At 28.6% G+C, this 57671-nt stretch carries 30 protein-coding genes, 1 tRNA gene and 4 CRISPR repeat arrays (1 of these 35 cut by a window edge); of the genes, 29 read left to right on the top strand and 2 right to left on the bottom strand.

The genetic code is table 11. The features are described 5' to 3' along the window. The first annotated feature begins 254 nt into the window (after positions 1 to 254). The 8 genes from CLFE_RS05550 to CLFE_RS05585 all read left to right on the top strand — a co-directional run bounded on the left by CLFE_RS05550 (position 255) and on the right by CLFE_RS05585 (position 8892). Complete coding sequence (locus CLFE_RS05550) at positions 255 to 776, top strand: DUF2247 family protein (protein ID WP_077893544.1); 522 nt, start codon at positions 255 to 257, stop codon at positions 774 to 776. A 485-nt stretch (positions 777 to 1261) separates the two neighbouring features. Further along, the gene (locus CLFE_RS05555) at positions 1262 to 1804 is read left to right on the top strand and encodes a GH-E family nuclease (protein WP_242951626.1); all 543 of its coding nucleotides are present in this window, start codon (positions 1262 to 1264) and stop codon (positions 1802 to 1804) included. Continuing rightward, positions 1797 to 2366: a suppressor of fused domain protein gene (locus CLFE_RS05560; RefSeq protein WP_077893543.1), complete on the top strand. Its 570-nt coding sequence runs from the start codon at positions 1797 to 1799 to the stop codon at positions 2364 to 2366. The genes CLFE_RS05555 and CLFE_RS05560 overlap by 8 nt, the downstream gene beginning before the upstream one ends. A gap of 245 nt (positions 2367 to 2611) precedes the next feature. Continuing rightward, positions 2612 to 3013, top strand: a complete 402-nt coding sequence (locus CLFE_RS05565; RefSeq protein WP_242951625.1) for an Imm6 family immunity protein — start codon at positions 2612 to 2614, stop codon at positions 3011 to 3013. A gap of 499 nt (positions 3014 to 3512) precedes the next feature. Continuing rightward, on the top strand, positions 3513 to 3785 hold the full coding sequence (locus CLFE_RS05570; protein WP_077893542.1) for a hypothetical protein: 273 nt from the start codon (positions 3513 to 3515) through the stop codon (positions 3783 to 3785). 736 nt (positions 3786 to 4521) lie between these two features. After that, on the top strand, positions 4522 to 5460 hold the full coding sequence (locus CLFE_RS05575; RefSeq protein WP_077893541.1) for a polysaccharide deacetylase family protein: 939 nt from the start codon (positions 4522 to 4524) through the stop codon (positions 5458 to 5460). A gap of 152 nt (positions 5461 to 5612) precedes the next feature. Next, entirely contained in the window at positions 5613 to 6614 is a 1002-nt protein-coding gene (locus tag CLFE_RS05580; protein WP_077893540.1) for a tetratricopeptide repeat protein, read from the top strand. 244 nt (positions 6615 to 6858) lie between these two features. After that, complete coding sequence (locus tag CLFE_RS05585) at positions 6859 to 8892, top strand: methyl-accepting chemotaxis protein (protein WP_077893539.1); 2034 nt, start codon at positions 6859 to 6861, stop codon at positions 8890 to 8892. A gap of 39 nt (positions 8893 to 8931) precedes the next feature. Here CLFE_RS05585 and CLFE_RS05590 read toward each other — a convergent pair whose 3' ends face one another. Further along, the gene (locus CLFE_RS05590; RefSeq protein WP_077893538.1) at positions 8932 to 10383 is read right to left on the bottom strand and encodes a UDP-N-acetylmuramoyl-L-alanyl-D-glutamate--2,6-diaminopimelate ligase; all 1452 of its coding nucleotides are present in this window, start codon (positions 10381 to 10383) and stop codon (positions 8932 to 8934) included. Positions 10384 to 10503: 120 nt separating this feature from the next. Between CLFE_RS05590 and CLFE_RS05595 the strand changes: the two genes are divergently transcribed. From CLFE_RS05595 to CLFE_RS05655, 13 genes are all read left to right on the top strand, one after another. Then, positions 10504 to 11343: an AraC family transcriptional regulator gene (locus tag CLFE_RS05595; RefSeq protein ID WP_077893537.1), complete on the top strand. Its 840-nt coding sequence runs from the start codon at positions 10504 to 10506 to the stop codon at positions 11341 to 11343. Positions 11344 to 11354: 11 nt separating this feature from the next. Further along, positions 11355 to 12773 (top strand): zinc-binding metallopeptidase family protein, encoded by a 1419-nt coding sequence (locus CLFE_RS05600; protein WP_077893536.1) that lies wholly within the window; start codon positions 11355 to 11357, stop codon positions 12771 to 12773. 288 nt (positions 12774 to 13061) lie between these two features. Further along, positions 13062 to 13613 carry a hypothetical protein gene (locus CLFE_RS05605; protein WP_077893535.1) on the top strand — a complete coding sequence of 184 codons (552 nt, stop codon included), beginning with the start codon at positions 13062 to 13064 and terminating at the stop codon, positions 13611 to 13613. 173 nt (positions 13614 to 13786) lie between these two features. Beyond that, positions 13787 to 13861: transfer RNA gene (locus CLFE_RS05610), tRNA-Trp, on the top strand. Between the two features lie 378 nt (positions 13862 to 14239). Further along, complete coding sequence (locus CLFE_RS05615; RefSeq protein ID WP_077893534.1) at positions 14240 to 15967, top strand: ABC transporter ATP-binding protein; 1728 nt, start codon at positions 14240 to 14242, stop codon at positions 15965 to 15967. A 205-nt stretch (positions 15968 to 16172) separates the two neighbouring features. After that, the gene (locus CLFE_RS05620; RefSeq protein ID WP_077893533.1) at positions 16173 to 17012 is read left to right on the top strand and encodes a 3-hydroxyacyl-CoA dehydrogenase family protein; all 840 of its coding nucleotides are present in this window, start codon (positions 16173 to 16175) and stop codon (positions 17010 to 17012) included. Between the two features lie 65 nt (positions 17013 to 17077). Further along, positions 17078 to 17329: an acyl carrier protein gene (locus CLFE_RS05625; RefSeq protein WP_077833165.1), complete on the top strand. Its 252-nt coding sequence runs from the start codon at positions 17078 to 17080 to the stop codon at positions 17327 to 17329. After that, a complete protein-coding gene (locus tag CLFE_RS05630) occupies positions 17330 to 18370 on the top strand; it encodes an HAD-IIIC family phosphatase (RefSeq protein WP_207651381.1) in 1041 nt (346 codons plus the stop codon). Further along, a complete protein-coding gene (locus CLFE_RS05635; RefSeq protein WP_077893532.1) occupies positions 18370 to 19506 on the top strand; it encodes an acyl-CoA dehydrogenase family protein in 1137 nt (378 codons plus the stop codon). Before CLFE_RS05630 ends, CLFE_RS05635 begins: the two co-directional genes overlap by 1 nt. A gap of 41 nt (positions 19507 to 19547) precedes the next feature. After that, positions 19548 to 20309 (top strand): electron transfer flavoprotein subunit beta/FixA family protein, encoded by a 762-nt coding sequence (locus CLFE_RS05640; RefSeq protein ID WP_077833168.1) that lies wholly within the window; start codon positions 19548 to 19550, stop codon positions 20307 to 20309. Between the two features lie 38 nt (positions 20310 to 20347). Then, positions 20348 to 21331 (top strand): electron transfer flavoprotein subunit alpha/FixB family protein, encoded by a 984-nt coding sequence (locus CLFE_RS05645; RefSeq protein ID WP_077833169.1) that lies wholly within the window; start codon positions 20348 to 20350, stop codon positions 21329 to 21331. 45 nt (positions 21332 to 21376) lie between these two features. Beyond that, positions 21377 to 28873, top strand: a complete 7497-nt coding sequence (locus CLFE_RS05650) for a type I polyketide synthase (RefSeq protein WP_077893531.1) — start codon at positions 21377 to 21379, stop codon at positions 28871 to 28873. Between the two features lie 120 nt (positions 28874 to 28993). After that, the gene (locus CLFE_RS05655) at positions 28994 to 42682 is read left to right on the top strand and encodes a non-ribosomal peptide synthetase/type I polyketide synthase (protein ID WP_250944730.1); all 13689 of its coding nucleotides are present in this window, start codon (positions 28994 to 28996) and stop codon (positions 42680 to 42682) included. A gap of 690 nt (positions 42683 to 43372) precedes the next feature. On the opposite strand, the gene CLFE_RS05660 is transcribed toward CLFE_RS05655, so the two are convergent. Beyond that, positions 43373 to 43927, bottom strand: coding sequence for a hypothetical protein (locus CLFE_RS05660; RefSeq protein ID WP_077893527.1), 555 nt, complete (start codon positions 43925 to 43927; stop codon positions 43373 to 43375). Between the two features lie 272 nt (positions 43928 to 44199). On the opposite strand from CLFE_RS05660, the gene CLFE_RS05665 reads away from it, so the two are divergent. The 8 genes from CLFE_RS05665 (at position 44200) to cas6 (ending at position 54411) form a co-directional block, all read left to right on the top strand. Beyond that, a complete protein-coding gene (locus tag CLFE_RS05665) occupies positions 44200 to 44526 on the top strand; it encodes a thioredoxin family protein (RefSeq protein WP_242951624.1) in 327 nt (108 codons plus the stop codon). A gap of 362 nt (positions 44527 to 44888) precedes the next feature. Continuing rightward, entirely contained in the window at positions 44889 to 46586 is a 1698-nt protein-coding gene (locus tag CLFE_RS05670) for a Cas10/Cmr2 second palm domain-containing protein (protein ID WP_242951623.1), read from the top strand. Position 46587: 1 nt separating this feature from the next. Continuing rightward, entirely contained in the window at positions 46588 to 48744 is a 2157-nt protein-coding gene (locus CLFE_RS05675) for an RAMP superfamily CRISPR-associated protein (RefSeq protein WP_077893526.1), read from the top strand. Continuing rightward, positions 48744 to 50054 carry an RAMP superfamily CRISPR-associated protein gene (locus tag CLFE_RS05680; protein ID WP_077893525.1) on the top strand — a complete coding sequence of 437 codons (1311 nt, stop codon included), beginning with the start codon at positions 48744 to 48746 and terminating at the stop codon, positions 50052 to 50054. The genes CLFE_RS05675 and CLFE_RS05680 overlap by 1 nt, the downstream gene beginning before the upstream one ends. Before the next feature lie 5 nt (positions 50055 to 50059). Then, entirely contained in the window at positions 50060 to 50476 is a 417-nt protein-coding gene (locus tag CLFE_RS05685; protein ID WP_242951622.1) for a hypothetical protein, read from the top strand. Beyond that, positions 50476 to 52656, top strand: coding sequence for a TIGR03986 family type III CRISPR-associated RAMP protein (locus CLFE_RS05690; RefSeq protein ID WP_077893524.1), 2181 nt, complete (start codon positions 50476 to 50478; stop codon positions 52654 to 52656). Before CLFE_RS05685 ends, CLFE_RS05690 begins: the two co-directional genes overlap by 1 nt. After that, positions 52622 to 53623: a DUF6602 domain-containing protein gene (locus CLFE_RS05695; protein ID WP_250944732.1), complete on the top strand. Its 1002-nt coding sequence runs from the start codon at positions 52622 to 52624 to the stop codon at positions 53621 to 53623. The genes CLFE_RS05690 and CLFE_RS05695 overlap by 35 nt, the downstream gene beginning before the upstream one ends. A gap of 41 nt (positions 53624 to 53664) precedes the next feature. After that, positions 53665 to 54411, top strand: a complete 747-nt coding sequence (gene cas6 / locus CLFE_RS05700) for a CRISPR-associated endoribonuclease Cas6 (protein ID WP_077893523.1) — start codon at positions 53665 to 53667, stop codon at positions 54409 to 54411. 190 nt (positions 54412 to 54601) lie between these two features. Beyond that, positions 54602 to 55299: a CRISPR direct-repeat array (repeat unit 30 nt; unit sequence GTTTTTAGAGTACCTATAAGGAATTGAAAC). 353 nt (positions 55300 to 55652) lie between these two features. Beyond that, positions 55653 to 56210: direct repeats of the CRISPR family, unit length 30 nt. Positions 56211 to 56636: 426 nt separating this feature from the next. Further along, positions 56637 to 56934: direct repeats of the CRISPR family, unit length 30 nt; unit sequence GTTTTTAGAGTACCTATAAGGAATTGAAAC. Positions 56935 to 57247: 313 nt separating this feature from the next. Continuing rightward, positions 57248 to 57671: direct repeats of the CRISPR family, unit length 30 nt (it continues 407 nt past the right edge of the window).

Below are 57671 nucleotides of genomic sequence, written 5' to 3' on the forward strand. Positions count from 1 at the left end.
TTTGATATTGTTGGTGGGGATGGTATATCAAGAAAACTTTATCAGATAGAAGGCGGACAAAAAAGTTATGAGTATAAGCAAATCAATGATAAGACTCAAGGATTTAAAAGAATTGAGAGAGTTACAGTAGACCAAAGTGGAGTTTTTGAATGGATTGTTGACTCAGCTAATGGAGTAACTCATAGAAGATTTATACCAAATGGAAAGGTTAATGGTATTCCAAACCAAAGACTATAAAATAAAGGCGGTAAATTATGATTATAGGTGTAGATATGCTAGATAAGAGCGGAGTAGATTATGATTGGAGAACATTATACGTTGGTATAAGCATTAATCTAGTAGAGTGCAATGAGTTAACAACTTATGCACTTAAAATGATGGATGATGATAAATATGAGGAGGATGAATTAATAAATGAATTAGCATGGGGGATTGAAGATAATTTAAAAGATGAAATACTTACAAAAATGCTTTTAAAATTTAATTTCGATATGCTGATTTCAGAAAGTACAAGTTGGAAGCTAGAGATAAGAAAATTAAGGTATGTAATATTAAATTATCTAAGAAGTACAATAGAAGATGATAATGAACTTTTAAGAAAGATTGAGGAAGTATATGCAGATTTTAATTATCCACAAGATATGGAAGGTTTTATATCATATATGCCAGTTAAGGATAATTCATATACGTATTATCATGAAGAGAATAAGAAACGAATGATAAATAATTTAGAGAACTTTTTAATATCAGAAAAGCAAGAAGTAGATGCAAAATAAATTAATATTTTACTGCATAAAAATTCTTTTTCATAGAAGAGATTAAAGTCAACTAAAGCAGTAATAATTAAAGTTGCATAATTGTAATAATGCAGTAAAAAGATGAAATGAACCAGCTGAATTTAAGTAAGATGGTTCATTATTTTTTTAACAGTTGTACAAGTATAAGCATATGATAAAGGACTTCTTGGTTAATTATAACAGACATCTTTAGGAGCCAGTAAAATGAAATAGAAGATATATGTAGCCTGATAATCTAGGAAGACCTGGATTCGATAATTCTACTTAAAAGTTAATGGAATTGGGAACATATAACTGATGCAAGCAAGGTAGATAGTTTACTTGGAAAAATAGGTACATTCTCAAAATCTGTAGCTATTTCAAGTGCAAGAAATGCGAAGAGTTTATTAACTAAAGTAAAAGGAACAGTAAGTGATCTTGGGACTGCTTCAGCTGCGTTCGCAAAAGCTTTTGGAAAAACTTATGTGGAGGAAAGTGGCAAGTATGTAAACACTTGCTTCTCTGCATCTGGTGCAGCGGGAGCTGGGGCAGAAGCTATTTATAAAGCAACTAAAAATGGATTCAAAGAAGCTAAAAATGCTCTTCGAACGGTTAAAGATGGAGAAAATGGTTTAAAGAAAGCGTCAGGAGTTATTAAAGGAGAGACAGATAGTTTATATAAAAGAGGGGGCTTTAGAAAAGGTTCCCGTACTAAAGCAGAGGGGGAGGCTCCAAAAAATACCACAGGAAAAATGATTTGTCCTACGTGTGGAAAAGAAATCCCTGAAAGTATTACTATTAATACAAAAAGAGGACCTATAAAGAGAATTGGATACGACTTAGACCATTATCCGGATACTTGGGCTGAAAGAGTTAATAAGATGAAAGCTGGAGAAGTAAAGCCAACGCGAAAAGAAGTGTTAGATGAATATAATAAAAGATTAAGAGTCCAATGTCATGAATGTAATATTTGTCATAAGTTTGAGGGAATAGAAGGAAATTATAAAGGAGTAAAAAGTGATGATTAATTATGGAGAACTTTACTATGACCACTACTGTAAATTTCTGGGAGAACCAATTGATAGAGAGTTGTATAAAAATAATAAGGAAATGCCGAGTATACAAGTTTTAAAGTATGATAATGTATTTGAAAAATGTTTAGTTTATAATACACTTGGATTAAGTAAATATGATGAAATTGTAGGAAATAATGTAGAAATTTCAATGGTGGTCGATGGAGGATTTAATAGTGCAGGGTATATTCTTGCAAATACAATATATTATTGCATAGGGAATGAAATAGAATTAGGAAGAGGAGTAGCAATAAGTGGTATTGAGAGCATTGATAAAAGATTTGCTCAAAAATATGATAAAAGAGCAGTTTACCTTACTGACCCATTTGCTTTCCCGGAAGATTATAGCTATGTTTGTACTGAAACTGGCAATAAAGATGGTAGAATATTGTTAGCATTTTTTATTTCTCAGGCAGAATATGAATATTTTGTGAAGTATGGAACAGAGAGATTTGAAGAATTGCTAGAAGAGAAGAACGTTGATCCATTTAATGTCAGTAGATCATCTATGGTCTGAAGTTTATCTAGTAGGGAATAAGACTATTTAGAGCATAAAAGTAAATTTGTACTACTATAAGATTATAGGGTTATTAACTCAACTATTAAGCCACACCTGTACCAAAATGTCTTGAAGATTGGCGTTTTGGTACAGTTTCGTATTGGCAACTTTTGGTAATATCGAAGAAGAAAATTAAATCAAGGTTAATACATTGAATCTACGGTATTATAAACAAGGCAAATATTTGTAGAGATGCTATTGATATGTGTTGGGAATGGTTAGAAGGCGGTAATGTTGATAAATATGAAATATGTAGTTTGATTGCTAATGATAATAAATGCTTAGCTGATATAACCAATAGTACTGAGGATGATAAATTAGGGAATAAATATGGTACAATTATGATTTCAGTTTCATATGTAGCATGGCAAGCATATAATAAAGAAAATAATTACAATTATCCACAATATTTAGAGATAGTCGATGATGAGTATTTAGTTGAATTAATTAGTGATTTGATTGAAATAGATAAACTTATTACAGAAGAAAATATAAAATTTATCTTAAATAATTTTAAAGAAAGGTATCCTGATAATGTGAATGACAAGTTCTGTAGAATAAGTAAGGCTAAAATCTTAGATAATATAGTTAAGGGAATGAAATAGTAGTATATAAGATAAAAAGGCGTTAGCCTATTTTCTACACTAAAGTTCTATTTTGCAAATAGCTTTCTGCTGCAAAATCAATAAATATCCAGGTGTATAAACTAATAGAATTAATAAAAGCTATAAAAACTTAGAGAATACTATAATTCATAATTGTAATAATACAGTGAGCTGTAACTAGAAGAAAAATTAAATATTATATTATGACAATGATAAGAGACAATGTTTTTACTGAATAAGCATTGTCTCTTTTTCTATGTAAAGAGATTTAGGGGAGTAAAGATCATGTGACAATTAATTGAAGATTTCAATATGAACCTAATTGAAGATGGTAAAAGAAGCTATATTGGGAACATTAAGATTTTTAAAGATTTTTTACTTTGATTTTTCTATTTCTTAGCATAATCTAATGAATCAATTACAATATTTATAAATATTTTATGAAAGTTTACGTCTCGCTGTTTGATAAACGCAGCTAATGGAATGAGAGCCTTTAAGGATGATTGGAATAGTATTTAGTAAGAACTACACTACTGATCAGAAACGAATGATTGAAGGAGCAAAGAAGAAAGCTAAAAGAGAGGTATTAACCGGACTAAATGGGGATAAACTGCAAATTGCTGCAGGAACAGGTCTTGTTGTGATAGTAGTCAGAGAGGAAGTTGGGGTTGTTCTCATTGTAGGTGTTGTTAATGAGGCTATAAATCATTTCTCAATAGTTACAACGGGCAACAGTTTTAATATAGTCGGAAACTTGACAAAAGAGCTTTGAGAATGGTACAACGAGAACATTGGGAAGTATCTAGGAAAAACTGACGCTTATGGCTTTGTTAATGGGTTTGTATTAGGTACGTTCTCAAAATCTGTAGATATTTCAAGTGGAAGAAATGCCAAGAATCTATTAACTAAAATCATTATACTAAATTTCAAAACAACCCTAATTTGATTGAGTTATGTAAAGAAAAAGGGATAGATTATATCTATTGTGTTATGGGAAAATAGAAGATTAGTAAAATGAAACAAGATAAATATATGAAAAAGATTAAGCAATTAGCAATAAAATTATAAGGATGTTTAATGAATTAAAGCCTGCTCCAGATTTAGAACAATCACCACAATTTTATTTTAATGGAGCAGCTCAACATTTAGCTGGGTGCTTCATCAAAGAAGAAGGGGAATTTCCTAATAGAACAACTTTTGAATCTTAGTAAAAAACAAGTCTACTTATATAAATTAATTCTAAAATATTATGATAAAAAACAAAATATTGTAAAATACCCTTAAATAATAATTTATTTTCATAAATATATTGCTTATGTTAAAGCAAATAAGTTATAATCATCAATGATTAGAAATTATATGTCATATATAGTTATAAAAAAACTAATCATGTAAAACTAACTCCATAAAAGCATAATTATACCAAAAATTAAAATAATATGCGTTATATATAGCAAAAAATAAAATATTATATAAAATTAATTTAAAAAAGTGGGAGTAGATAACAAATGAACTTAAGAAGAAGAAAAAATAAAAAGAATAAATTTTTAAAAAGAGGGCTGATTTTAGTAATTTTAGTTATAGGTGCTGCTGCACTTTATAAAGGATATAAACAATATAACACTAAAAAGGTACAAGCCAATGAAACAGTGGCCGCTCATAAGGTTAAAGTGAAAAATAATAAAAAAATAACTAATAAAGAAGAAAAGAAAAAAAATGTAATAGAAAATAAATGGAATAATGTGAATGAAGAAGGACAAAAGTATACTTATGATGCAGCAAAAGTAAAAGATATAATAGATAAAAAGGTAAGCAATGATGGAAAAAAAGTAGTGTTTCTAACTTTTGACGATGGTCCATCCTTAACAGTAACACCAAAGATATTAGATACATTAAAACAATATAATGTAAAAGCTACATTTTCTTTAGTTGGAAAAGAGATAAATGTTAGTGAAGGAAGTAGAAATTTAGTTAAAAGAATTTATAATGAAGGAAATGCAATAGCTAATCATACTTATTCTCATAATATGGGGATACTTTATCCTCAAAACAAAACAAATGTAGATGGCTTTATTAATGAAGTAGATGAAACTAATAATATTATTAAAGGCATATTAGGACAAGGCTTTAATACAAGAGTAGTAAGAATGCCTGGAGGTTATATGTCAAGAACCTATTATCATGACCCTAATTTACCACAACTTGATGCTAAGTTAAATGAAAGAGGTATTTATAACATAGATTGGAATGCTTCTGATTTTGATTCAGAAGGTAAAAAGAAAAATGCGGCGGAATTAATTGAAGAAGTCAAAAAAAGTGCTGGAAGCCAAGAGAAGGTAATAGTATTAATGCATGACACTTATGGTAAAGAAGAAGTTGCTAAGGCTCTTCCACAAATAATAGAATATTTTAAAAATCAAGGATATGAGTTTAGAACTATATCATAATCGATAGAAATTTTTCTTATATTTTTAATATGATTAAAATATACTTGATATAATCTTTCTAATATATTATAATAACGTGGTAAAATTAACTATAATATATTACATAAAAACCAATTAAAATAACTGGTTTTGCCAGATACGAAGGAAGAAATATGATAAAATATAAGAAAAAAATTGCAGCATTAATGCTTTTAGCAACTTGCTTAAGTGGATGTAGTTATGATTTAAAAGATCTACAAAATTTAAATAAAAAATCATCTAGTGTTGATACAAAAGGAATAACAATACTATGTGAACATAAAAAGTATACAGAGGCAATGAAAATAGTTGATGATTACTTAAAGAAGCATCCTGATGATAGGGTAGCACTTTGTGATAAGGGATATGTACTTGTAGCACAGGGGAAAAATGAAGAAGGCCTACTACAATTAGTAAAAGCAAACGAAAAATATCCTAATGATGATGCTATTTTAAATAATATGAGTTGGGCGTATAACAATCTTAAGATGTATAAGCTTGCTAATAGTTATGCAGATCAATCATTGAAGAAAGAGCCTAATACAGCAGAAGAGCTCAGCAATAAGGGAACTGCATTATTTGGACTAAAGGATTATAAAAAGGCAGAAAGTTATTACACTAAGGCAATAGAAAAGAAATCGACTGACAAAACAGCTATTTGGGGAAAAGCCTTAAGTTTATATAAAGAAAAAAGCTACAACAAAAGTTTAACATATTTTAAAAAATATTATAAGCTAGACTCTAGTGACATGGAAGCATCCTACTATATAGAAAAATGCTATATATCCCTTCATGATGTAGATGGTGCTATAAGTACCTTTAAAGACAATATAATAGTAAACCCTAAGAATAAAGGAAACTATTTTGCACTGGGAGATATGTACGTGAAGAAAGAAGACTATTCCAGTGCCATAAGCTGTTATGATAATTTAGCAGAAATAGATTCGGAAGACCCAGAAATATATTTTGAGAAGGCTATATGTCTTATTAAAAATGGGGACAAGGATGGAGCTTGTGAAAATTTAAAAATAGCTTTAAATTATGATAGCGATTATATTGATGATATAAAAGAAGAGCCAGCTTTTGATGTACTTAAGGATTATGATAAATTTAAAGAAATATTCAATGCAAATTAGTTTTCAATAGAAGAACCACTGAGAATACAAAAAACGTATCTCCAGTGGTTCTTTTGTCTTTATATGAAAAAATTATACAAAGGTATATAAATTTCCAAAAACCATCTGGCTATATAATATAAAATTCATAATACAAAATTCGATAATAGATTTAAAGTAAGAATGTTAGCGTGTTTTGTATTGTAAAAGAACTTATGTTTTATATAAAAATTGGAGAGTTAAAACTGGATGGAGGAAGCTATAAATGAAGATTAAAAGTGTTAGGGCAAGAACCTTAGTATCAGTATTACCAGTTATAGTTGTTATATTGATGATTATAATATCAGTTAGCTACTATTTTTCCAGAAATATGCTTAATAAAGAAATTGATTTGAAAATGACTAATAATATAAATCAATTAAAAGAGACAATTACAAACAAACTTGAAGGGCATCAAAGGGTAGCAGAAACCCTTGCAAGAACTATAGAGGCAGATAATTTTACTATAACTAATAAAGATTACAAAAGCTTACTTAGTAAATATTCAGAAATAAATGCTGACACTTTTGGAGTAGGTATTTGGTATGAACCTTGGAAATTTAAAAGTGATATGAAATACTTTGGACCTTATGTGTATAAAGACGGAGACAAGCTAGTTTATACAGAGGATTATATGACAGCGGATTATGATTATCCTAGTCAACCTTGGTATAAAGATAGTAAAAACAGTAAGGTGAATTGGACACCACCTTATTATGATTCTGCGACCCAAATTACTATGGCAACTGCGGCTGTTCCTTTTTATGATAAAAATAATAATTTTATAGGGGAAACTAGTGCTGATATAAATTTAAATAAGCTTCAACACATGGTAGATAGTTTAAAGATAGGCAACACAGGAAAAGCATTTTTGTTAACTAAAGAAGGCTTTTATATAACTGGAAGCAAAGATAAGATTATGAAGCAAAGCATCAAAAAGGATAGTAAATTTTCTGAAGTATCAGGAGAAATATTAAGTGGTAAAAGTGGGAGCAGCAATTATACTGATGGAAGTGATAAAAGGTTGGTATATTATACTTCTATTGGACAAACTAATTGGATCTTAGCAATAACTATATCACAATCAGAAATATACAAATCACTTAATTCACTGCTAAATATAATGATTTTGTTAAGTCTTGGTATGCTAATATTAGTTTCTGCTACTATTATAGTTTATGGTAATTATATAACAAAGAATATAGCTAAGGTTAACAACTTTTCTAAAACTATTTCTGAGGGTGATCTTACAAATACTATGAAGGTAGCATCTGAGGATGAATTAGGAGATATGACTAAAAACTTAAATACAATGGCTGAAAATCTAAAAAATGTATTTAGGAATTTTAGAGTTAATCTTGATAATATTGTAGGTACCTCAGAAGAACTTAAACAGAGTGCAGAAAAGACAGAAATGGCATCAGCAAAGGTTTCAAATAGCATGGCTGAGATATCAGAAAAGGTGGATTTGCAGGCAAGCAGTACTAGATCTATGTCAATGGGAGTTGAAGGTATAAATAAGGCAATTAAGAATATTAAAGAGAATATTTCTAAAACCTTTGAGCTTTCTGATTTTGCCTCAAGGGCAGCAGGAAATGGAGATAAGCTTATAGGTGAAGCTGTGAAACAAATAGATAAAATGGCAAAGAACGTAAACGAAAGTGTAGATAAGGTAAATATGCTAGAGGATAAGTCAAATAAAATTAATAGTATAATTGAGATCATAAATAGTATATCAGAGCAAACAGATTTATTAGCACTTAATGCTGCAATTGAAGCGGCTAGTGCAGGTGAAGCTGGACGGGGTTTTGCAGTAGTTGCAGATGAAGTTAGAAAGCTAGCAGGGGAATCTAGCAAAGCAGCAGAGGAAATAGGAATTTTAATTAGAGATATTCAACTTGAAATAAATAACACTATAGAATCCATGAAAATAGGAGCTGAAGCAGTAGATAAGGGAAGTAATTTAGTAAAGACAGCGGGAAATTCCTTCGAGGAGATTGTAAAGTCAGTAAAACAAGTATCTGATAAGATAAATGATGTAGTGAATGAAGTAGATGGAATATATAATAGTTCTAATAATATGACAAATAATGTTTCAAATATAGCAGGTGCAGCAGATTTAACCTCCGAAAACGTAAAGGGAATTGCAGAAGCTTCTGAGGAACAGTCAGCTTTAATGGAACAAATTGTTAGGGCGTCAGAAGCTTTAACTAAAATAGTTGTAGAACTTCAAGGGGAAATAAAAAGATATAAAATATAATAATAAGCCTTCTGCTTACTAAAAACAGAAGGCTTTATTTTAATTTAAAAATTCAGTAACAACTTCTCTATCATCAAAATGAATTTTTGTGTTACCGATAATTTGATAATCTTCATGACCTTTTCCTGCTATTATTAAAATATCCTCTTCCTTTAGGTTTTCAATACCGCGTTTAATTGCTTCTCTTCTATCTGTAACTTTTTCGTAGGAAGAATTTATGGATTGCATGCCTCGTTCAATATCTCTTATAATATCCTCAGGTTTCTCGTGCCTAGGATTATCGGAGGTTATTATACAGTAATCAGAAAGAATTCCAACGGCCATGCCCATAAGACCTCTTTTACTTTTATCTCTATCGCCGCCGCAGCCAAATACTGTTATAATTTTCCCGTTAGTCATTTCTCTAGCCATAATTAGTAGTTTTTCAAGCGAATCAGGAGTATGAGCATAATCTATTATAATATTTTTGTTTAAAGGATTTTTCACGGTTTCTAGTCTTCCTAAAACAGGTTTTATATGACTAGTTAATTTTAAAACCTCCTCAAATTGAAAACCTAGGCAAAGTAAACTTCCTATAGCAGCTAAAGTGTTGTAAACAGTAAACTCACCAGGTACATTTACTGTGATTTTTGAGGATAAAGCTTTATATTTAACCTCAAAGGATACGGAATTTGGACTATAGCTTATGCTTTTAGCTGTAAGATCTGCCTTAGTTAAAACTCCATAAGTGAAAAACTTACAGGTTCCTTTTGCCATAATCTCTGCAGCAATATTGTCATCAAGATTTATTACACCAACAGGACATTTTTTAAATAGCTTTATCTTTTCATTTTTATAGTTTTCCATGGTACCGTGTTCATCAAGATGGTCCTGAGAAAGGTTTGTAAATACACCTACCTTAAAGCTGCAAAAGTCAACTCTATGTTTCATTAGAGCAGAAGAGGTTACCTCCATAACAGCATTTTTAGCATCCTTGTCTATAAAGTCTCTTAATATTTGATTCAGTTCTAAAGCTTCCGGTGTAGTAGGATTAATTTTTTCTACATTTATTTCCTTATCTTTTAATTCGTAACCTAAGGTTCCTATGGTACCAGTGCTTTCACCATGAGCTTCAAGCATATCACGTATATAATGAATAACAGTAGTTTTTCCATTAGTACCAGTAACTCCAATTAAATTTAGTTCTTTAGAGGGCTCCTCATAAAATAAATTACATAGGCATGCTAAAGCTACCTTAGAATTATGGACTTTTACTAAAGTTACATTTTCTATATCATCACAAAAAGCATCATCTATTATGACTGCAGCAGCCCCATTTTGCGCAGCTTCTTTAATAAAATCATGACCATCAAAATGTGCTCCTTTAATGGAGACAAAGGCATAATTTTTTTTCACTTTTTTAGAATTGTAACTTATACCATCTATTTCTATATTAACGTCCCCTTTTATTATTTTGTAATCAAGGTTATGCAAAAGTTCTTTTAATTTCATGTGAAACCCTCCATATAAACATTCTATATACTAGTATATATTAAATTTTAACAATGAATAGTGTATAAATTGCTTGATACATTGCAAAAAATGCTATATGATTTTTTTGAGGTGTTTAAAATGGACAAGAAAAAAGGGTATCTTAATGAAGATTTTCAGCTTTTTCATTTAAAGGATAAAAAAAGTCAAAGCTTTGAATTTCATTACCATGATTTTAATAAAATAATAATATTTATATCTGGAAAGGTTACATACCTTATAGAAGGAAAAGCCTACGAGCTTAGGCCTTGGGATATTCTACTTGTAAATAATCATGATGTGCATAAACCAATTATTGATTCAAAGAAAACTTATGAGAGAATAATTATATGGGCAAACTCTGAATTTATAGAAAAACATAATTATGACAATTGTAATCTTGCTAATTGCTTTGAGGTGGCAAAGGAAAAGAGTTTTAATCTTGTAAGACTTAAAAATGAGTTTAAGGATAATATTAAGTTTATAATAAATTCCCTTGAAGAATCTATTGTGTCAGAGGAATTTGGAAGTAAACTCTTAAGTAATTCGCTTTTTATGCAGCTTATTGTTTATTTAAATAGAGTCCATTTGGCAAAATCCTATTTGAAGGATAAGGACACTTTTCAGTATGATAAACAGATTGAAAAAATATTAAAATATATTAATACTAATTTGAATAACGATCTTTCAATAGAAAATATAGCTCAAAGATTTTTTATAAGTAAATATTATCTTATGCACAAATTTAAAAAAGAAACGGGGTATACTGTGCATAACTATGTGCTTCAAAAAAGATTACTGCTTTCAAAGGATATGATAAAAGATGGAGAAACAATAACTAAAACATATCTTCAGTGTGGATTTAAGGACTATTCATCTTATTTTCGTGCTTTTAAAAAACTTTTTGGGAAATCACCAAGAGACTTTTGTAATAATATTTGAGGGAGGAAATTATGCAGAATTTTTTAAATAGGAATAAAGTAATTTTTCACCAAAATAAAATAAACGAACTTGGACCAAGATTTACAGGTAGTGAGGCTCATAAAAAATTAATAAAATACTTTGAAGAGGAACTTATAAAGCTAGATTTTCAAGTTCTTAAGGATGAACATAGCTTTGAGAAATGGGAAGCTAAAAGATGGGGACTTTCCATAAAAAATAATAGTGGACAGTTTGAAGAAGTGGAGGTAGCTTCATACTATCCTTATTCAGGAGAGACAAAAGGTGAAGCTATTGGGCAATTAGTTTATGTAAAGAACTCTAAAGATTTTAAGAAAGCAAAGGGGAAAATTGCTTTGGTGGAGGTAGCTGTACCTAAACTGCCAGCAAGATTATTTTTTAAGAAAAGATGCTGCTATCCAGAAGGAAAAGCTAAGCTGCCTAAAAAAATTGTGAATTCAGTTATAGGTTCGGTGCTTAAAGGTCCTAATTTAAAAAAAGCAGCGGAAGAAGGAGTTTTAGGGGTAGTATGCATATGGAAAAATTTATCAGAGGAAAGCATAGGAGGGCAGTATCTGCCTTTTACAACGCCTTACGGACAGTGTCCAGCTTTGTGGGTAAATGAAAGAATAGGAGAAAAGTTAAAAAGTTTAGCTGAAAATGGAGTAGAGGCAAAGTTTTTATTAGAAGCTCAAAAAGAAAAAGCAGCCAGTGAAACTATATATGCTGTGTTAAAAGGAAAAAACGAGAGAGAAACTATTATAGTAAATACACATACAGATGGACCTAATGCGGTAGAAGAGAACGGTGGTGCAGCCCTTTTAATGCTGGCAGAGTATTTCTCTAAAATACCTGTGGAGTATAGAAATAGAACTCTTGTATTTGTTTTTGTATCGGGACATTTTAGAATACCGGAATTTGGAATAAAGGGTCAAGCAACTACAAGATGGCTAGAAAACCATAAAGAGCTTTGGGATGGAAAGAAAGATAATAAAAAAGCAGTGGCAGGGGTAACAATAGAGCACCTTGGCTGTACTGGGTGGACTGATGTTGAGGGAGAGTTTAAGAAGGCAGAAGATTTAGAGCTTGAACTTGTATATACAGGAAATAAGCTTATGAATAAAATATATTTAAATTCTTTAAGTGGAAGAAGTAAGGTGAGGAGTATTACCTTAAAACCAAAGGCTAATATTTATTTTGGAGAAGGGCAGCCTTTGTACAATGCTAAAATACCTACCATATCTTTAGTTCCTGCTCCTGAATATTTGTGCTCAGTTAAAGAAAGTGGTCATATTGAAAAACTTGATATAGATTTTATGTTGGAGCAGATAGAAAGCTTTGTAAAGGTAATCGAAGAAATAGATAAAACTAAGGAAATAGGAGAAGTGGAGGAGCAGAGCTTTGGAATTTTACAGCTGATTATTAAGGAATGACAATTCAATAGAGTTATTTTGTAACGAAAAAGCTGAGTACATATTAAAGACTACGAAAAAAGTAAAAGAAGAATTTATATTGGAAAACTTTCAAATAAAAAATTAATTTTAATTTAAAAAATAATAAAAAAGTATTGACGAAAACTGTAGAAAATGATATATTTATCTCATAAAAAAAACCACGAAATTGAATATACCCTGAATTGCTCCTTCTTAAACTTTTAAGAGGGAGCAATTTGGTTTTGTTTGATATGTATTAAAAAATAAATATGTAGGCGGGAGCAAAAAATGAAAAACATTAAATTAAAAATGACAGCCATAGTAATAGGAGTAATTACAATAGTAGGTTTAACAGGATGTGCTGCCTCAAAAACAGCAGATAAGCCTGTGCCTTCGAAACAATATAACTATTCACAATTTACAAAGATAAAGGTTGGAATGACTTATGAAGAAACTAAAAAAATCCTAGGAGCAGGAAAAAAGGATTCTGATAAGCAAGGTAAAATATCATATAAGTGGAAAAATGATGATTATTCATTTATAGATGTTACATATAGTACTTCAACTAATAAGGCAATAGAGAAAATGGAATATAAGCTTGGCGATAATAAAATAAAAGTATCAAAGAATAAGTACTACAAAATAAAAGGTAAACAAAACTACGATGATATAAAAGCATTATTAGGTGGAGATGGAACTGTATCAGAAGAAAACGATACAGGAACAGGTACAACCGATAAAGAATATATTTGGGGAAATGATAGTGATGAAAATGGATACATATCAGTTTCGTTTACAAATGGATATGCATCCTTTAAATCGGGAAATTACCTTAAGTAATTAATAACATAAAAGGGGCTATTTTTATAGTCCTTTTTAAAAGGTTATAAAGCAAAATAACTTTTTTGTATAGAAAATTACAAATTTATATTGACAGCTTGCATTATATATAATATAATATTTATTGTCGGTAGCGGCTTTATAGAAATTACTGTAAGGTTAAAACTGAATATAGGGGTATGGCTCAACGGTAGAGTAGTGGTCTCCAAAACCATTGGTTCTGGGTTCAAATCCTAGTGCCCCTGCCAAATTAAAGTTTAAGCGTCTCAAGTGTTTGAGGCGTTTTTTTATTTTTTGATTTTGGATTAATGTAGAAATGATAGCATTTGTTAAAAAAAATTAAAGTAGATTTTACAAAAAAAAATTGAAATTAACAAACAAAAAAGGTATAATTTAGATAAAAATCATAAAAAGTGGATACAGATGTAAAATTGCATAAATATTTAGAAAATTTTAAAGATTGAAATAAAGTATTTTGTAATATGTATTTGGATAACCGTAAATTTATTTTATAAGGGTGGTGGGAAATTGCATAAGTTAAAAAATATAAGCTACAAAAATATACTCAGGTAAATAAAATATAAAATTAAAACTCTATTGAAATTTAATATGAGGAGAATGTAATTGTGAAAGTGGATTATAAAAATTATGATAATCAACAATTAATGTGTAGAAGACAGTTCATGATAAATAACAAACTTAATTTTATTGCAACTATAATAACTCAAACAATTTTTTCTATAGTATCTATTTCAGTATCATTTTTAATGATGATTACTATAGATGCAATAGAGTATAAAGATATTTCACGTATAAAATTAGCAGTAGTATTTATTGTTTCAATATTAGTATTATATGGTACTTTTGGATATGCACAAAAAGTTTTGAAAAATAGATATATTAAATTAGCATTATCTAATTTTAAAGATTATATTTTTAGAAAAATATTAAGTAAATCCATTAAAGAATTCGGAACAGAGTTTACAGGCAGAATTATCAATACTTTTTCTAATGATTTAAGCTCTATTGAATTACATTATGTAGATGGAACACTTCAAATCATTCAACAAACTTTAATGTTCGTTATTGCTTTGAGTGCAATGCTTTATTTAAACTTAATTTTGGCAATTTGTGTAATATTAGCTTGTGTAATACCAATAACCTTGTCATTAATATTAGGTAGACATCTTGTATTAAAAGAAAGAAAAACATCAGATGAGGGAGAGAGTTTTGTTGATCAAGTAAAGGATTTGTTGAATGGTTTTATTTTAATTAAGAGTTTTAAAGCAGAGAAAGAAGTACTTAATCTTTTTAGAAAAAAAAATTTATCACTTGAAGAAGCTAAACGAGATAGGCGTGATACAAATGATTCTGTAAGCCTTGCTAGTACATTTTCAACAATATTAGTAGTAACTATGATTTTTACTGTAGGTTCATATTTTGCTTACAAAAATATAATGTCTATTGGTGCAATAATTGCTTTTATTGAATTATCTCAGTATGCAACTGGTCCTGTTGAAAAGATTTTTCCTCTTCTAACTAACAAAAAAGCTTCTTTAACGCTTATAGAAAAAATCTCTAATGTTATAAGTGAAAAAGAAGAGAAGGATGAAAAAATATCAATTAGTAGTGTAGGTTCGTCTATCATTATGAAAGATGTATCTTTTTCTTATAATACTGAAAAAACCATATTAAAGGGAATAGATTTGAAATTTGAGAAGGGAAAAAGTTATGCCATTGTAGGAAGCAGTGGATGTGGAAAGTCTACACTGATACAGTTATTATTAGGGTATTATTATGACTATAAAGGAGAGATATTAATTGACGGAAAGCAGCTTAAAAACATTAATTTAGATAGCTTATATGATGTTATTTCAGTTATACAGCAAAATGTCTTTCTTTTTGATAGCAGTATAAAAAACAATATAACAATGTTTAAAGAATTTAGTGAGGATAAATTTAATAATGCAGTTGCTATGGCAGGATTATCGGATTTAATATCAGAAAAAGGAATTGATTACAGTAGTGGTGAAGGAGGTTCTAATCTATCAGGAGGTGAAAAACAGCGCATATCTATTGCACGTTGCCTTATTAGAGAAACTCCAGTGATAATTATGGATGAAGCAACAGCAGCTCTTGATAATAAAACATCATATGAAGTTGAAAATGCAATTCTTAATCTTAAAGGACTTACAAAAATAATAGTTACTCATAAATTTAATGAAGAAATTATGAAGAAATATGATAAGATAATAGTTCTTCGTGATGGCAATATAGCAGAAATGGGAAAATTTCAGGAATTGATGGAACAAAAAAATCACTTCTTTTCATTATATAATGTTACAAAAATTTAAAGTTGTATTTGTAAGAATTAAAAATAATATAATTACGCATTATTTAACAATTAATAATGTGATTTACAAAAAATATATTATAAGAGCATAATGAATTTTTTGAAAATTAAGAATAAACATTTACGTAAAATATTATGTTTAAAAGATTGGAGGGTAGATATTAAGGATTTTAGAATAGAAATAATAAATTTATATGGAGGATATTATGAATAAGTGTATTGGAGTAATTGGTGCAGGTGTTATGGGACGAGGTGTTTCGCAACGTTTTGCGGAGTTTGGCTATAGAGTTATCCTTGTTGATATTAATCAGGAAATCTTGGATTCTGCAGTAAATGAAATTAAAAGAAATTTAAAATTTGCAAGCATGTTTAATAAAAAAGTAAATATTGATGATGTTATGAAAAATATTAATACATCACTATCTTATGATGAGTTGAAAGATGTGGATTACATAGTTGAAAATGTACCTGAAGATGAAAAAATAAAACAAAATGTATATAAAAAATTAGAACAGATATGTAAGAAAGACTGTATATATATGGCCAATACGTCATGTATACCAATTACATTGTTAGGAGCTTTTACAAAAAGAATGGATAAAGTTATTGGTGTTCATTTTATGAATCCAGTACCATTAAAGAATTTTGCTGAGGTGATTCAAGGAAGACGTACTTCAAAAGAAACAATTGAGATCATAGGAAGCCTGCTTAAGGATATTGGAATATCAATTGAAGTAATAAATGATAGTGCAGGTTTTGTATCAAATCGACTATCACATTTGTTTATGAATGAAGCCGCGTTTTTAGTATATGAAAATGTTGCAACGCCTAAGCAGATAGATAATATTTTCAAGAAGGCTTTTGGTCATAAGATGGGTCCATTAGAAACAGCCGATTTAATTGGATTAGATACAGTTTTGGATTCTCTTAGAATATTATATGACCAATATGAAGATTCAAAATTTCGTGCTTGTCCCCTTCTAAAGCGAATGGTTAATGCTGGTGAATTAGGTAGGAAAGAAGGAAAAGGATTTTATAAATATTAAGATAGATTATTACTTAAATAGCTATATAAATTATATATTTAATATTTATTAAGGAGGCAATTAATATGGATATAAAACAAAAACTTAGAAACTTTTTTGGTAAATTTATGGATATGACAGAGGTTAATGATGATGATAATATTTTTGAAAAGGGGCTTGTTAATTCTTTGTTTGCCATGCAACTTGTAAGCTTTGTTGAAAAAGAATTTGAAGTAACTATAAATAATGATGAACTTGATCTTGAAAATTTTAAGAATATTAATTCAATTGAAAATTTACTGAATTCAAAACTTAAGAATGTGGAGGTAGATAAGTAGATGTCTGAACAAAAAATTAAATGTGTTGTTTGGGATTTGGATAATACTTTATGGAAAGGGGTTTTGTCAGAAGAAAGTATTGATGGTGTTAATAAAAATATTATTGAAATAGTAAAAGAACTGGATGAAAGAGGTATTTTACAATCAATAAGTAGTAAGAATAACTATGAGCAGGCAAAACAAAAGCTTGAAGAGTTTGGAGTATGGGAATACTTTATTTATCCACATATAAATTGGAATCCTAAATCAGAATCAATAGAAGATATTGCTAAATTAATAAATATAGGAATGGATACTTTGGCATTTGTTGATGATCAAGTATTTGAACTAGAGGAGGTTAAATATACGCACCCAGAAGTGTTGTGTATAGATTCAGCTAAAGCTAATGAAATTTTAAATATGGATAGGATGATACCTAAATATATTACTAGTGATTCTAAAAACAGACGTAAAATGTATCAAAACGATATTAAAAGAAATGGAATTGAAAAAAACTTTAGTGGTACAAAAGAAGAGTTTTTAAGTACGCTTAATATGATTTTGAGAATAAATCATGCTACCGAAAATGATTTACAAAGGGTTGAAGAACTTACGGTAAGGACACATCAACTTAATTCTACTGGATATATATATTCTTATGATGAATTGAAAAATTTTATTAAATCAGATAAGTATGATGTATTAGTTGTTCAACTTGATGATAAATTTGGTCAATATGGAAAGATAGGACTAGCTCTTATTGAGAAAAATAAAAATGTGTGGGAATTAAAATTATTATTAATGTCATGTAGAGTTATGTCAAAAGGCGTTGGAAATGTTTTATTGAATTATATTGTAAATAGAGCAAGAGAAGAAGGTGTAACGCTGAGAGCTCAATTTGTACCTACTGATCGTAATAAAATAATGTATATTACTTATAAATTTAATGGATTTAAAGAGATTAAGAAAGATGACAAAGTAAGTATATTAGAAGCAGATATGTCTTACGAAAGACCGATGGCAAAATATTTAAAATTAATGTATGAGGAGGTGGTAAAATAATGGATTTTAAATTAACCAAAGAACAAAAGGAGTATACAGAGTCAGTTATAAATTTTGCTAGACAGGATTTAAATGATAGTGAGTATTTAGAGAAATTTTCTTTTGAAATGTGGAAAAAGGTTTCTGATTTTGGTCTTTTAGGTATAACAATAAGTGAAAAGTATGGTGGATTGCAAGAAAGTTATTTAACTGCTGCATTGGTATTCGAAGCATTGGGTTATGCATGTAAAAATAATGGATTTGTATTTGTAATAAATAATCATATTTGGGTAGCACAAAATATTATTAATCTATATGCTTCTGATTTATTAAAGGACAAGTATATTCCATCAATGGTTCAAGGTGAAAAAATAGGAGCTATTGCTATAACGGAGGCCGAATTTGGTTCTGATGCACTAGGAATGAAAACAAAAGCTGTGTGTGATGGAGATAATTATATACTTAATGGTACAAAAATGTTTATTTCCAATGGACCTATTGCGGATATTTTCATAGTATTTGCGGTTACTCAAACAGAACCAGTAAAAAAGATAACAGCATTTGTTGTAGAAAAGGATTATGAGGGTGTTACTTGTGGTGCAGATATAGAAAAAATGGGACTTAATGCATGTCCGACAAGCGAAATTATATTTAATAATGTAAAAGTTCCAAAGGAAAATATTATAGGTAAGCTTAATCGCGGTTCTAATATTATGACATGTGCAATTGAGTGGGAAAGATGTTATGAGTTTGCACCACACGTTGGAGCTATGCAGCGTATAATGGAAATTTGTTTAGAGCAAGCTAAAAAAAGAAAGCAGTTTGGAAATGCAATTGAGAAATATCAAGCAGTATCTCATAAAATTGCTGAAATGCAAGTAAGAATTGAAATGGCTAAGCTTATGCTATATAAAATTGCATGGCTAAAAGATAATAATCGTACAGCTTATTTAGAAACATCTGTGTTCAAATTGTTCGTTAGTGAGAACTACATAAAAACATGTAGGGATGCAATACAAATATTTGGTGCATATGGCTACACTAAAGAGTATGATGTGGAACGAGAAATGCGTGATGCACTTGCTTGTAGTATATATTCAGGGACCAATGAAATGCAAAAAAATACTATATATAACATGATAAATATTAAATATTAAATATTTTCAACTGAAATACCGTGTTGCAAATAGGAGGGTGTATGCGAATAGTTGTATGTATTAAAGCTGTAAAAAGTGAGTTTGTATATTCAAATGATAATTCAAATGAAGGTTTTGTAATTAATCCATATGATTTATATGCGCTTGAAAAATGTATTGAGTTTAAAAAAGAAACAAAATGTACAATAATATGCATTTGCATGGGCACAATGAAAGCTGAAGGTATTATGATAAAAGCATTAGCTATGGGTGCGGACGAAGTAATATTACTTAATGATGAAGCTTTTATTGGTTCGGATACTATTTCAACTAGTTATGTGTTATCAAAAGCTATAAGGAAAATTTCCAATGTAGATATAGTAGTGTTCGGAGAAAAATCTATTGATGGAGCAACGGGACAAGTAGCGTTTGGTGTTGGAGAACGTTTAAAGTATTTTGTTTTAAATAGGGTAGAAAAGTTTGAGAGTTTAGAAGATAAATATGTTGTTGTAATGCAAAATGATGATGACAATATGACGAAGATAAGATTTAAAATGCCTTGTATAGTGTCATTTAATGATTTTGTTCTTTACCATCCGAATATACGACTTATTGCATTGAAAAGAGCACGTCAAAGAAAAATTACAATATGGGGTGCAGCTGAAATTCAAGCGGATATATCTAAATGTGGTATTAAAGGTTCAAAGACAAAAGTTTTAAATATAGAAAATGGCTTTAACAAAAAAGAAAATAAAGTTATTGATGGGACAATAGCTAACAAGGCTGGATTAATTTTAGATATAATTGAGGGAAAAAAAATCTGAATTATACCTTGTTATGTAATTTATTGAGGAGTGGTGTTATGGCAGTTAGTGGAATACTGGTTGTATGTGATGCAAAAGAATATGATAGTGAGTATAATTTGCAGATTATAACAAAGGCAAGATTTCTTGCAAATCAGTGCTGTAAGGATGTATCAGCTATATGTGTAGGTAATTACGATGAAAAAAGATTAAAAAAACTTATCGATTATGGTGCCAATACTGTAATCATATATGAGAGTGCTAAAAAAATTGAAGTAAACGAATTTGCAGATATTATCACTGAAATAATTAATCAGCAAAGGCCAGAAGTGATTATGTTTTCGGAGTCAAGTTATGGTAAGGCTTCTGCGGCAATATTATCCACTCGATTTGAATCTGGAGTGATTACAGATTGTATTGATATTCAGTTTATGAATGATTTTTTCTTCTATAAAGAAGAGGTTAATAGCTCTTTTATAGCTAAAATTAAGTGTACAAGCTGTAATATAAAAATAGCTACAATAAAAAAAGATGTTTTTGTAAAAAAGCAATATGATGAGACAATTGATGGGAAAATAAGTAAAATACAATTGAATTCAAAAAAACGTACTTATAATGATATTGTTGAAATAATTGAGAGTAATAAAATTAAAGTTAAAAAATATGTGGATATTAATAAATACTCTATTGTATTTTGTATTGGAAGAGGTGTTAGTAAAAAACAAACTCGTGATAAAATATTTGATATTGCTGAGAGATACGGCATTGGTGTAATAGGAACAAGGGCAGCCGTTGAGGCAGGAATGATTGAAAAGGCGTATCAGGTTGGACAATCCGGTAAAAATATTTCTCCACAAATATATATAGGATTAGGTGTATCAGGTGCTAGTCAGCATATGGTTGGCATTAAAAATGCAGGAATTACTATAGCTATTAATAAGGATGAAAATGCTAATATTTTTAATTATTCGGATTATTCAATTGTTGAAGATGTAGATAATATTATTTCTGAAATTGAAAAATCGCTTACGGTTTTTAACTAAAATAGAACATACATTGGGAATGTTATTGTAAAGGGAAGTGAGTGAATGGAAAATAATAATTTATTATCAGCTCTTAAAGAATCGGCAAAAAAAAATAATGGACTAACAATAATTAAAGATAAGAATGAAGAACATTATATTTCATATAGAGATTTAATGATAAAAAGTCTAGCTATTAGTAATGTAATGAAAAGCTATGGTGTCATGAAAGGTTCAGAGGTTTTAATTAACTGTAAGAATTTAGAACAATATATTTATGCTTTCTGGGCATGTATAATTGGTGGATTCATAGCCATACCTATAGATTCAACAATTAATAGTAAAAATAATGATATTGATAAAATTTTGGATAATTTAAATAGCCCATATTTATTATATGATTTTGTTGAAGGAGATATTTTACCTAATAGCCCTAAAAATAAAAAAATTAATATTCTAAAATTAGAGTATGAGAATTTAGAGAAGGCAGAACATAAATTAGATATGATTTCCTCTCTACCTAAGGATATTGTATACATACAATTTTCATCAGGTTCAACAGGTACACCTAAAGGAGTTGTTTTAACAAATTCAAACATTATTTCTAATATAAAAAGCATTATAGATCATTATGAAATGAGTTCTAAAGATACTATATTAACGTGGCAGCCATTGACACATTGTTATGGATTAATAATTTTTCATCTACTGCCTATAGTACTTGGAATTAATCAATATTTGATTTCAACTGAAACCTTTATGAAAAATCCATTATTGTGGATGGAAAAGGTAAATGAGTATAGAATAACTAGAATTGGAACGATTCCTTTTGCAATCATGCATTTTATGAACTTATATGAAAAATCTAATATAACTTTCAATTGGGATTTATCTTGTGTAAAAAGTATAACTGTTGGTGGTGAACAAGTAAATGTAAAAATAATAAATAAATTTAAAGATATGTTAAAAGTGCATAAATTATCGCCATATGCTGTAGTACCAATATATGGTCTAGCAGAAAGTACTACAATGGTATCCTCGGGCAGTGTAAATTCAAAGCCAAAGGCATATAAATTGCTTAATAATGAACTGGATATTGGTACTAAAGTAGATTGTTATGTTTCTAATAATAACGATGAAGTAACGTTTTTAGAAATGGGAAAAGTAATTAGTTCCGTTGAATTAAGAATTACTGATGATACCAATAATGAATTACCGGAAAAAACGTTAGGATATGTAGTAGTAAGAGGGGAAAGTGTAACAAAAGGTTACTATAATAATATTCAATTAACTAAAAAGGTGTTTAAAGAAGGTTTGTGGCTTTATACTGGAGACGTAGGTTTTATAGTAGATGGGGATTTAGTTATCGTAGGAAGAGAAAAAGAATTAGTAGTTTCAAATGGCAAAAAGTATTCTTGTATTAATATTGAGAATATTCTAAATAAAAATATTTCTAGCGATATAGTTAAACAGATTGTTATTAGCAATGGTATGGACAGTGAGGGAAATTCCGAAGTTGTTATTGCATTTGTAGAAACAATGTTTAAGTTAGATAATGCTATAGAAATAAAAAAATTTATTTCTATAGCTAGAAAAATCAAGAAATTGATTTATGATGTTAATGGATTAATTATTTATGAAGTTATTCCAATGGAAAGTATACCTAAAACTTATAGTGGGAAAGTTAGAAGACGAAAGCTTACCAATATGTTTAATCAAGGAAGATATAATTACATCATTGAGCAAATACATAATAATTTAAATAATAAGTTGCCAACACAATTTCATCAATCAGATAATTTAACAAGAGAGAAAATGCTTTTAATCATTGTTGAAAGACTTGAGACGATGTTCAAAATAAAAGTAACAGATTATAAGCTTACGTTCCAAGATTATGGAATTGTTTCGATAAATATACCTATCTTTTTACAAGAAATAGAAGCAAAGTTAAATATAACCATAGAAGTATCTACAGTATTTAATTATCCGAGTATTGATCAATTTGTGGATTATATATATAGCATTAAAAATATAAAATATATCGAAAAGGAGAGAAGTGAAGTGGGAGATAATGAAAAAATCCAAAATGATAAGATTGCAATTATAGGAATGAGTTGTCGTTTCCCTGGTGGTGCAAATGATATAGATAAATTTTGGAAAATGATGGTCGATGGCGTTGACGGAATTGTTGACGTTCCTGAAACACGATGGGATTTAAAAAAGTATTATGATAAAGATGAAAATGCGCCAGGGAAAATGTATTGTAAAAAAGCTGGTTTTTTAAATGTCCCAATAAATGAATTTGATGCTCTTTTTTTTAACATATCACCTAAAGAGGCAATGGCTACTGATCCACAGCAGAGATTGTTATTAGAACTTACGTGGGAAGCGTTTGAAAATGCTTGCTTAGATATTACTAAATATAATGGAAGTGATACAGGTGTATATTTAGGTATATCATCTAATGAGTATTTAATGTCACATTTGTATTCAGGAGATCTTAGTGAAGTTGATGCTTATTCATTAACAGGAATTGGCTTTAGTGTAGCATGTGGTAGAATATCATATACATTTGGGTTTGAGGGTCCAAGTTTTGCGGTTGACACAGCCTGTTCATCAGCATTGACAGCATTACACTTGGCTTGTAAAGCTATTAAAAATTCAGAAACAAAAATGGCAGTTGTGGCAGGAGTAAATTTACTTGTCTCACCTAGTAATAGTGTAGGATTTACAAAGTTACATGCCACATCCCCTGATGGACATAGTAAATCTTTTGACGCAAGTGCTGATGGATACGGTAGAGGTGAAGGTGGTGGAGTAATTCTCATAAAAAGACTATCTGATGCTATACGTGATAAGGATAATATATTAGGAGTAATAGATGCAACAGGTATTAATCAGGACGGGAAGAGTAATGGACTTACTGCACCTAATGGTGTTTCACAAGCTAATTTAATTAGGAGTACTTTGAAAGAGGCTAATTTATCAGGACAAGATATTGATTATGTAGAAATGCATGGAACAGGAACTAAACTTGGAGATCCAATTGAAGTAAATGCTGTTGCTGATACATACTGTAAAAATCGAGATATGGATAATCCATTGAGAATTGGTTCAGTAAAATCTAATATAGGACATTTGGAGCCTGCATCTGGAATAGCATCTATTATAAAGGTATTGTTATCATTTAAAAATAAATTAATACCAGCTAATTTGAATTTTAATACTCCAAATCCTTATATTAATTGGAGTGAAATACCAATTAAAGTGGTAAGTAAACCTTATGAATGGGAAAAAGATAATGATGTAAGAAGAGCAGCAGTAAGTGGATTTGGTTTTGGGGGCTCTAATGCACATGTTATTTTAGAAGAATATAAACAACATATATTTAATGAAGAAGAAAATGAAACAGGGTTAAATTATGTTTTAAAAATCTCTGCAAAAAATGAAAAATCTTTGAGTCAGTATATTTTGAAATATATCAGTCGTATAGAAAATTCTAATGAAAAGGAATTTACTGACATAATATATTCTGCTAATAGGGGAAGGGCTGATTTTGAATATAGATTTGCAGTAGTTGGAAAATCAAAGGAAGAGATTTTATACAAACTTAAATCGTATTATGATGGTTCAGAACCAGAAGATGTTTTTTGTAATATGAACCATAGAGACTTGTTTAAAAAGAATAGGAAACTTGTATTCATGTTCACTGGTCAAGGTTCACAATATATAAATATGGGAAAGACAATTTTTGATTCAAATAAAATATTTAGGGATGCTATGATTTTGTGTGACAAATTATTTAAGCCATATATACTTAAATCGGTTGTGGATTTATTATATAGTGACAAAGCCAGTAATGAGATAATTGAAAAAACTGTATATGCTCAACCACTGATATTTTCTATTGAATATTCACTTTATATTATGTGGAGTAATTATGGAGTTATACCTGAAATTGTAATGGGACACAGTATAGGTGAGTATGTAGCGGCTGTAGTTGCAAGTATTATGAGTTTAGAAGATGCAGTTAAACTTGTTTCTATAAGAGGACGTCTTATGTATTCAGCTCCAGGTAGTGGATCAATGGGAACAATATTCGCGGATGAATTGACTGTAAGTGAAATGATAAATGAATATGATGGTTATGTTTCAATTGCAGCACATAATTCTAAAGGAATTTGTGTAATATCAGGTGATAGTGATACAGTTGATAAAGTTTTACAAGAGGCTAAGGGGAGAGGAATTCGTGTAAGTAAATTAAAGGTTTCACATGGTTTTCATTCAAAACTAATGGAACCGATAATGGATGATTTTAAGGCTATTGCAAAGGAAGTTAATTTTTCAAAATCCAAGATTAAATTTGTTTCAGCACTTTATGGTGAGCAAATTGATGAAGAAAAAGTTCTTGATGCAGATTATTGGACAAGCCATATAAGAGAAAAAGTGGATTTTTACAAAGCTGTTTCAAGCATAAATACTAATGAAAATTATGTTTACTTGGAAGTAGGGTCGACTAGAGTTTTATCTGCATTATGCACGTTGATACTTGGTGAAAGTAAAATTGTTTTGGGAACATTAAACTTAAAAAAAGAAGATGCTATTCAAGTAGCAGAGACTATAGCAATGCTTTATATTGCAGGAGTAAATATAAACTGGGATAATGTAGAGTTCTTTGGAAAAACGTCATGGAATAAGGTATCGTTACCTAATTATCCATATGATAAAAGTGTATTTTGGAAGGAGCTGCATTATGATAGAAAAACTCCTGAGAGTATCCCAATTATTGGTGTTAATAAACTATTAGGTCAAAAGATTCAATCACCTCTTATGGAAAATTCAGTTGTATTCCAACGTAAATTCAAAGCAGATGAACCATATTTTATGAAGGAACATATTATTTTTGATACGCCTATTTCACCGGCAGCAGCACATATTTCAATGCTATTATCTGCTGTTAAAGAATTTAAAAATCCTGCAAGCTGCGTAATTAAATCAGTTGAATTGAGGGTACCTTTAGCAGTAAATAAAGGTGAAGAAAGATTGGTTCAAATATGCCTTCAAGAAGTAGAAGACAGGAAAATGAAATTTAAAGTAGTTAGTAGAGATGAACAAGTATCAGATTCAAATTGGTTATTGCATGCTCAGGGAGAGGTAATAACATCAGATGAATTCTTTTATAGTGATGTTAATGTAAATATTGAAGAATTTAAAGCTAAAAAAGAGGATAGCGTAATACCTGAAAATGGTATATATAAGATGATGAAAAGTAGTGGATTTAACTTAGGAATAAGCTTTCGCAGGATAATGACAACATCTTGCATAGGAGGAGAAAGTATCTCTTTAATAAAGCCAGATGAGAATGTGCCCAATTTGGATATGTATGAATTGTATCCAGGTGTTATTGATTCTGTATTGCAAACTCAAATTTGTGCTTTATTAGATGAAATAAAGGAGAAAAATGATACAAGTGATGAGAAATCTAAAAAAACATCAATACCATATTATCTAGGTAGTATTAAGTACAACTACAGAGAATCAAATGATTTATGGGTTCATGGTAATACAGAACTTCGTGATGGAATTATATATTCAAATTCAGAAGCTTATAATTCAAAAGGCGAAGCTATTATAAAAATGGATGATATAATGACACAACTGACAGATCGTGGTAGTTTGCTTAGAGAAATAAAAAATAATTCTAATAGTCTGTATTATCATACTGATTGGATGAAAATTGAAAAAAATGATTTCAAGGCATCTAATATTAAAAATTATTTAATAATTGGTGATGAAAGGAATATAACTGAGATCATTAGCTCAAAATTGGCTCAAAAGAATATTAATGTTATATCAGCATTATATGAAAGAGATGAATATATAAAGGAAAACTCTAATTTATATTATATTGATGTAACTAAAAAGGATTATATTGATAAATTGATTAATGATGTTATAAATGAAAATCGTATTGAAGAATTGAAAATAATATATTGCTGCGGCATTAATGTCAATTGTAATAATGAAGAAGAATTAAAGCTTACCAATAGTTTAAGTGGTTTATTAAACTTAGTAAAAGTAATTAATAAAATTGATATAAAAGATAATATAAAAATAAAAATTTTAACTCAAAATGTTCAAAAGCCTGATAGCTACCATAAAATTAATTTAAATCAAGCTGCATTGTGGGGATTTGCTAAAGTTATGAGTATTGAGCATTTAAAATTATTTGATGGTATTTTAGATATTGATACAGAAAGTGTTGATAGTAATACTTTCATAGAAGAGCTTATAAGTAACAGTTTAGAAGAAGTATGCTTATGTGAAGGAAGAAGATATATTAGTAGATTAATTAAACATGCACAATACAGTCACAAACAAGAAAAATTGAAACCAATTTCAGTTATAGAAAACGCTTCATATTTGATTACAGGTGGTACTGGAACTTTAGGAAGAGTTTATGCAAAACAACTTATAAAAAAAGGTGCAAAAAATTTAATCCTTATGTGCAGGCATAAACCAAGTATAGAAGTTATGGAGCAAATTAATGAATTCAGAGAAAATGGTGTGAATATAGAAATTTTATATGCAGATGTATGTGATAAGGACAGCCTAGATAAGGGAATCACAATTGTTACAAAAAAATTACCTCCAATAAAAGGGGTTATTCATGCAGCAGGAGTTTTAAGAGATAAGATGATTGTTGATCAAGAGTGGGAAGATTTTGAAAAAGTTCTTGCCCCTAAAGTAATAGGTACTGTAAATGTATATAATACGCTTAATAAAGAAGATTTGGATTTCTTCATAATGCTTTCATCAATGACATCAATTATTGGAAACATGGGTCAAAGTAACTATGCGTCAGCAAATTATTTTATGAATAAAATTGCAAAACAAATGCAAAAAGATGGAATTATTGCTTATGCAATGTGTTGGGGACCATGGCAATCTGGTGGTATGGCTTCTCAAAATAAATCTATTGATGAAAATATGTCTACAATGGGGATTAAAGCATTTTCTATTGAAACAGGGGAAAATATAATTGAGCAATATTTTGAAAAGCCATACGAGGAAATAGTAATTTTAGATATTAATTGGGAAAAAATGAATTCTAATTTACCAACAGGCTGGCAAAGAAAGTTTTTATCTGAAATTATTAGTGAATATCCTCAAAATAAAGTGCAAAAAAGTAATGTAAATAACTCAATATTAGAAAAACTTAAGGGTATGGATTCTGATGAAAAGAAGGAGTTTTTGTTAAATAAGTTTCAGCAAAAGTGTGGTAAAATTATGGGCTTTACTAACGGCAAATTACCAGCTAGCGATATAGGACTTAGAGAGCAAGGGGCTGATTCTTTAATGATATTTTCCATGAGAAATGAATTGAATAAATTATTAGATATAAATCTTGATGTAGCAGCCTTCTTTAATTATCCTACATTAATTGAATTAACTAATTATTTAATAGATGAATTTATTTTGGTAAAAGCAGAAGAGGAAGAAGATTTTATAGAAGAAAGTGCAGATGATATTTTACAAGAGTTAACAAAATTAACAGAGTAGATTAAGGAATCTATTCCATGCTTACATGATTTTTAAAAAAATTTCTAGTGTACTAATTACTATTGTTTTAGATTCAAGAAAATTATAAATATATGGTAGAGAAGTAGAGGTATAAGGCGAATGAAAATAGATGATAATGAAATAAATAGCTATAAAAAAATGCTAAAAAAAGCAGCTAATAAAATTAATGAATTAAACTATAAACTTGAAGAAGCTACTAATAAAAAGGAAATTGCAGTGATTGGATATGATTGTATGTTTCCTGGTGGAGCTAATAATTGCGAAGAATTTTGGAGATTACTTTCAAAAGGATTTGATGCTGTTACTGAAATAGATAATAGCAGATTTAATGTTAATCAATATTTTAGTAATGAGAAAAGTTGTCCCGGAAAAATGTATACCAAATACGCATCATTTTTAAATACTGATATAAAGGAATTCGATAATACACATTTTGAAATTTCCGCAAAAGAAGCTCAATCAATTGATCCACAGCATAAGTTATTGCTTGAAGTAAGTTGGGGCGCTATGGAAAATGCAGGAATAGATATTAATAAATTAAAAGGTAGTAAAACAGGTGTATTTATAGGACAAGAATCCTTTGAATATGTTAGCTCAGAGCTTTTTTCTGATAATAAGGAGGATATAACACCATATACTTTATTTGGTGTTATGCCCACATCAGCGGCAGGAAGAATATCTTATTTTTATGATTTAAAGGGACCAGCTATAACCTGTGATACTGCATGTTCATCATCTTTAACTGCATTGAGCATGGCAGTTGATAGTTTAAGAAATGGTCAATGTGATATGGCTATTGTAGGTGGGGTCAATTTGATTTTAGGACCAGAAGCATTTGTGGGACTTTCTCAAATTAATTCACTTTCACCTGATGGAAGATGCAAAACATTTACTGATGCTGCTGATGGGTTTGGTCGTGGAGAAGGATGTGGAATTGTTATATTAAAACGTGCTAACGATGCGATAAGAGATAAAAACAAAATAGAAGCTTTGATAAAAAGTGTGTCTATTGGACAAGATGGAAAATCAAATGGTTTTTTTGCACCTAATGGAATATCAGAGAAAAATGTAATAAAGAATGCCATATATTCAGCTGGAATATCTGATGATGATGTTGATTATGTTGAAGCACATGGGACGGGAACAGCATTAGGAGATTGTATTGAAGCACAAGCTATAAGTGAAGCATATAAAAATAAGAAAGATGCTATGCTTATAGGTTCTGTAAAATCTAATATTGGGCATTTAGAAGCAGCCGCAGGAATAGCAAGTTTGATAAAGGTATTGCTTTCAATAAAATATAAACAAATACCACCTAGCATACATTTTGATAAACCTAATAAAAATATAAATTGGGACAAATTAAAAGTGGTTAAGGAATTAACACCATGGATCAAAACCTCGGGAAAACGAAGAGCAGGAATAAATAGTTTTGGTATAAGCGGAACTTTAGCCCATGTAATTGTGGAGGAGGCAGAAACTGAAGAGATTGAAAATAGATTGAATTTAATACCATGTAATATATTAACGCTTTCTACTAAAAGTGAGGCTTCTCTTAAAAATGATATGGAAAGTATTAAAAATTATTTAATGAGAAAAGATACTGTGTTAAATGATGTTGCATATTCTTCTAATATAGCAAGAAGCCACTTGAATTACAGATTTGCTTTAGTTGGAAATAAAAAAGAAAAGGTCATAGAAGCTATAGAAGAGGCTTTAAAGGATGATAAAATTTATAATTATAATTCAAATAAAGTAAAGCCTAAAAAGAAAAAAATAGCATTCTTATTTACAGGACAAGGCTCAGTATATGTGAATATAGCAAGACAATTATATGAAAATTCGAGTGAATTTAAAGAAAATTTTGATATATGTCATAAAGCATTTGAAAATATTTTAGGTATATCAATAAAGAGTGCGATTTTTAATGAGAATGGAGAAAAATTAAATAAACCTATATACTCTCAAGCTGTAACTTTTACTGTAGAATATGCGTTAACGAAAGTATGGAATACTACAGACATAAATCCAGATGTGGTTATAGGACATAGTATAGGTGAGTATTCTGCAGCATGCTATGCAGGACTTATTACTTTAGATGAAGCAGTAAAAATGATAGCGGTAAGAGGAAAATTAATGGAATCAGTAGATGTAGAAGGAAAAATGGTAGGAGTTCTTACTGATGTTGAAACAATACAAGAAGCAATAGATGCTAGTGGATGTAAGAATGTTTCTATTGCAGCTATAAATGCACTTAAAAATGTAACAATATCAGGATTAAAGGATGAAGTGGACAAAACAATAGATATTCTGCAGCAAAGGACAAGAGTGTTTGTAAATGAATTAAAGATTTTTCATCCATACCATTCAGTCATAATGAAGAAATATGAAAAATTATATAGCGATGATTTGAAGGATACAATTTTTTCAAAGCTTAAGATAAAAATGATTTCTAGTGTTACAGGCAAGGTTGAGAAAGAAGATGTATTGGGAACAAAAAAGTATTGGTCAGAACACTTGTCAAAAACTGTGAACTATAAAGCAGCTATAGAGGAAGCAAAAAAAATGGGTATAAATGTATTTATTGAAATAGGAGGAAATGCAACATTAAGTGGTCTTGCTGAACAATGCATGGATAAAGAAGAAGCTATATTTGTTCCATCTTTAAGAAATGGCATAGAAGATTATAAACAGTTACTTACAGCATTGAAGATATTGTATTTAAATGGTGTAGAAATTAACTGGAATAGCTTTCATAAATCATATGAAAAACAAAAAATATTTTTACCTAATTATCCTTTTAATAGAAAGAAATTTTGGAAAGAGAACACTAAACAAAATATTAACATTGAAAAAGGGAGAGAAGATAATATAGGAGGTATTAAAGAAATGGCAGACACTAATGTAAATGAGAGTATGTATACAAGAGTTTTATCAGAATTAGTAGAGTTGGTTCATATGATTACAGGTATGGAGAGAGGGGAAATAGATCCTGATAAAGAATTGTTTGCATTTGGATTTGATTCGTTATTATTAGCTTCACTTGGAAAGCAACTTAAGATTAAGTATGATATTGATATATCAATAGGCAAGTTATTTACATCAGTTAATAACTTAGGCAAGCTTGCCCAATTTATTTTAGAAAATGGACATTTAGAGGTTGAGGAAGATGATAAAAAGATTGAAGTTTCAGAAAATGCAGATAATATGGTTGCTTCTAGCGTGACAGAAGAATCCAACAATATAGGTCTAAAGGTTAAACCTAAAGAAGTTATAAATGTACAAGATGCTGATATTTATGATATTGGAGAAAATACTAATGTTAATTGTTCTGTTGAAATGAAATTAGCAAATAAATTATTTGAAAAGCAATTTGAACTTATGCAGAATCAGAACGATATTTTTAAAAATATTGTAGGGATCGGTACAAGATCACATGAAAAAACAATTATAAATAAAAATATGAATCAACATAAGAAAGAAGTAGAAACTGTAAAAAATAATAATTTAAAATATAAAGAACAAGCTAAAACTACAAAAAATAACAATACAGATAAGATAAAAGTAGATTACTATGTTCCATATAAAAAAATGAGTTTTAAAGAAAATTCAACTTTAGAAAGGCTTAAGCTTCAATATGTAAAAAATATAGAGAAAAAATATACAAAACTCACTAAAAAATCTAAAGAGGATACACAAAAATATAGAAATGTATATGCAAGCAATAGAAATTCTGCGGGATTCCGTTTTATCTTTAAGGAAATGCTTTATCAGCTTATAGCAGAGAAAGGAAAGGGATCAAAACTAATAGATATTGATGGAAATGAGTTAATGGATATAACTATGGGTTTTGGTGTAAGTCTATTTGGACATTGTCCTCAATTTGTTGAAAATGCGTTGAAAAAAGAAATAGAAAATGGAATGCCTTTAGGACCCATGGGAAGATTGAGTGGAGAGGTTGCTAGGCAAATATCAGAATTAACAGGAGTTGAAAGAGTATTTTTCTGTAATTCAGGTACAGAGGCGGATATGTTTGCTGTAAGACTTGCGAGAGCTGTTAATAAGAAAAATAAAATTGTATGCTTTAAAGGCTCTTTTCATGGAACTTATGATGGATTACTTGGAGTACCAACATATTCTAAAGATCCTGATAATTCAACACTTCCAATGGCACCAGGTATAACAGAAAATTCCGTTAAGGATTTAATTTTACTTGATTATAATGATGACGAATCTTTAAAATATATTGAAGAGCATAGTGATATAATAGCGGGTGTATTAACTGAAACAGTTCAAAGTAGACGTCCAGATGTTCAGCCAAAAGAATTTCTTCATAAGTTAAGGAAGATAACAGAAGAAAATAATATAGCATTAATTTTTGATGAAATAATAACTGGTTTTAGAATTTCGTCAGGTGGTGCACAAGAATTCTTTGGAGTTCAAGCAGATATAGTAACCTATGGTAAAGTTATAGGTGGAGGTATGCCTATTGGAGTTGTTTCTGGAAAAGCTAAGTACCTTGATAGTATAGATGGTGGTATGTGGTATTTTGGTGATAATTCTGTACCTCCATGTGAAGATACGAGAACTTTTGTAGCAGGTACATTTTGTCATCATCCTTTGGCAATGGCATCTGCAAATGCAGTTTTAAAACATATTAAAGAAAATAAGGATACAATTTATAGTGAATTAAATGATAAAACAAGTAGATTTGTTAATAAAATGAATGAATTTTTCCATGAAGAAAATGTTCCACTTCATATTAATCATTTTGGTTCATTGTTTAGATTTAATGTAACGTTAGATAGGGAAATATTCTATTATGGTCTTCTTGAAAAAGGAATATATGTGTGGGAAGGCAGAAATTGTTTCTTCTCAACAGAACATACAGAGGAGGACATAGAGAAAGTAATTAATGCAGTTAAAACAACTGTTGGTGAAATGAAAGCTGCTGGATATTTTGGGGATTTTACAGATCCAACAGACCCTGATTCTGGATCCAGGTTAAAAAAACAAAATATAGAGGATGGTAGTTATAGTGAGAATAGTTTTGAAAAAAACAGTGAATCACATAAAATGCCAATGTCCATAATTCAACAACGTTTGTATTCAAATATACTAATGAACAAAGAAGATCCCTATGATATTATTTCAGCGTATATAGTTAAGGAAAAATTGAATGTAAGAAAAATAGAAGCTAGTGTAAATGAAATAATTAGAAGACATGAAATTCTAAGAACAGCTATGTATGTAGAGGATGGTGAATATGTACAGGAAGTTTTTAATAATTGGGAATTTAAAGTTAAACAAATTATTCAAAGTGAATATTTGGAAATTAATGATTGTATTTCACAAGCAATATCAAAGTTTGATTTAGCTAAGCCACCGCTTCTAGAGGTATTATTGATAACAACAGCTACAAATAAGCAAATAATAGTATTTCATTTCCATCATACAGTAGCAGATGGTATGTCTATGGATTTGTTTGTTGATGAGTTCTCTAAATTCTACAGAAATTTAGAATTACCACAGTTAAAAAATCAATATAAAGATTATGTTGCATGGGAACAAGAGTATTTAAATTCAAGTAAACTGAAGGAGGATGAAGGGTATTGGATTAATAATCTTGATCATGTTCCTAAAGTTACAGCAATACCTTATGATTATGAAGAAGTCAAAAATAATACCTATACGGGAAATACTATTATTGGTAAAATTGATGCAGAAATGCTTTTGCGTCTGAAAAATATAGCTAAAATTAATAGTACTTCATTATTTATGGTACTTTTATCGGTAATTAATGTTTTAGTGCATAAAACTTCAAGGGAAAATGAAATTGCCATTAGTACACCAGTAACTAATAGATTTGATGGGGAATTTGAAGATTGTATTGGTATGTTTACAAATACAATTATACTAAAAAATGAAGTTTTATCAAATGAAACTTTTGAGAGACTTTTAAAAAATGTAAAAAAGAACTTTATAGAATCTTATGAGCATATAAATTACCCTTATAATAAGCTTATTCAAAAACTTAAATTAACAGGTCAAAATGTTTTTAATACAGAATTTGTTTATGAAAATGTAGGAGGACGTTCTATTAAAAAAACTAGTTTAAAACTAGAGGATATACAATATATTCCTGAATTACAAGAAGCAAATATAACTTTTGAATTACTTGAGTGTAATGGTATTGTTGATATATTTTTAAGGTACAGAACGGATTTATTTAAAGAGGAAAGCATAAATATACTACTTAAAAGATTTTTATTAGTGCTCGAGCAAGTTGTTAAAAAGCCTAATATAAATATATCTGATATTGAAATAATAACAGATATAGAAAGAAATAAGATACTTAATGAATTTAATAATGTAAAAATTCAATATCCAAAGGAAAAGACAATAGTGGATTTATTCGAAGAGCAAGTAAGTAAAACGCCTAATAAGGTAGCTTTAGTTTTTGAGGAAAAAAGTCTAACTTATAAAGAATTGAATGAAGGAGCTAATATACTAGCACACAATCTTCGTGAAATAGGTATAAAGCCAAATGATTTTGTTGCAATTATGGCAGAAAGAAGTATAGAGGTAATAATAGGAGTTTTTGCTATACTTAAGTCTGGTGGTGCTTATGTTCCTATAGATCCTAAATTCCCAAAGGAAAGAATTCAATATATGATAGAGGACTGTGAACCAAAGGCAATTCTTGTAGCTAAAGAGCAGTTGTCTATCAATACACAAATACCATTGATTAATCTTTATGATGAAAAATTTTATTCAGGGAAAATTGAAAATCCTAAAAAGATTAATAAATCTAATGATTTAGCATATGTTATTTATACATCGGGAACAACAGGAAGACCTAAGGGAGTAATGATTGAACATGAATGTGTACATAATTTACTTGTTGCATACACAGAAAATTATGGCCTAACTAATAAGGATGTAGTTCTTCAAGCTGCAAATATGATATTTGATCAGTCAGTTTGGGATATATTTAACATATTAGTAATCGGTGGTACGCTTTGCTTGATTTCATATGATAAAATTAGAAATTCACAAGAAATAGAAAAATACTGTAATGAGAAAAAGGTTACTGTAGTTTCATTTACGCCTATGCTATTAAATGAGCTTAATCCTAATAAATTTCCATATCTTAGAGTACTTGAGTCTGGTGGTGAAGCAGCAAATGTCACGACTCTTAGTAAATGGATTGGAAAGTGTGAAGTTGTAAATACTTATGGACCAACAGAAACTACAGTAAATGCTAGCAGCTACAAGTTCACGGGAAAAGAGTGTAAAACAGTTCCTATTGGAAAACCTATTGCAAATACACAGATATATATACTTGATGGAATTAACCTATGTGGAATAGGAGTACCAGGTGAGTTGTGTATAGCAGGAGCAGGTGTTGGTCGTGGTTATTTAAAACGTGAACAGCTTACAGAAGAAAAATTTGTAAAAAACCCATTTGGTGTAGGTAGAATGTATCGTTCAGGAGATTTAGCACGCTGGCTTCCTGATGGTAATATTGAATATCTTGGAAGAATTGATGAACAGATAAAGATTCGAGGTTTTAGAATTGAGCTTGGAGAAATTGAAAGTGTAATAAGAAATATAGCATATATTCAGGATACAGCATTGATAGTAAGAAAAGACAAATCTGGTGATACGGCAATTTATGCATATGTAGTATCCAAGGAAAAAGTTAATTTTAATGAACTAAGAAATGAAATGGAAAAAAGTCTTCCTTATTATATGATTCCTTCATATATAATGCAGCTTGATAGAATACCATTAACTCATAGTGGCAAGCTCAATAGAAGAATGTTACCAGAAATTGAAGCCAAGGTTGAAAATGAGTATATTGAACCAAGAGATGGAATGGAGAAGCTGTTATGCAATATTTTTAGTGAAATACTTACAGTTAAGAAAGTAGGAATTAGAGATAGTTTCTTTGAGCTTGGGGGGCATTCTCTTAGGGCAACGAAATTAGTGAATGAGATTGAGGCAAAGACGGGATGTAAAGTAGAGATAAAAGATGTATTCAGTAATCCTACAGTAGAAAAATTAATGACTTTTATAAATAAAAAAGAAGTAAAAAAAGCTGTTACAATTCCTAAAGCAGAACAAAAGGAATACTATCAAATGTCATCAGCACAAAAAAGAATTTATCTTATATGTAAAATAAGAGATAATAGTACAATTTACAATATGCCTGGAAGTTTAAAACTTAAAGGAGAAGTATATCCAAGTAGGATGGAAGCTGCAATTCAGAAAATGATAGATCGTCACGAAATATTAAGAACGGAATTTTTAATATTGAATGGTGAACCTGTACAGAAGATATTAGATAACGTAAAGGCAGATTATGAATATTTAATAGATGAAGAAACTTCAGAGTCAGAGCTTATGGATAGCTTTGTAAGACCTTTTGATTTAAGTAAAGCACCACTTGTAAGAATAAAGCTAGTTAAGAGAAAAAATTATTATTTATTAATGATAGATACACATCATATAATATCGGATGGTATGAGCCTAGAAACTTTTACAAGAGAAATTACAGCTTTATATAATGGAGAAGAACTTGAAGAATTAACACATCAATATAAGGATTATAGTGAATGGATGAGGAAAAGGGATATGTCTTCACAAAAGAAATATTGGATAAAGCAATTTAGTGATGAAATTCCTGTACTTGATATACCTATTGATTATACTAGACCTAAAGAACAAAGCTATAAAGGAGCTGAAATTGAGGCTACAATTAGTAAGGAATTAGTATCGAGAATAAAAAATTTTGCTAGAAAAACAAATACAACAGAGTACATAATTTTGTTGTCAGCAGCAATGGTATTTTTAAGTAAGTATAGCAGACAAGAAGATATAATAATCGGAAGTCCTATAAGTGGTAGAACACATAAAGATACTGAAAATATGCTTGGAGTTTTTGTAAATACTCTTGCCATGCGAGGGAGAATAGAATCCGAAAAAACTTATTTGGATTTTTTAGAAGAAATGAAGATAAGTAGTTTGGAAGCTTATGAAAACCAAGAGTATCCATTTGAAGAATTGATTGAAGAGATTAAGATAAAAAGAGATGTGGCTAGAAATCCTTTATTCGATGTTATGCTTGCTTTCCAAAACAATGAAAAGGAAGAAATAAAATTCTCTAAAGTAGATTCTAAGTATTCTGAATATAAAGGAGATGTAGTTAAGTTCGATCTATTATTTGATATAACAGAAAATAATAATAATGAGTTTATTGTAGAACTTCAATATTGTACAAGCTTGTTTAAGTCAGAAACCGCAGAAAGAATGCTTTCACATTTTATTTTGGTATTAGATCAAGTTATAAGTAAACCAGATATTAGGCTAGGTGAGGTAGAAGTTATAACTAAAGAAGAAAAATTACAAATAATCAAACAATTTAATGATACTGATCGTGAATATCCTGTTAACAAGACTGTAGTGGAACTTTTTGAGGAACAAGTCAATAAAAATCCTGATAAAATTGCCGTTGTTTTTCAAGATAAACAATTGACCTACTTAGAATTAAATAATAAGGCAAATAGCATTGCTTTGAGGCTTAAAGAGATAGGCGTAAAACCTAATGATGTTGTAGCAATTATTGCACATAAAAGTTTAGAAGTTATTGTAGGTATTTGTGGCATCATTAAATCAGGTGCAGCATATGTACCAATTGATGAATCATATCCTGAGGATAGGATTAATTATATATTAAATCATTGTAAGCCTAAAGCAATAATTACAAATAGTCTAACAATAAATAGTGATTTGCCAGTTATAAAATTTTATGATGTAGACTGTTTAGATAGTGTTTCAGTTAATCCAGTTATGATAAATAATCCACACGATATTGCAATTATTATTTATACATCAGGTACCACAGGTAACCCTAAAGGAGTTATGATTGAAAATAAAAACGTTGTTAAACTAGTTAAAAATTGTGATTATACATTATTGGATGAAAAAACCAATATTTTACAAACGTGTCAGCTCACATTTGATGTAACAACTTTTGAAGTCTGGGGAAGTTTATTAAATGGTGCTAAATTACACTTAATTAATAAATCAATACTTTTGAATGGTGAGTTATTAAAAAAATATTTGATAGATAATAAAATTACAACAATGTTTATTACAACTGCTCTGTTCAATCAAATGATTAGTTATGATAGTACTATATTTGATTCGTTAAAATACCTAATGTTTGGAGGAGAAGCAGCTTCAGAAGAGCACATTCGTATATTGACCGATAGAAATTCTAATATAGACATTAGAAATATGTATGGACCTACTGAAACAACAACATTTACTACACACTATAAAATAGAGAACAAGATGCTTAAAACGCCAATAGGTAAACCTATATCAAACACACAAATATATATACTTAATCAAAAATGTCTTTGTGGAATTGGTGTACCTGGGGAACTATGTATTGCTGGAGATGGAGTTTCAAGAGGATACCTTAATAATCCTAAACTCACAGATGAAAAATTTGTAGATAATCCATTTGGTGAAGGAAAAATGTATCATTCAGGAGATCTTGCAAGGTGGCTTCCTGATGGTAATATTGAATATTTAGGAAGAATTGATGAGCAAATAAAGATTAGAGGATTTAGAATAGAACTTGAAGAAATAGAGGATGCGATTAGAAGTATTGAGTATGTATTAGATGCGGCTGTAATTATAAGAGAACCTTTACCAGGTGATAAAGCAATTAGTGCATATATTGTAGCTAATAAAGATATAGATATAGCTGAAATTAGACAGAAGCTTGGTCTATTGATTCCACAGTATATGATACCTGCATATATAATGCAAATAGATAGTATGCCTTTTACACCTAATGGAAAGATTGACAAAAGAGCATTACCTGAAATTAAAGTGAATGTTAATTTGGATTATATTGAGCCACGAAGTGAAGCGGAAATTACATTATGTAAGGCTTTTGAGGAAGTATTAAATGTTGAAAAAATAGGAGTAAAAGATAACTTCTTTGAATTAGGTGGAGATTCCTTGAAGGCAATTAGAGTTATTTCAAATATCAGAGAAAATGGTTATATTGTTACGGTACAGAATATTATGCAATATCAGACTGTTGAGGGAATTTGTCCAATGATGAATTTAATTGATAAAAAGTTGATTTTAGAAGAGAATAATGCTCCAGTATATGGTGAAGTATCTTTAGGAGCTATTCAAAAATTATTTTTAGAATCAAATTTGTATAACCCTAATCATTTTAATATGTCTATGATGTTTGAATTGCCTGAGAGAGTAATAGAAAGAAATATGATTAAAGCTGTAAGTGCAGTTGTTCAACATCATGATATGTTAAGAGTTATTGTTAAAGATGGTGCACCAGTTATTGATAAATGCGAGGAAGACAAATTATTCGGATTTAAGGTGTATGATTTAAGAGAATATTCAAACATTAATGAAATAAGAGAAAAAATTAATGATTACATTTTAAAATCACAGTGCTCAATTAATTTAAAAACAGGTCCTTTAATGAGTGTAGTAGTTTTCAATTTAAAAAACAGTGATCATATTCATATTTGTATTAATCATTTTGTTGTTGATGCTGTATCAATGAGAATTATTGCAGAGGATATTTTTACAGCTTATTATTATTGTAATAATGATGAACCTATACGCTTACCACAAAAAACAGCATCCTTTAATGAATGGGTGAAGCGTTTTAAGGAATTTATTGATCAAAATAATTTTAATAGTGAAAATGAATATTGGAATAATATAAATAATATGGTGGAAGAGGTGAAATTGCCTATTGTAAGAAAAAGTAATGAAAGTGAAATGTTTAATTATGAAAGTGATGTAGAATTAAAAGGATTAAGTGTACTTGCTAATAAAGTATTAAATACCGGTATTGATAATATATTAATGGCGGCCACTGCAAAAGCTGTATGTAATAAATACAACAAGGAGAAAATAGCCATAAATATTGAAGTACATGGTAGATATGACAGTATAAATAATGTTTTTGTTGATAGAACAGTGGGTTGGTTTACAAGCATGTATCCTTTGATTTTTAAAGTAGGAGAAGATCTTAATACTACTATAGATAATATGTTAAAGGAAATTAATAATATTCCTAATAAAGGTATGGGATACTTATTAGCTACTGATAAGTTTAGTAATAATATTAATATGCCACAAATTACTATTAATTATGTTGGTAGCATAGCTGAAGGAAATGGTTCTATGCATGATATTAAGATGTCTGAATTCTTATGTGGTAATGATATGGATAAAATGAATTCCTTCTTAAGCTCATTATCCATTAATGTAAGCATGGAAGAAGATAAATTAAAATTTGATTTCAATTATGATAGTGCAATTTGGTGTTTGAGTGACATAAAGGAAATATTTGAGGGAATATGTGAAATTTTTATGTCTGAACTTTATAAAAATAAAAAAGAAATTGAAGCTATAATTAACACTAAGAAAAATAATATAATTGAGCAAGTATTAGAAGATGCTGAACATAAAATGAATGTATATGAGCAAGATATAGTTTCAAATACAGAATATAAAGATTATCCACTTATAGGTATTCAGAAAGTTTCTTATGGTACAATGGCTAGAAATTCTGTTATAGAAATTCCTTTATTTGATAAAATAGATTTGAAAAAGTTTAATAAAGCGTTGATTGATTTACATTTTGTATTTGATGTTCTTAGAAGTAGTATTTCAATAAATGATAATTTTATAAGAATATATGGTTTGAAAAATATAAAAATACCATTTATAGATATTAGTAAATATAGTAAGGCTCAAATGGATGAGATTATTGAAAAATTATTAGAGAAAATAGATTGTTACGAACAAGAATCAATGTATAATGTAGATAAATTATCTTCAAAAGTTATTTTAGTAAAGGTTTCAGATGTAGCATACAGATTTTTTATGTCATCTACTCATTTAATATTTGACAGATTTAGTTCTGAGGTATTGAAAAATAAATTAATGGATATTTATTATAAGGGAAATAATAATTTGGTTGAACATCCTTATAAAGAATATATTAAACTTTTAAGTAATGACTATGTTTCAATATCAGAAGAAGATATTATTAAAGGTTTAAATTTAGAAAGCTTTTATAAAATCTTTAAAGCTTTCTATGAAAAAAATAAGGAGCGTAGGTTTAGAACATATATATATAAATATTCTAACCTTGAAAAGTGGAGTAAATTAAGTGATAAGGAAATGCTAACCATGTCACACGATATATTTATTAAAGCTATGCAATTTATTTTTAAGGATACGGATATTCCTTTATTTGCATTACACATTTTAAGAAAAAATAAGTATGTAAATTTGTTTAATTATATAGGAGAGCTTTTAGATGTATTCCCTATAAATATTCCGCTTAATGGTGAAATTTCTATTGAAAAAGAGATAGAGGAAAAGCTATTATTTATAAACAAAAATAATATATGTTTTTCATCATTAATGTCTTCAGATAGTAATAGTAAGTACATTAAAATTAGAAATATGATTGATGATATTTACAAAATGAGTAGATTTATTTTAGTTTATAATAATACAGGAATATTGAAAAGCGCAAATGATTTAATTGTAGATTCGGAAAATTATACAAGTTATTATAACGTTATGTGTGTTGAAATAAATAATAATGGTATATCTATGAATGTTCCAATAGATAATGAAGTATCAAATGAAATAAAAGAGTATTTAGATTCTACAATTGACACAATGTTGAGTAAGTACAATGACTAATTAAATGAGAATTCCTTAGAGAAAATAATATATTGTTCTTGATGTTGTGATAAATATATTTAACATGTTTTATAGATTAAAGTTTAAGCGTCTCAAGTGTTTGAGGCGCTTTTTGTTTTTGATTTTGGAATGGAATTAAATTAATATGTTGATTTTGCACAATAAAATATATAGTATGTAAATATAATACAGATAATTTTATATCAGGGAAGTGTTATTTTGAAATATAAAACTTTAAGTTACATAAAAAAACATGAAGTATTAACATTTGTAGTTATGACTTACGTAGTTACTTGGATTATTTGGGGAATAGTGTATCTATCCTATATTAGGGTTATTAGTAAATCTATATATAATGAAGATTTTAGATTGCTTCTAACTTTAGGTGCGTTTATTCCAACCACTGTTTCCATATTTTTTACGGGATTTCTACATAAAAGAGAAGGTATAAAAAAATTATTAAATCGATTAACTAAATGGAAATATAATTTTATTTATTATATATTAGTCATATGTTTTTATCCATTTATATGCTACATTGTGGTTTCAATTTATAAGTTTTTCGGTTGCTTTAATTTGGATTCTACTAGGATTATTAGTTGTGATTTTTATAGTTTTTGATATGCTTAGAGATAAGAGGAGTATAAACAATTAACAGTTGAGTTTTGTGAATAGCTCAACTGTTTTTATCTATCTGAATTTTTTTATCAAATATTTTAAAATTAATCTTATCAATAACACAATAATTTCTAATATAAATAAGCAGCCTAGGATTAACCAGGTAATAATAAAAGTCTTTGATTTACCATAATAAAAACATGATAAATATGAGGTAGGATGCCAACTAGTAACATGAAAAATTGGAACTTTATATCCATCGCCATAGATATCTGTGGTTCCTACTATTTTACCTTCTATTATATATCTTAAATTTTCATCCCTTAAGGCATTAATATCTATAGAGTTTAAAGGAATATTTCCAGTTAAACCAAGTTCAGAGGTATCGATTTTGGCTCTACCTTTGAAAAGCTTGGATACAGAAGAATGGCCCTTAATAATTCTATATGGTGGTCCAGTTATGAATTGCTCTTCAACTAATAATCTATTTTTATTAAAATCACCGGCTACCTTTTCAGGTATTTTTACAGGTAATACTGAAGTTATTATAAAAGCAATAGGTATGATAAGTAGAAGTATTGTTTTTTTCGTATTTATTGATTTAGTTTTATTGAGTCTTTGTTTCATTATGATCCTCCAATATAAAAAAGTGCATTTTAAATTATATCATATGAATTGATTTAAGTAATTTAAATTTATATGAAGGGTAGTATTGTGGTTTATGATAAATATATATCAATTTATAAAAATATATTTCATTATATAATGTTTATATTTATAATAAATATAAACATTATATAATGAAATAAAAACGTTTGTGTTTTGAAAATAATATTTATGGTTTATTGTTGAAGAAGGAAAAAATAATATATACAAAATTTATTTAAGGACTGATAAGATTGAGTAAAAGATATTTAAAAGAAGAAGTAGAGGAACTAATAAATAGCAATGAAATGTCGCTGATATATTTTGAAAGTGATACCTGTGGTGTATGTAAAGTTATAAAACCAGGTGTAAATGAAATTTTAAAGGAGTATCCTAATATTAAAAGCCTTTTTATAAATGTAGAAAGTAATATAAAGTTGGCAGCTTCTTACAATGTATTTACACTTCCAGCTGTCATTGTATTTGTAAATGGAAAGGAAGCTATAAGGCAAGCACGCTATATAAATTTAGATGAGATAGAAAGTAATATTGATAGATACTATAAATTTATTAATGAATAAAAGTAACTTAAAATTTTTCGTCGATCCTGTGGAGTTTGAAAATGCACGGGATCGACGATTTTTTAGTTTGTAGTGTAATAGGATTTTTGGATTGATCTTTCATTAATTCTGAAGAAAATTTCTAAAAGTTAATTTTTTAGAATACCTCGTTTTAAATAATTTTAGCTAATCTAAAGTGATAGAAGTGTCATTATTAGGTTAGTTATTTATTTTTTGTTAAATAGTAAACTAAGAGAAAATAATAAATTTGATAAATTAAAGGAGATAGTACTGTTTTATCCCAGAATATAGTGTGTAGTAAAAATATGATAAAAAACAAAAAAATAAATTTTATGTTAAAATTTATAAGTGAGGTGATGGTGTTGAAAGAGAGTACATATTATGTGGTTAAGATTGATATTGGTAGTAAGCAAAAGTACATATTCAGAAGCAATGTTCTAAAAGAAATAATAGGAGCATCAAAAATAATAAAATATGTTTCAGAAGAACTTGGTATAGATATATTGAAAAATATGGATTTATCATATGAGGAATTTAATATTAAGAATTTTAATAAAAAAAACATAGGACATAAATTGTTTGCAGCGGGTGGCAATTCTATGTACATATTTTCTGATGAGGATCAAGCTATAGAATTTAATAAAAGATTTAGCAAATATGTAATAGAAAAATTTGATGGGTTGGAATTACTTATAGTAATGAAGAAATTTGATTTATGTCATGAAAAAATAATTAATTTATATGATGAGATAGAAAATGAATTAACTAAAAAGAAAGGGAAAAGACAAAATCAATTTAAGCGAATAGGCTATGGGCTAACAGAACTTTGTAAAAGTACAAGAAAACCTGCAATTAAGGTTAAAAGATATGAAAGTGAGGAAGTTTATATTTCTAAAGAAGCAAATGATAAATTGAAATTCTATGCTGCTGTATATAATGATTGTAAATTAGATTATTATATTATAAATTCGGATAGTGATAAAAAGAATTTTATAAAAGAACATAATTTAAAGGATATGAGTAAATTCCCAGATGAGATTGAAGATATAAGTTGGAACAAAGATAAAAAAGGTGGATATATTGGAGTAACTTGTATAGATGGAAATGGTATGGGTAAAAAAATTCAGAGTTTTAATGGGAGCTTTAAATATTTAGATAGAAATAATTATTTTGAAGAAAACATGAGGTATATAGAAGAATTTAATAAATTAACAAAAGATATAAGTAATCGATACATAAATGCATTTGAAGAAATGGTTAATGAGCTAAAAGATAATTATAAATACTATTCAGAAAAAATAGGTGGACCCGAAAAAGAAACAATTCCTTTAAGACCAATAATTTTGGCTGGTGATGATATAACATTTATAAGTAACGGAAAACTATCAATAGATATAACCAAAAATTTTATAAAAAAAATATCCAATGAAGAAATTTTGTTCAAAGGAGATGGAAGTAAAGAAAAATTAACGGTTGGGGCTGGTGTAGCTATAGTAAAAGAAAAACATCCATTTTTTAGAGCTGTAAAAATTGCAGAAGAATTAGAAGAAAATTCAAAGAGAAAATTAAAGAAAATTAAAGAAAAAGTTGAAAAGTATGATGCATCAATAATTGACTGGCAAATTGAAAGAGGAAACATAATGGGTGAACTTTCAGAAATTAGAAAAGAAAAATCCATTGAAAGTAACAGAGATGAAATATTAGTAGGAAGACCATATATAATTGACGGAACAAATATTAATAATATAAAAATGGAGAATCAAAGTACCCAAGAAGATATAAAGAAGTTTATAGAAAATATCGTGAATTATAATTTTGATCATTTTGAAAATATATTGAAAATGATTTGGTATAGAAGTGGTAAGAGCAATATAAAAGGAGCATTTAGAGCTATGAATTCAAGTGAGGAAGAGTTTAAATTGTTTGCATTAAAATACAATTTAAATAAAATACTCAATGTAAATAATAAAGAAAAATCTAATGTATATATGAATAAGCAATTAATATATGATGCGGTAGATGTTATGGATTTATACACATATGTGAAAGGAGAAAATTAAAATGTTTAAATATCCAATCACTATAGAGTTATTATCAGAAACTATATTAGGAAATGGAGAAGCCAAAAATGGAGTTGTAAATACGGAAATTCTCTTAGATAGAAATGGATTCCCTTATTTCTTGGGAAAAACTTTCAAGGGCAATTTAAAGAATGTTGCTGAAGAAGTTTTAAAGCCTTCATATGAAAAGGATTTTGATAATATAGTTAAAAGTTTATTTGGTGATTATCAAAACGAGGGAGCTTTAAAGTTTACTAATTTTTATTTGGATAAGGATATTAAAGAAGTATTTTCTAATGATAAAAGCATTGTTATGCAATGTTTAACGGATATAAGGTATTCTATAAAAATTAATGGACAAGGTGTCGCAGAAGATAAATCATTAAGAGCAACAAGAGTATTAAAAAAGGGATTAGTTTTTGTAGGATTTATAGAGAGTGAAGAGAAACTAGAAAAAGAGAAGCTTAAATTTATTAAAAATGCAATTCAGGGACTTAAGCATATAGGTATACATAAAAGTAGGGGAAAAGGAAATGTTAAAGTAAGTTTATTAGAATGTGAAAATGAGGGTAGTACAGAAGTGAAAAATATGCCTGAAAATGACTTTGATTATATATTTTATGAAATAAATTTAGACGAACCAGTTAAAATAGGGGATAGTCAGGCAAAGTATGATTATGAGGAAAGTAAACTTTATATAACTGGATCATCTGTTAGAGGGGCTGTAATTAGTAAGTATAATGAAAAAGACAAAGACTTTAATTCCATAATTAGGCAAGTTAGATTTTATGATGTATATCCAATATTTAAAGATAATTTAAAAAAGTATTTTTCATTTCCTACTCCCAATATATTCAGAATAACTAAAGAAAGAGATAAATCAAGTTCAAGGGAGTATTTAGCAGAGGATTTTTCAATAATTTTCAATAATAATTTAAATGATAATAATGTACGTAAAATTAAAAAATTGAAAAAAGGAGCTTTTTCTTATTGTTCAGAAAATGTTTTATATCAATTTAATGTGAAAAAGGAGTTTAGATTTCATCATTCTAGAGAAAAAGATAAATCAAATATATTTAGGTATGAAGCTATTGGTAAAAATCAAGAATTTTATGGGATAATAGATGTTTCTAAAATAACGTTAGAAGAGAAAAAAGAGTTATATAAAAAAATATTAGAAAATAGGACTTTATATTTAGGTGGTTCTAGAACTGGTGGTTATGGAAAAGTTAAGATAACTAATTTAGAGTCGGTTAAAGATTTTAAGAAACTAGATGATAAATTAGGATATTTAAATAAAGATAAATCAGAGCAAAGTAATATGTATATTTATTTTTTATCAAATACAATATTGAGAGATGAAAATCAACAAATAAGTAGTTCTTTTGATAAAAATTATTTAAATAAAGAGTTGAATACAGATTTTGATGAATATGAATATGAAATTGAACCTACTATAATTACTGGTTTTAATTCAAAGTGGCAAAGTAATTTACCTCAAGTATATGGAGTAGAGGCTGGAAGTGTAATAAAACTAAAAAAAGTAGAAAATTTTGATTATGAAAGTATTAATAAATTTATAGAAAAACAGCATGGAGATAGAATATTAGATGGTTTTGGAAGGGTATTTGTAAATCCACAATTCTTGAAAGCAAAAAAAATTGTATATAAAGATATGATAAATAAAGATGATGAAGACTATTCTCAATCAGGTACAGTTACTAAAGATTATATTAATGATTTAAAAATGAGAATAAATGAAGAAAAGACAAAACTTAAAATTAAAAACTATATATCAAGAAATCAAGTTGAATTAACATTAGATAAGACTCAAGCTAATAACATTGTAGCGAAAATGGATTCTATATTAAAAACTGAAGGCAATTATTTAGATGAACTTAAAAATTATATTAATGAAATAAAAGATACAACAGAAAATAATTCTAAAAATGAAATTAAGGAGAAAATATTAAATCAAAAGATTTTTGACAAATATGATTTTAATTATATTAGTAGAATGGAGTTGGCTAATATAAAGGAATTTATTAGATGTAATATTGATAAGAATATTAATTTTAATATAAGCAAAATATTTATTACCCTAATTAGAGAAGCTTTTTATTATTCAATAAAGCAGAAGAATGAAGGTGAAATATAGTGGATGTAAATAAAATAAAGCAATATTTAGTTAGTTTGAAAAATATATCACCATTTAGGATAGGTAATGGAACAGAAGGAAATGATCTGCTTTTAGTAGACAAGCATGCGCTAATTAATGGAACGTCTATAGCAGGTGCTTTCAGAAATTTTTTAGAGAATAGAAAAAATGATATATTCAGCAAAGTATTTAGCAATGATGGAGAAATATCTTGTGTGTATTTTTACGACTCATATTCATTTGAAGAAATAAAGAATGAAGATTTAAGGTTAAGAGATCATGTGAAAATTGATTATAAAAGTTCAACTTCATTAGGAGGATGCTTGTTTAATAAGTATCACATATCTGAAGGAAAACATTTTGATATAGCATTTGAAATACGAGCTTTTGAAATGAAAGAGGAAATTTATGGTGAACTATGCACTCTTATAGAAGATTTTATTTATTTACTTTCAGAGGGAAAGATAACTTTAGGCTCTAATACAACTTTCGGGTTTGGGGAATTTGAAGCTGTTGATGATCTTTATGAAAAAGAATTTGATTTATCAAAAAAAGAGGATTTAGAAGAATATCTTAGCTCAGAAAAAATAGAAAAGAAAAATTTAATAAAATCAAATAAAAGAGAAGTAGAATCTGAAGAAATAGAAATAAAGTTTAAGGGATATTGTGAAGATGGACTTATTGTTAGAGGAAAAGTAGAAAAAGAATTAGTACAAGGAAAAAGTGATACCAAAAAAAGTGTACAAAACTCTTATTTTGAAGGTGGGTTTTATGTAATTCCTGCATCAACTATAAAAGGAGTTGTAAGAAGTTATATAAGCAAGATATATAATACTCTAAAAAAAGAAGATTTAGGTGATCTAGAGGAGATATTTGGAGGCCAAAATAATGAAAATCAAGATAAAATAAAGGGAAAAGTTGTTTTTCATGATGTAAAACTAAAAAAAGAAAATACTCAAGTTTATAATAGAATAAAAATCGATAGATTTACTGGTGGGGTGTCAGAAGGAGGGGTATTTTCTGAAAAATTAGTAGTATCAAATAAGAATAATCCTATAGAAATTAAAATTACTTTAAAAGAAGAAGACAACAAAGCGTTAGCACTTATAATATTAGCATTAAGAGATATAGGATTTGGTTATGTATCCATAGGAAGTGGCGATGGTGTTGGTTATGGTCTTTTAAACGGAATAAGTATAGGTATAGATGGTAACAAATATAAGAAATGTAAAGTACATTTTGAGAATAAAACAGAATTAGTTGGAGATCTAGATATATTTGAAGAGATTATTTCAAAGGAATTGGGGTGATATTTGTGGAAAAATTAGAAATAAATAAATCAGAAGTTGAGAAAATATGTTTAGAAAATAATTTTAAATATGCATGGATAAATACATACAGCAATCTATATTTATCAAATGTTAAGGAAATAGATAACTTTTATTTTTTAGATGATTTAATTGAAGCTAAATTTTTCAATGAAATCAAAGAAGCATCAATAATTAAAAATGATGACGAAAAGTTTTCAGTTGTTATTTTTGATTCAGAAGGTAATAATGATTTTGTTGAAGAACAGCAAATTTTACAGAAACATAAAAGTCCATTTAAAAATGAAAATGACAAATTAGTTATAAGGCATTTTTTTAAGTATGATGATGACGGACAAGCATATGTTTATTATACGAAACTTTGTGATATAAAATGTGATATAAAAAAGGAAGGTGAAAAGTGATGGAAAATTACGCATCAGCACCGTACAATTTTATTCCTTTTCCTAAAAGTGTTGTTTATAGACACTTTATAGAAGGATGTATAGAAAATGAGGATAAAACAAAGTTAAAAGCCAAAGGCATTAATGAACTTGTTTATCATGATAAGTTTTATAGTAATCTTAAAACAGGGTATATTGATTATAAGATAACTACAGAATCGCCTATGTTCATTGGTGATGGTAAAGGAAACTTTTTTAAGGTTAACAATGAATGTACAATTCCAGGTTCTACAATGAGAGGAAGAGTACGAAGTAATGCTGAAGTGCTTTCTTGTGCATATCCTGAATTTATAAATGATAAAAAAATGTGGTATAGAGCTCCGTTTTCCAATGGAAAAGATGTATTAAAAATATTATATAATAATACCTTGTTTTCAAAACCAAAGAATCCGAAAATAACTGATAAAGTAAAGGCAGGATATTTAACTAATAAAAATGGAAAATATACGATAATACCTGCTGTTGAAGATGAAAAGGGAAGAAGCTTTAGAGATATAAATGAAGGGGAATTAAGAAAAAGATTTAAGAAATCAGGAGTTAACGATAGATTAGTTAATTATATGTATCGACTAGACAGAAGAAGTGATTTATGGGATGAAGTTTTGAACTTGAAATTTGAGAAGAAGAGATTAAAAACAGAGCTTAAGGAAAAAATAGAAAGTAAGGTAAAAGAAGAGATAACCAAAGAAGAAAAATGTTTAGAAAAAGCAATACAAAGTAAAATTGATAATATAGCTGATAATATAGCAAAGTTACTTCAAAATAATGAAGTTAAAAAATATGAACCATATTATAGAACTATTGATTATGAAATAAACGTGAAAAATAATCAATTAAATATTAAATATATAAAAGAATTTAACTACAATAAAAAATATGGTGTACTTATGAATTCGTCTAAGGTAAATGGTAGTAATAAACAAAATCATTATATAATATATAAACCAGATGAAGTTAAAAGAAAATTACCAATAAATCATAGCTTGAAAGTTAGCTTTGATACTAGTATAAAATATATAAAAAATGTTTCAAAAAAATTTCATTTGCCGGATAATAATGAATGCATTCCTGTATTTTATGTACTAGATAAAAAAAATGAAGAAGTTCAATCATTTGGATTTACACCATATTTAAAGGTAGCTTATGGGGGATCTGTTTCAGATGGAGTAAAAGTTAATCAGGAATATAAGGGAAAATGTATAGATTATATTCAAGGTATATTTGGATTTGCAAATTTTAAAAGTACGAAAGGTGAAATTTCTTATAAGGGAAGAGTGAAATTTACTAATGCAAAACTTAAACAAAATAAAGGGGAGATGGATAAGATATTTAAAAGTCTTATGAATCCTAAGATAAATTCTTTTCAAATTTATTTAAAACAAGATAAAAATGATATAAGAAGTTTAAATACTTATGAGAAGGATTTTGAACTTAGAGGTGAAAAATTTTACTGGATGCATGATAATGTAAATATAGTAGATGATTTTAAAACTCAATTAGAAAAAGTTAGAAGTGATAATAGTAGATATAATACACATAAAAGGGAACCACAAGAATATCAATTTGCAAAATTAAAATCAATTAATTCAAAATCAGAATTTATAGGAAGAATATATTTTGAAAACTTGGATTATGATGAACTTGGTTTGTTGCTTATGGCATTAAATCCCTATGATAAAGCTGTAGATAATATTGGACAAGGCAAACCTTATGGCTTTGGGAAAATAAAAGTAGATATAGTTGCAGTTAAAGAACTTAAAATGTCCAATAGATTTACAAAATTAAATTGTAGTGCTTGTGAAGAAGATATAGATATTGAAGGATGTAAGCAAGCTTTTGAAAATAACATGGAAAAAAATCTTGGGTGTGATTTAAAAGATACTGATATATATAAATATTTTTGTTTGAGTAAAAATGATAAGCAAATTCCGAAAGATAGTGAACTTAAATATATGGAGTTAGGAGATTTTAAGGAAAGAAAGGCTTTAAGACCAATAGAGGGTTATTTAAAGCAATATGAGGAAAGGGAAAAATTAGCAGAAATGCCGGCAGTTGATTTAGAAGATGAAAGATTTAGAGAATATGTAGCAAGTAAATTTGAGTCAAATGATAGGATTAAGATTAGTAAAGGAAGAAAATAAAATTATACATTTTATATTGAATTTTAATGAGGATTATAAATATAAAAGAAAAATAAAAGGTAAAGGTGAGAATGCAAATATGGATAAGGAAGAAACATTAAAAAAACTTTACGAAAATTATAAGAATATTGAGAAATGTGTAGTTGATCAACTATTTTTAGATACTCCCAATCATCAATTAACAGCAGGAACTTATAGAGAAGAAGTGTGGAAAGATTTATTTGAAAAAATTATCCCTAAAAAATTCTGTATAGATCAAGGAGTTTTTATTATTGATTCTAATGGTAATATATCAGATGAAGTAGATCTCGCAATATTTGATGAGCAATATACTCCATATATATTTAATTATGGCAAGATAAAATTCATACCTATAGAAGCAGTGGCTGTAGTGATACAATGTAAAAGTGTAGAACTTAAGACTAAAGATTTAGGTGAGTGGATTAAAAGTATAGACAAGCTCACCACATCATTAAATTCTATTGTAAGGGTTATGCCTGGATTAGTTGATAATAATATAGAAAATGAAAAAAACACTAAATCACAAACATCAACTAGACCTATAAGAATATTATGTTGTATTGGTAGAAATGGAGAAATAAAAGAAGCAGCTATTAATATGTTTGACATTTGTCTTTGTGTAAATAAGGATAAAAATTCTTTGAAAAAAGTAATTAAAAATGAAAGTGATACATATTATCAATGGTATGAATCATTAAATCATTATAAGGTAGAGCGTTTTGGAAATAACATGCAGTTATATCAAGATAAGAAAAATACAAAAGGAAAAGATATAAAAACGAGTCTTTTGTCGATTAAAATTGTAGATAATAATGAAAATGAAAATGTAATACTTTCTTTAATATTTCAACTAAATCAACTTTTAATGCTTATAAATAATCCGATGTTATTTCCACATGAATCTTATGCTACATTGTTTAATAATATTGGTAAAAAGTTTGATTAGCAAAAAAGTTTTATAAAGTATATTTAGAAAGTTGGCGGAAAATGAGACTAACAATAAATTTTGAATTTGAAAAACCTCTAAGATTACCACAACAGTACAATCATATTGTTCAAGCGGTTATTTTAAACTGGTTAAGTGATGAAAATTATCAAAAATTTATACATGATTTTGGATATAAAGTTGGAAATAGAACATATAAACTCTATACTTTTTCAAGACTTCAAGGTAAGTTTTTAATAGATAGAAATGAAAAAACAATAACATATGAAGATAGAGTAAAACTTGAAGTTGCAGCTCAGGATGATAAATTTCTTTCATATTTAGCTAATGGTATAATTATGAGTGATGAGGTAAGGCTTGGTAATAATATAGTTCACGTAAAGGATATAAAATGTGAAAAAAATGTTCTTGAATCTGGTGCTAAAGTCTATACAAAATCGCCTATTGTAATATATAGTACCTTTGAAAATGAAGATAAAAAGAAAACTTATTATTATAGCCCATTTGAAAATGAATTTTCAGAGCTTGTAAGAAGAAATTTGATAAAAAAATATGAAGCTGCTTTTGGCAAGATGCCATTGGATGATAGTTTTGAAATAAAGGCTGTAAAAAATTGTAAATTAAGAGAAAAGGTAATTGTCTATAAAAGTACAGTCATAAAGGGTTGGAATGGTGAGTTTATTTTAAATGGTTCTAAAGAACTTATAAATGTTGGATATAATTCTGGTTTTGGATCTAAAAATGCTCAAGGATTTGGATGTATAGAGAAATGTATTGGGCGTGACTAATATTAAAAAATGTGACATTACTAATGTTATTTAATTTATCGTCGACCCTGAGTAGTGTAAAAACACCGGGGGGTCGACGATTTTTTAGTTTGTAGTGAAATAGCGGGTTTGGATTGATTTTACATTAATTCTGAAGAAAATTTGTAAAAGTTGATTTTTTGAAGAAGCTGATGTATGCTATACTTGATGGGTTTTTAGAGTACCTATAAGGAATTGAAACTGAGTGTGGCGCACAAGGCTATAATGCAGCAGAAATAGTTTTTAGAGTACCTATAAGGAATTGAAACATCTCTTCAAATTCTTCTTTTGAATCTACACAAACGTTTTTAGAGTACCTATAAGGAATTGAAACTTCCATAAATATTTTAATAGTCTAATATTGGAAAAACTGTTTTTAGAGTACCTATAAGGAATTGAAACGCATATTCTACTATTTGAAATCCACCTTTTACTTCTGTTTTTAGAGTACCTATAAGGAATTGAAACTGTAAAAACATTAATCAAATGTAATAAAATACAATAAGTTTTTAGAGTACCTATAAGGAATTGAAACATTCATCTATGGTCATATTGTTAAATTCATAGCTATGTTTTTAGAGTACCTATAAGGAATTGAAACTTATTATAGCACCCATTGCCCCTTGTAATCGGCTATGTTTTTAGAGTACCTATAAGGAATTGAAACTTCACCTTCATATCTAGTTATTTCATAGATACTTCTAGTTTTTAGAGTACCTATAAGGAATTGAAACGAAAAAGAAGGGAAATTTAATAGAGGTATTTGCATCAGGTTTTTAGAGTACCTATAAGGAATTGAAACCTTGCAGATAGGATTAATGGTGGAACTTTAAGTTAAAGTTTTTAGAGTACCTATAAGGAATTGAAGCTTGTGGTAAAATAAAGAAAGAGGTTGGATGTGGTTATAGAAGGATAATGGACTCCGTCCAAGCCTCTGGTAGGATTAGAAGGATAATGGGTCTGACAACCCAAGCTCCTAGTAAGATTGCTTTCAGAATAACGATTAGAAAATTTTAAAATGATAGAATAAATAAGAATTAAGAGATAAATAAATCTAACTTAAAATTTGTCGTCGACCCTTAGTAGTGTAAAAACACTGGGGGGTCGACGATTTTTTGGTTTGTAGTAAAATAGCGGGTTTTGATTGGTTTTTCATTAATTTTGAAGAAAGTTTGTAAAAGTTGATTTTTTGAAGAAGCTGATGTATGCTATATTTGATGGGGGTTTTTAGAGTACCTACGAGGAATTGAAACTTATATCATTTGTAATTAAATTCTTAGCTATTACAGTTTTTAGAGTACCTACGAGGAATTGAAACCAGATTTCCAATCAGTTCTTTTTATCTTTCTCCTTGTTTTTAGAGTACCTACGAGGAATTGAAACAATATTACTTGCATTTCAGCATCCTCACAAATATGATGGTTTTTAGAGTACCTACGAGGAATTGAAACCGAGCAAAGTCCGCATTAAAACCTATTGTAGCCATGTTTTTAGAGTACCTACGAGGAATTGAAACTTAGTAGTATTATTTAAACTAGGTGTATTATTACTGTTTTTAGAGTACCTACGAGGAATTGAAACATAGCCTAAATATTCCTTTATTGTGCTATACTTATTGTTTTTAGAGTACCTACGAGGAATTGAAACAAGTATTAGTATTTTCTTGCTGTGTAGGTTGTTGAAGTTTTTAGAGTACCTATGAGGAATTGAAACCCTCCAAAACAAATATTACCGTCACCAAACACATTTGGTTTTTAGAGTACCTATGAGGAATTGAAACTGTGGGTGAAATGAAGAAAGATATTATATGAAGTTATAGAAGGATAATGGGTCTGGCGACCCAAACCCCTGGTAGGATTGCTTTCAGAATACCTATAAGGAATTAAAACCGCGGGTGAAATGGAGAAAGTGGTTGAATGTGGTTAAAGAAGGATAATGGACTTCGCCCAAACTCCTAGTATGATTGCTTTTAGAATACCTATTATTATATTTTGATATATTTCAATTTAAAAAATTAAAGAATTAAGATATAAATAAATACAGCTTAAAATTTATCGTTGACCCTGAGTAGTGTAAAAACACCGGGGGATCGACGATTTTTTAGTTTGTAGTGAAATAGCGGGTTTGGATTGATTTTACATTAATTCTGAAGAAAATTTGTAAAAGTTGATTTTTTGAAGAAGCTGATGTATGCTATACTTGATGGGGTTTTTAGAGTACCTATAAGGAATTGAAACACACTTGCATTTAAACTAAGTGTCTTAATAAATGTTAGTTTTTAGAGTACCTATAAGGAATTGAAACATAACTTCTCGTTCCAACATTCCATATTCCACAGCTATGTTTTTAGAGTACCTATAAGGAATTGAAACTTTTCTAAGCTAAGAGTACTTGCAAAACAACGACATGGTTTTTAGAGTACCTATAAGGAATTGAAACTTGAATTCTATTTGTTCATATGAACAGCCATCTATGTTTTTAGAGTACCTATAAGGAATTGAAACTGTGGGTGAAATGGAGAAAGAGATTGAATGTGGTTAAAGAAGGATAATGGACTCCGTCCAAGCCTCTGGTAGGATTGCTTTCAGAATGACGATTGGCAACCTTTAAAATGATAGAATAAATAAGTAAGAATTAAGAGATAAATAAATAAAACTTAAAATTTGTCGTCGACCATGAGTAGTGTAAAAATACTGGGGAGTCGACGATTTTTTGGTTTGTAGTAAAATAGCGGGTTTTGATTGATTTTGCATTAATTTTTAATATAATTTGTAATAGTTGATTTTTTGAAGAAGCTGATGTATGCTATATTTGATGGGTTTTTAGAGTACCTATGAGGAATTGAAACACGCAATTCCTGTGTCACCATCTTTGGGAGTGCTGGAGTTTTTAGAGTACCTATGAGGAATTGAAACCATCTACTTCTACCTTTAAATATACTATAGCTTTCATGTTTTTAGAGTACCTATGAGGAATTGAAACGATGGAACGGATTTAGGTAATGGAACTTGGATGTTTCAGTTTTTAGAGTACCTATGAGGAATTGAAACATTAATGTTAAGATTAATTACATTCGTTTATCTTCGGTTTTTAGAGTACCTATGAGGAATTGAAACTGTAAATGCAGATAAAAAAAGACTATATAGAAATTGTTTTTAGAGTACCTATGAGGAATTGAAACATGCAAGTGCTACATGCATTAGACACGAAAGGTATAAAGTTTTTAGAGTACCTATGAGGAA

The organism is Clostridium felsineum DSM 794, assembly GCF_002006355.2.
In the GTDB taxonomy this organism is placed as follows: Bacteria; Bacillota; Clostridia; order Clostridiales; family Clostridiaceae; genus Clostridium_S; species Clostridium_S felsineum.

Bases quoted from the DNA above. Each gene is read 5' to 3' on its own strand.
- CLFE_RS05655 (WP_250944730.1), top strand. From the start codon at position 28,994: ATGAAAATAGATGATAATGAAATAAATAGCTATAAAAAAATGCTAAAA.
- CLFE_RS05645 (WP_077833169.1), top strand. From the start codon at position 20,348: ATGGCAGTTAGTGGAATACTGGTTGTATGTGATGCAAAAGAATATGAT.
- CLFE_RS05660 (WP_077893527.1), bottom strand. From the start codon at position 43,927: ATGAAACAAAGACTCAATAAAACTAAATCAATAAATACGAAAAAAACA.
- CLFE_RS05560 (WP_077893543.1), top strand. From the start codon at position 1,797: ATGATTAATTATGGAGAACTTTACTATGACCACTACTGTAAATTTCTG.
- CLFE_RS05625 (WP_077833165.1), top strand. From the start codon at position 17,078: ATGGATATAAAACAAAAACTTAGAAACTTTTTTGGTAAATTTATGGAT.
- CLFE_RS05595 (WP_077893537.1), top strand. From the start codon at position 10,504: ATGGACAAGAAAAAAGGGTATCTTAATGAAGATTTTCAGCTTTTTCAT.
- CLFE_RS05585 (WP_077893539.1), top strand. From the start codon at position 6,859: ATGAAGATTAAAAGTGTTAGGGCAAGAACCTTAGTATCAGTATTACCA.
- CLFE_RS05650 (WP_077893531.1), top strand. From the start codon at position 21,377: ATGGAAAATAATAATTTATTATCAGCTCTTAAAGAATCGGCAAAAAAA.
- CLFE_RS05620 (WP_077893533.1), top strand. From the start codon at position 16,173: ATGAATAAGTGTATTGGAGTAATTGGTGCAGGTGTTATGGGACGAGGT.
- CLFE_RS05690 (WP_077893524.1), top strand. From the start codon at position 50,476: ATGGAAAATTACGCATCAGCACCGTACAATTTTATTCCTTTTCCTAAA.
- CLFE_RS05635 (WP_077893532.1), top strand. From the start codon at position 18,370: ATGGATTTTAAATTAACCAAAGAACAAAAGGAGTATACAGAGTCAGTT.
- CLFE_RS05695 (WP_250944732.1), top strand. From the start codon at position 52,622: ATGATAGGATTAAGATTAGTAAAGGAAGAAAATAAAATTATACATTTT.
- CLFE_RS05630 (WP_207651381.1), top strand. From the start codon at position 17,330: ATGTCTGAACAAAAAATTAAATGTGTTGTTTGGGATTTGGATAATACT.
- CLFE_RS05605 (WP_077893535.1), top strand. From the start codon at position 13,062: ATGAAAAACATTAAATTAAAAATGACAGCCATAGTAATAGGAGTAATT.
- CLFE_RS05550 (WP_077893544.1), top strand. From the start codon at position 255: ATGATTATAGGTGTAGATATGCTAGATAAGAGCGGAGTAGATTATGAT.
- cas6 (WP_077893523.1), top strand. From the start codon at position 53,665: ATGAGACTAACAATAAATTTTGAATTTGAAAAACCTCTAAGATTACCA.
- CLFE_RS05570 (WP_077893542.1), top strand. From the start codon at position 3,513: ATGATTGGAATAGTATTTAGTAAGAACTACACTACTGATCAGAAACGA.
- CLFE_RS05590 (WP_077893538.1), bottom strand. From the start codon at position 10,383: ATGAAATTAAAAGAACTTTTGCATAACCTTGATTACAAAATAATAAAA.
- CLFE_RS05640 (WP_077833168.1), top strand. From the start codon at position 19,548: ATGCGAATAGTTGTATGTATTAAAGCTGTAAAAAGTGAGTTTGTATAT.
- CLFE_RS05575 (WP_077893541.1), top strand. From the start codon at position 4,522: ATGAACTTAAGAAGAAGAAAAAATAAAAAGAATAAATTTTTAAAAAGA.
- CLFE_RS05580 (WP_077893540.1), top strand. From the start codon at position 5,613: ATGATAAAATATAAGAAAAAAATTGCAGCATTAATGCTTTTAGCAACT.
- CLFE_RS05600 (WP_077893536.1), top strand. From the start codon at position 11,355: ATGCAGAATTTTTTAAATAGGAATAAAGTAATTTTTCACCAAAATAAA.
- CLFE_RS05675 (WP_077893526.1), top strand. From the start codon at position 46,588: ATGTTTAAATATCCAATCACTATAGAGTTATTATCAGAAACTATATTA.
- CLFE_RS05565 (WP_242951625.1), top strand. From the start codon at position 2,612: ATGTGTTGGGAATGGTTAGAAGGCGGTAATGTTGATAAATATGAAATA.